We start from the raw sequence: 47,151 nt of genomic DNA on the forward strand, positions 1-47,151 counted from the left end.
CAGTCGGTTAAAATCTACCGCCGCATCTATTTTTCTCAGCAGATGGTCTTGGGGGACCAAGCTCTCTGTGTCTACCATTTCTACAATTCCACGATCCAGTTTTCCACGCTCCAGCATCTTTCATCACCCATACTCATTTTACCATATGCATAGGAAAAAGCCCAGCCGTAGCCGGACTTTTTCGACAGGCTGAAGCGCGTACCGGGGCGGTACGCGCTTTTTTGCTGAACTTACTGTGACTTTCTTGTACATATCGTGCATTGACATCTGTCAAAAAATGTATTATAAAATACATAATCTGGTGCACGATTTGTGATGTGAGTAAATTAACAGATGATGAAGGAGGAAACAAAGATGAAAAAACTATTAGCGCCTTTGTTTGCTTACTGCTTGATTCCACCTGCAATAGCATTATCCCCCTCGGATATGCCTAAAGATTTGCTTACTTTAGAACAATATCAGCAAATGCTCAATGAATCTTTCCCTGATGAGGATGGTGTAACAGTAGAAATTTGTCAAATGGGTGAAGTTTCTTATTCAGATGCCCTCCATACAATCCAAGAGTTGAAGAAGGCGGAAGATGGTTTTCAAGTAATTGTATCGCCGATGAACTCCCGGGTTGCAGTGCCATATGTCATGCCAAGAACATATTATTTTATCAATACCGTTTCTGTTGTTTGCAATAAAGGTCCATTCGTCATTATTCCGGCTCAGGCTGATTTTGAGGTGTTCATTAGCGGCACTGTCGATTTGCAAAATGAGACTGTGATCAATGTCAGCACTTTTTCTGTTTTGCAAACTTATAGCGCTAATTTAGAAAAGTGTACGTTTGATAAGAGTTACCAACTAAATTATCCATATGTTGGTGATGTGCTCTATCGTATTAGCGGAACTGCAACCTTTGCATACACAGAGCCTAACGGAACAGTTCTTCGCTATAATTATCCGATTACTATAATGGAGAATTTTACAGCGAGCAAGTTCATTGGGTGAGGTTAATATAGGTATGGTTTATTTCTCAATAGTTTTTAATTATGCTACTCAAATTACTCAATTTATCTGCTATGTTATGCTTATATTAGCCTGCAATAAGTATTTGAAGAGCAGATAGTGAGCATTTTTTCAGTTATAGCGCGACTTGAATCAATCATAAAAAGGGTGTTTTCTACTTCTTCCTTTAGACATGAAATAAGTGCATAATAAAAGCACAAATGTATTGCGTGGTGTATTGCATATGAGGAAGTTTAAAATGCCCAGAGTGCCGCAAAGCACAACCAAGTCGATTCGCTTTCCCAACGACGTAATCGAGCGGGTGGAAAAGGCCATCGTGGGCAGGGACTGCACCTTTACGGCGTTCGTCGTCGAAGCGGTGCGCGTCGCGTTGGACAATCTGGACGAGGAAGACGGCTGAGACGGGTGCTCAGCCGTCTTTTTTGCGCGCTGCCCGGAGATGACAAACCAACACACAAAAATTTTTGTTTTTCGCAGAACAATTTTCCTGTCTGTCCCGTGTTGTTTGCAGAAAGGAGGATATGGGCTATGCAAAATATACTGCGTTCCGACGCATTCCTCTGCCAAGCCATGGAGACGCACGGCGACGCCGTTTACCGGCTGGCGCTGTGCCGTCTGGGTAGCCGTGCGGATGCGGAGGACGTATATCAGGAGGTGTTTCTCCGCCTGCTGCGCGACACGACCGATTTTCGGGACGGCGAGCACCTCAAGGCGTGGCTGCTGCGCGTTACGCTCAGCCGGTGCGGCGACCTGCGCCGCGCCGCGTGGTTCCGACGCACTGCGCCGCTGGAAGCCGCGCCCGACGCGCCCGCCCCGGAGCAGGACGACCACGGCGACCTGTGGCAGGCGCTGCGCAGCCTGCCGGACGCGCTGCGCACGGCGGTCTGGCTGCATTATGTGGAGGGCTACGCCACCGAGGAGATCGCCGCGCTGACCGGCAGCCGGCCGGCAACGGTGCGCACCCGGCTGCACCGCGCACGCAAACAACTAAGATGCATGTTGGAGGGAGAAGACGATGAAGAACATCAACGAACTGAAGTGCTTGCACGATATTCAAGCACCCGATGAGCTGAAGCAAAGCACCCTTGCCGCCGTGCGCTCTCTCCGCCGGGCGCAGCAGCAGGATACGCCGCAGCATCTTGCGCCTGCGCCGCGCAACCGCTTCGGCATGGCCAAGCGGCTGCTGGCTGGAGCCTGTGCCTTTGGCGTGATACTGGGCGGCGCGGCCGTATGGCGCACACGCGGCGGCGAGCAGCCCACGGGCGATGTGGTGGCGAGCGCCATCGCGCATTCCTTCGGCTTTGTGGCCTATGCCGCCGACACGGGTGAGTTGATCGAGCCGCGAGATAGCCGTATTGTGTTCGAAAATGGTGCGGGCGTGGACGACCCTGAAAAGGGCTTTTACTCAGGCTGTCTGTTCCGGGTGACGGGTGAGAATATCCAGTCGGTCAGCGCGTCGATGAGTAAGGGCGCGCTGTACCGCACGAAGACGATCAAGGGGCAGGGCGACGAATGGGTCGACGCCATCCACCAGCGCACCGCCCCGGAGATCAATGGAGCCGATCAGGTTATGGTCTCCGGCCTCGAGGACGATGAGGGCAATATGCAGATGTTCGCTGACCTTGCATGGACGCTGGAAAACGGCTTTACGGACACATATGACCCGGACGTGAGCTATGGCTTCTGGGTAGCGCCGGGCGTAGGTGAGCTGGGCGCGGATGCCGACTTGCGCGAGGCGTGGCATCATAAGGTGGATATGTTCAACGGCGCGATGCTGACCGTGACCGTCACCTTTATCGACGGTGTGCAGCAGACCAAAACGCTCACGCTGCACACCGGCAAGCTGGCGGTCGAATACCCCGATGACGGCAGCGGCCCGGTCTACACCGGCGAGGTGCTGACCGACGCGCAGGCCGCCGAGCGGGGCTACCTGTACGGCGTTTACGCGGAAATCGGATAAGGATACGTTTTTTTCTCCCCTGCGCGGCGGCGCGGGGGAGATTTTTTGTGAAAAAGCGCGCAAAATGCTTGAAAAAAATGCGCGCGTCGCATAGAATAGAGATGTACTACTGAAAAATGAGGGTGGAATATGCTGCATATCGTTCTCGTCGAGCCTGAGATACCGCAGAACACGGGCAACATTGCCCGCACCTGCGCGGCCACCGGCTGCGTGCTGCATCTGGTCGAGCCGCTGGGCTTCCAGCTTGACGACAGGCGCATGAAGCGGGCGGGGCTGGACTATTGGCATCTGCTCGACGTGCGGATGTATCCCGGTCTGGATGCGTTTTTTGCCCAAAATCCGGGCGCGCGCTGCTTTTACGCCACCACCAAGGCGCCGCGCGCTTATCATGAGGCTACGTACCGCGACGGCGATTATCTGGTGTTCGGCAAGGAGACGCGCGGCCTGCCCGAAGAGCTGCTGGCCGCGCACCCGGAGCGCTGCGTCCGCATCCCGATGCGCGAGGGCGCGCGGAGCCTGAACCTGTCAAACTCCGTTGCGGTCATCGCGTTTGAGGCGCTGCGGCAGACCGGATTTGAAAACTTAAAGCGCGCGGGCGCGTTCCCGCGGGCATGAAGGAGAAGTACCACATGGAAAAGATACATATCCTGACCGATTCGGCCGCCGACATCCCTGAGGAGCAGGTCGAGGCGCACGGCATCGAGATCGTGCCTATCACAGTGACGCATGAGGGGCGCACCCTGCGGGAATATTACGATATAACGCCTGCGGAATACTGGAAGCTGCTGGAGGAGAGCGCCACCGTGCCGACTACCTCGATGGTCACGCCCGCACAGTTTCTGGACGCTTACCGCCGCGCGCACGAGCGTGGCTGCACCCATCTGCTTGCCGTGCTCATCAACGCCGCAGGCTCGGGCACCTATCAGGCCGCCTGTCTGGCGCGCACCATGTTCCGCGAGGAATATGGCGAGGGAATGCGCATCGAGCTGGTCGACTCGGCAACCTATACCTATATCTACGGCCACATCGTCGTGCTGGCCGCCAGGATGCGTGATATGGGCGACAGCTTTGACGCTATCCTCGGCGTGGTCAAGAGCCGCCTCAGCCGGGTCGAGTGTTACCTCGGTGTGTACAACCTCAGGCACCTGAAAAAGTCCGGGCGCATCTCGGGCGGCGCGGCCTTTGTCGGCGAGGCGCTCGGCCTTAAGCCGATCAGCCATGTGTACAACGGCGCGGTGACTGTGTGCGACAAGGTGCGTGGGGAAAAGGCGCTCGTCGCCGGGCTGATCAAAAAGGTATCCGCGCGCGTGGTGCAGCCGGAAAAGCAGACCGCGCTGCTGCTGTACGGCAGCGTGCCCGCCGCGCGGATCGACGAGATGGAAAAGCGCCTGCGCACAGAAATCGGCTTCGGCGCGGTCACGCGCTGCCCGATCGGCCCGTCGGTCATCACCAATACCGGCCCGCAGGCGCTGGCCGTCGCGTTTTACGGCGCGCCGCGCGCCTGAGAGAAATTGGGCATGTTGTTTAATATTTCACAAGTATTTGCCCGAAAACGCAAATATTCTCTAAAAGACAGCAATATGCGAAGGTTTTTTGCAAATTTGCTTGCTAACTGGGGGAAAAACGAGTATAATTCTGTCTTGGAAGCGGAATTCTTCAAGTGGAAGGCCGTTCCCGCCGCCATCGTCCATCATTTATATCTTTAAGGAGAGGTATATTATGCAATACAACAAAAAGAGTGTCGAAGACATTGACGTAAACGGCAAGAAGGTCATCGTTCGCTGCGACTTCAACGTGCCGCAGGACGAGAGCGGCCGCATCACCGACGATAAGCGCATCGTCGCTTCGCTCGAAACCATCAAGTATCTGCTCGGCCATAACGCGGCCGTTATCCTGTGCTCGCACCTGGGTCGTCCGAAGGGCGAGTTCAATATGAAGTATTCGCTCGCGCCGGTCGCCGAGCGTCTCAGCGAGCTGCTGGGCATCGACGTTAAGCTGGCAAAGGATGTTGTCGGCCCGGACGCGAAGAAGCTGGCCGCCGAGGTAAAGCCTGGCGAGGCCATCCTGCTGGAAAATGTCCGCTTTGAAAAGGGCGAGGAGAAGAACGACGCCGCGCTGGCCAAGGAAATGGCCTCGCTTGCCGAGATCTACGTCAACGATGCATTCGGCACCGCGCACCGCGCGCACGCCTCGACCGCCGGCATCGCCGACTATCTGCCCGCCGTCTGCGGCTTCCTCATCAACAAGGAGATCTCGATCATGGGCAAGGCGCTGTCCGATCCGGCGCGCCCGTTCGTTGCCATCCTCGGCGGCGCGAAGGTCTCCGACAAGATCAACGTCATCAATAACCTGATCGACAAGTGCGATACCGTTATCATCGGCGGCGGCATGGCCTACACCTTCTCCAAGGCGCAGGGCGGCTCGATCGGCACCTCGCTGTGCGAGGAGGATAAGCTCGAGCTGGCGCTCGGTCTCTTCAAGAAGGCTGCGGACAAGGGCGTTAAGCTGCTGCTGCCCGTGGACACCGTCTGCGGCGACCACTTCGGCGCGGACGCCGAGCCGGTCGTATACGAGGCCGGCAAGCTGCCCGAGGGCATGATGGGTCTGGATATCGGCCCGAAGACCGTCGAGCTGTTCTCCGCGGCTGTGGCGGACGCGGGCACGGTCGTCTGGAACGGCCCGATGGGCGTGTTCGAGTTTGACGCCTTCGCGGTAGGCACCAAGGCGGTGGCCAAGGCGATCGCGGGCTCGAAGGCAGTTTCGATCATCGGCGGCGGCGACTCTGCCGCGGCGGTCGAGAAGCTCGGCTTTGCCGATAAGATGACCCACATCTCGACGGGCGGCGGCGCTTCGCTTGAGTTTTTGGAGGGTCTGGAGCTGCCGGGCATCGCCTGCCTGCAGGATAAGTAAACCGGCGCGTTTATAACGGAGCGGTCTCCGCTCCGTGGCATACTTAAACAGTTGGGACGGGCAGAGCCGTTCTGAATTTTGAAAGGGGCAAAACCAACAATGAATCGCAGATACCGTAAGACCATCATCGCGGGTAACTGGAAGATGAATAAGACACCGGCTGAGGCCAAGGCGCTCATCGAGGAGATGAAGCCGCTGCTTTCCAAGACCAAATGGTGTGAGATGGTGCTTTGCGTACCGTTTACCGATATACAGGTCGCTGTCAAGGCGGCCAAGGGCTCGAAGATCGCCATCGGTGCGGAGAACATGCATTTTGAGAAGGCCGGCGCGTTCACCGGCGAGATCTCCGCCGATATGCTCAAGGAGCTGGGCGTCAAATATGTCATCATCGGCCATTCCGAGCGCCGCCAGTACTTCAACGAGACCGACGAGTCCTGCAACAAGAAGGTACTCGCCGCGTTGGCCGGTGGCCTGCGTCCGATCCTGTGCGTGGGCGAGTCGCTGGCTGAGCGCGAGCAGGATGTGACCATGGAGGTTATCCGCAAGCAGCTCAAGATCGCCCTGCAGGGCGTCGCGGTGGAGGACGTGAAGAAGGTCGTCATCGCCTACGAGCCGATCTGGGCGATCGGCACGGGCAAAACCGCCACCGCCGAGCAGGCGGGTGAGGTCTGCGGTGCGATCCGCGATTGCCTGCGCGAGAAGTACGGCGCGCGCGCCGCACGCGGCATCACCGTCCAGTACGGCGGCTCGATGAACGCCCAGAACGCCGCCGAGCTGCTCGCGCAGCCCGACGTGGACGGCGGCCTGATCGGCGGCGCCTCGCTCAAGAGCGCCGACTTCGCGGCCATTGTCGAAGCCGCCAACCAATAAGAAAATACTGCGGTAAGAGAGCACCCGTGCTTGCGCACCGCGCTGCGGGAGGGGACACCGGGTAGCTGCGTTGTCCCCTTTCGCCCGCTTTGTAAAGGAGTTGTTTGAATTTCAATGAGGAGAATCCAAGCGCAAAAGCCCGCCGCTAAGGCTGCGGCAACGCCTGCGGCTGAGGAAATCAAGACCGGCGCACCCAAGGCTGAGCCTGCGTCTGCCAAAAAGCCCGCCGCCAAGCAGACGGCGGACAAGAAGACTGCGCCGAAAAAGGCCGCTGCCAAGTCCGCGCCTAAGAAGCCGACCGCGCTCATCATCATGGACGGCTTCGGCCACCGCGATGAGGTCAAGGGCAACGCCATCAAGGTGGCCAAGACCCCCAATCTGGACAGGATATTCAGCGAAAACCCGACGGTCGATATCGGTGCATCCGGCTTGGATGTCGGCCTGCCGGACGGGCAGATGGGCAATTCCGAGGTCGGCCACACCAATATCGGCGCGGGCCGCATCGTGTATCAGGAGTTGACGCGCATCACCAAGGCGATACAGGACGGCACGTTCTTTGAGAACGAGGCGCTGCGCAGCGCGATCGACCAGTGCAAGTGGTTTAATTCCACGCTGCATATCTTCGGCCTGCTGTCGGATGGCGGCGTGCATTCGCACATCGACCACATGTTCGCTCTGCTCGAGCTGGCGCGCCGCAGTGGTTTGCGCAAGGTCTGCTTCCACTGCTTTATGGACGGCCGCGACACGCCGCCGCAGTCGGGTATCGAGTATATCGACCGCCTGCAGGCCAAAATCAACGCGGTCGAACTTGGCTGCATCGCCACCATTTCCGGCCGGTACTACGCGATGGACCGCGACAACCGCTGGGAGCGCGTGGAAAAGGCCTATGACGCGATCGTAAACGGCGTTGGCGAGCACGCAGCTTCGGCGCACGAGGCGATGCAGGCCTCCTACGACGCGGGTGTGACTGACGAGTTCGTTGTACCCGTAATCGTGACCGAGGGCGCGACCGTGCAGAACGACGACGCGATCATCTTTGCAAACTTCCGCCCCGACCGCGCGCGTGAGATCACCCGTGCCTTTGTGGACGATGCGTTTACGGGATTTGCGCGCGACAAGCGCAATATCCACTATGTTTGCATGACGCAGTACGACGCGACCATCCCGGGTGTGGAGATCGCCTTCAAGCCGCAGTCGCTGCAAAACACCTTTGGCGAGTATATTTCGGACAAGGGACTGACCCAGCTGCGCATTGCCGAGACCGAGAAGTACGCGCATGTCACGTTTTTCTTCAACGGCGGCGTGGAAAAGGAGTACCCGGGCGAGGACCGTGCGCTGATCCCCTCTCCCAAGGTGGCCACTTATGACCTTCAGCCGGAGATGAGCGAGCCTGCCGTGACGGAGGAGTGCGTCAAGCGCATCCTGTCCGGCAAGTACGACATGATCGTGCTCAACTTCGCAAACTGCGATATGGTTGGCCACACCGGCGTGTTTGATGCCGCCGTCAAGGCCATCGAGGCCGTGGACGAGGGCGTGGGTAAGGTCGTTGACGCTATCCTCAAGATGGATGGCCAGTGCCTGCTGACCGCCGACCACGGCAACGTTGACCAGATGCTGGACGCGGACGGCGTTACCCCGTTCACCGCGCACTCGACCAATCCCGTGCCGCTTGCGATGATCGGCCACAAGGGCAAGCTGGCCGAGGGCGGTGTGCTGGCTGATATTGCACCGACGCTGCTTGCGATGATGGGGCTGCCCCAGCCGGAGGAGATGACCGGCAAGAGTCTGCTGATCGTCTAAGGGGGACTTCCACCTCTTAGCTGCGAAAAAAGTTTCGCAGAAGCTTTTTCGATAACCCGCATCCCGTCCGCAGCGGCGCGGGTTGTGGTATGTAAGTCAGGCAAAGCCTGGCTCGCATAGGGAATAAAATGCGTTCCTTAAATTTTAATATAAAGGAGAAAACAACTATGAAGGGCTACATTGAAATCGTTGATGTACTCGGCCGTGAGGTCATGGACTCCCGCGGCAATCCGACCGTCGAGGTCGAGGTCTATGTTGAGGGCGACACCGGCGCCTATATGGGCCGCGCGGCCGTTCCGTCCGGCGCTTCGACCGGCATTTTCGAGGCTTGCGAGCTGCGTGACGGCGATAAGTCCCGCTACAACGGCAAGGGTGTGCTCAAGGCGGTCGATGCAGTCAACGGCGAGATCGCTGAGACCATCATCGGCATGAACGCGCTCGACCAGCAGGCCATCGACAAGGCGATGATCGAGGCGGACGGCACCCCCAACAAGACCAAGTTCGGCGCAAATGCGATTCTGGGCGTGTCTATGGCGGTTGCCAAGGCGGCGGCTGAGGCGCTCTCGATGCCGCTGTACAACTATATCGGCGGCTGCAATGCCAAGACTCTGCCGATGCCCATGATGAACATTCTCAACGGCGGCGCGCACGCGACCAACAACGTTGAGATTCAGGAGTTTATGATCATGCCGGTTTCCGCGCCCTCCTTCCGCGAGGCGCTGCGCCGCTGCGCAGAGGTGTTCCACCAGCTCAAGACCACGCTCAAGGAGAACGGCACTCCGGCCGCCGGCGTGGGCGACGAGGGCGGCTACGCGCCCAACCTGAAGAAGGACGAGGACGCGCTCAAGGTCATCGTGCAGGCCATTGAGGAGGCCGGCTACAAGCCCGGCGAGGACTTCATGATCGCCATCGACGCTGCCTCCTCCGAGTGGTGGAACGATGAGGAGAAGTGCTATATCCAGCCCAAGTCCGGCCGCAAGATGACCCAGCAGCAGCTGGTCAAGATGTGGAAGGGCTTTGCCGAGAAGTACCCCATCATCTCCCTTGAGGACGGCATGGCTGAGGAGGACTGGGAAGGCTGGGCGATGCTGACCAAGACGCTGGGCGACAAGATCCAGCTGGTCGGCGATGACCTGTTCGTTACCAACACCAGCCGCCTGTCCAAGGGCATCGAGCTGGGCGTTGCCAACTCCATCCTCATCAAGGTAAACCAGATCGGCTCGCTGACCGAGACCCTCGACGCAATCCAGATGGCTAACCGCGCGGGCTACACCGCCGTCGTTTCGCACCGCTCGGGCGAGACCGAGGACGCGACCATCGCGGATATCGCCGTGGCGCTCAACGCCGGCCAGATCAAGACCGGCGCGCCGAGCCGCACTGACCGCGTTGCCAAGTACAACCAGCTGCTCCGCATCGAGGAGGAGCTTGGCGAGGACGTGGCACAGTATCCCGGTAAGACCGCGTTCTTCAACCTGAAGAATAAGTAAAAAACGGCAAAAGGGCCGCTTCCCGTAAGGGAAGCGGCCTTTGACGTTGCCGGAAGCTGGCAGCGGGGCGTCACTCGTCGGCCTCGCGCTCGTACTGCTCCTCTTTTTTGAGCTTTTGCTCGCTGATATAGATGCGGTGCTGCAAGCGGCACAGCTCCTGCGACACGGGATCGGGCAGGTTGATTTGGTCGAGCGAGTAGGAGGGGGACGGGCCGACGCGCTGGCCGTCTATCTTGACCACGCGCGCCTTGACCCCCACGACGGTCGAGTTGGGCGGCACCTCTTGCAACACGACGGCATTTGCGCCGATGCGGCTGTTGTCGCCCACCTTGAACGGGCCGAGTACCTTGGCGCCTGTCGAGATCAGCACGTTGTTGCCGATGGTCGGGTGGCGCTTGCCGGTGTCGTGTCCGGTGCCGCCGAGGGTGACGCCGTGGTAGATCGTGCAATCGTCTCCGATCTCGGCGGTCTCACCGATGACGATGCCCATGCCGTGGTCGATGAACAGGCGGCGGCCGATGGTTGCGCCGGGGTGTATCTCGATACCGGTCATATGCCGCGCAAACTGCGAAAGCGCGCGGGCAAGGAAAAAGTGCCCCCGTTGGTACAGCCAATGCGCCGGACGGTGGTAAATCAGCGCATGAAAGCCTTGGTAGAGCAAAAAGACCTCAAGCGTGGTGCGCGCGGCGGGGTCGCGGTCGCGGATCGAGCGCGCGTCATCGAGCAGGCCCTTGAAAATCATAATAATCATCCTCCCTGAACGGGTGTGAATGGCGGTGTATATTTCATTATAGACGGTTTATCCCGAAAATTCAAACCTTAGATTGAAATTCAACAGAAAAGTGGTATAATGATTAAAGAATGTCGATAAAGAGGTTATGATATTATGAAAATTACTGTCATGGGATTGGGTTATATCGGCCTGCCCACTGCGATCACACTCGCGGAGGCCGGCTTTGAGGTATGCGGCTTTGACGTGAACGAGCAAACGATCGAGACGCTGCGGGGCGGACACATCCACATCGTCGAGCCAGGCTTGCAGCAGGCGTTTGAGACCGCTGTGGCGCACGGGCATCTGCATTTTTCCGGTGAGCTGCATCCGTCAGATGTGTTTTACATCGCCGTGCCCACGCCCTTCTATCAGGATGAGACGGGCAGCCATAAGGCCGACCTAACGTATGTCGAGTCTGCCGGGCGCATGGCGGGCAAGGTGCTGGAGGCATCCAATCTGGTCATTCTCGAATCGACCGTGCCGCCGCACACGACCGAGCTGCTCGCCCGCGTGCTGTCCGAGGAGTCCGGCATTCCGATGGACAAGCTGCACGTCGCGCATTGTCCGGAGCGCGTCATCCCTGGCAATATGATGTACGAGCTGAAGAACAACGACCGCATTGTCGGCGCGCGCACGCCCGAAGCGGCCGAGATGGCAGCCGCCATCTACGAAAAGGTGCTGGAAAAGGGCGTGGTGCACAAAACGGACGACCTGACCGCCGAGATGTGCAAGCTGACCGAAAACACCTTCCGGGATGTCAACATCGCTTACGCCAACGAGCTGTCAGTCATCTGCGACAAGATGGGCATCGATGTGTTTGAGCTGATTCGGCTGGCCAACTGCCATCCGCGCGTCAACATCCTGACCCCGGGCGTCGGCGTGGGCGGACACTGCATCGCGGTCGACCCGTGGTTCATCTATGAGCAGTTCCCGGCTGAGGCCAAGGTCATTCTGGCCGCGCGGGAGCGAAACGAAAACAAGCCGCGCTTTGTCGCGGATAAGGTCGTCGGCGCGCTGCGCAAGGTGACGGACACGGTCGGCGTGCTCGGCCTGAGCTACAAGCCCGACGTGGACGATATGCGCGAGTCACCCTCGATCGAGCTGTGCCACATCTTACAGCAAAAGGGTGTGCGTGTCATCGCCTGTGAGCCGTTTGCCGAGGCGGATGAGGTGCAGGGCATCCCGAACGTCTCCTTCGAGGCGCTACTCGGCAAGGTGGACTATCTGGTGATTACACTTGGGCATACTTTATTCAAAGATAACAAAAAGTTGATTGCTGAAAAGCCATATTACGACTGCGTTGGCCTGATGGAGTGAGAAGGAGCCGTAAAAGCCGGGCTGAGCACGCGCCTTTGTGATGATTTTGTGTCTTTGCTTGTCTTTCGGCGGAGGGCGTGCTATAATAAACCGTATGTTCAGCTTTAATTTAGACAAGGAGAGTTCCAAACATGAGAAAGAATATGCAGCGTGCGATCGCGCTGGTTATCATGCTGGCGGTCGTGGCCGGGGCGCTCATGTGGCGCAGGTCGAGTACCTCGTTCACCTATGAGCCGCTGGCGAGCGGTGCGCCCACCGTCATGACGGTCAACGGAGACGCCATTCCGGCGGACGAATACGCGACCTATTTCTATTACAATATGCAGTACTATACCAACCTGTACGCGCAGTTTTACGGTCTCATGGACATCTGGGACGATCCCGAGATGGCGGATATGATGGGCGCGGCGCTGCCGGTGGACGCGCGTAATCAGGCGGTGTACACCCATGTGCTGCTGCAGGAGTTTGACAAGGCCGGCCTGTCGCTGACCGACGCGCAGCAGAGGGAGCTGTACGACGTCCGGCAGGATCTGATCGAGCAGTCAGGCGGCTATAACAACTATATCATGAAGATCGCGCTGGGGGGCTTTACAGACCAGACCTATAGCAACTTCATGTATCTCAGTCAGGTCTATGCGGCGCTGGACGAGTATTATTTCGGTGAAAATGGACTGAACAAGCCGAGTGAGGACGAGCTGAAGGCCTACTTCCGTGACAACTATATCTCGGCCAAGCACATTCTGATTGGCACGACCGACCCGATGACCGGCGAGGTCAAGCGCACCGAGGAGCAGGCCAAGGCCGACGCGCAAAAGGTGCTCGACCGCCTGAACGCGGGCGAGGACTTTGACGCCGTGATGAACGAGGTCAGCGAGGATACCGGGCTGGCCAGCAATCCGGACGGCTATATCTTCACCAAGGGCGATATGGTCGAGCCATTCTACGAGGGCGCCAAGGCACTGACCGAGGGTCAGATCTCCGCGCTCGTCAAGAGCGATTACGGCTATCACATCATCAAGCGTGAGCCGCTGAACACCGAAGGCCAGTACCAGAACTATCAGGATGCCATTGCGGGCGCGCTCGGCAGAACGATGGATGTGCTGCTCGACCAGTGGATGAGCGAGGCCGACGTGCAGACGACCGAGCTGTTCGACCAGATCAGCTACCAGAACGTGGCCGACTACCTGCCTGCTGAGCAGCAGGCTGCCGAAGTCGAGGCCGAGAAGGTTCTTGAGCAGAGCGCGCAGGCCGAGCTGCAGGCTGACCTGAGCGGCGGGGAGGACACGGCGCAGTAAAGCCTGTGCGCCGCGCAGGAGAAAAGAAGATAGCGGCAAGCCGCAGATAAACAGAAAGCACACCCTTTTCCGGGTGTGCTTTTTTGCGAAAAGCTACGTTCGGTGAGGGAAAAACGGTGCGCCCGGCTTAGCAGGCACACCGTTTATGTGTATCGAAGGGACAGCGCATATTCAATCCGGCTGGATGCGCTTGAACATGCGCAAGTGGTTTCCGTTTGCGTCGCGGTATTCGCCGCGCGGTGTAAAGCCGAATTTCTGATAGAAGCCCCGGGCGCGGGCGTTGGCCTCGGCAACGTGCGCGCACAGCCATATTTTGCCCAGCTGGCGGTACACGCTGATTGCCTGTCCAATGATCTGGCCGCTCAGGCCGTGGCCGCGATAGGCTGCATCAATGCAGAAGCCGCCGACCAGACCGACCTCCGGCTCGTCCTCGTACCATGTTTTCAGGTAGACCAGCGCGACCTCCTCGCCGCTTTCCATGCAGCCAAAGCAGCAGGCGCGCGGGCTGACCGCCTGCGCGCGCACAACGTCGTGCAGCAGCGCGTCCGGGTCAAGGCCGGCGTCTGTGCCATAGGCGCTGCGGTGCAATTCGCGCATATAGGCGGTGATGCGCGCCGCATCTTCGGCGTTCTGCGGGTCGGCGCGGCGGAACCAAATTTGCGGCGTGGACGGCAAGCCCTTGCTGTTTTTCCAGCCAATGGACGCAAAGGTGGACAGCTCCTGCGGCAGATGAGAAGCGTCGTTCTCGTACACAACGGTCACACGGTCTGGTGTATCGAACGCAAGCTTAGCCACGCAGGTGTTGTCCCCCCAGCCGATCTCGCCCATCTGCTCGGGCGCATAGCCGTGCGCAAGAGTCAGCGCACCGCGGATGGCCGAGCCGTGCGTGACGACGGCGATGGTATGCCCCTCGTGCCGGCGCACCAGTGCGCGCACACCGTCCAGCATACGCGCGCCCGCGCCGACTACGCTTTCGCCATGGGGCGGGGTCGCGTCCCACGGGCGGCTGTGCCAGCGCGCATAGTCCTCCGGCCACAGGCGCGGTAGCTCGGCCCAGGGCAGATCCTCCCAGTCGCCCATGTCGATCTCGCGCAGTACCGGGCGGGTCTCGACCGGCAGGCCATGTGGCTGCGCGACGGCCTCGGCCGTCATGCGTGCGCGGAACAGGTCGGACGAATAGACCGCGTCCAGCGGCACGTCCGTAAACCGCTTAGCCAGATGGGGCAGCTGCGCGTAGCCCTGCGGGGTGAGCAGGCTGTCATATTGGCCGTGGCAGCGGCGGTAGACATTGCCCTCGGCTTCGGCGTGGCGGATCAGATAAACCGTTGTCATGCAAGCACCTCCACCGCGCCGGACAGCTCACGCACGCTCTTTACGCCGTGTGCGTCCATCCAGTCTGTCAGCTCGGCCAGCGCCTTGACCGGCGCGGTCGGGTCAGCGAACAGCGCCGTGCCGATGGCGACCGCGTCCGCGCCCGCAAGCAGCATCTCAACGATGTCATGCCCAGTGCGGATGCCGCCCATGCCGAGAATGGGCACATTGACCGCTTTGCGCACCTGATAGACCATGCGCACAGCCACAGGAAACACCGCCGGGCCGGACAGGCCACCCATCACGTTGGACAGGATGGGACGGCGCGTTTGAATGTCGATGCGCATACCGAGCAGCGTGTTGATGAGCGAGAGCGCGTCCGCGCCTGCGGAGACTGCCGCCCGCGCGATTTCAGCGATATCGGTCACGTTGGGGGAGAGCTTGACGATCAGCGGCTTTTTGGCTTTGGCCTTGGCCGCCGTAACGACCTCCTCGACCATGCCCGGCTGCGTGCCGAAGGCCATGCCGCCGCACTTGACGTTCGGGCAGGAGATATTCATCTCGATCAGGTCGACGTCGGCATCCGATATCTTTTCGACCATGCCCTCGTATTCCTCAACCGTGTTGCCTGACACATTGGCAATAATTTTGGTGTCGTGCTGCCGCAAAAACGGAATTTGCTCGGTGATGAAGCGGTCAATGCCGGGGTTTTGCAGGCCGACGCAGTTGAGAATACCGCTCGGCGTTTCGGCGATGCGGGGCGCGGGGTTGCCGAGACGCTCGGACGGAGTCAGTCCCTTGACGCCGATGCCGCCGAGCAGCGACAGGTCGAAAAATGCACCGTACTCATGGCCGAAGCCGAAGGTACCCGAGGCGGTCGTAATGGGGTTTTTCAGCGGAACACCGCAGAAATCGACGTGCAAATCTGCCATTACCACATAACCTCCTCTGCGTTGAATACCGGGCCGTCCTTGCAGACGTGGCCGTACCGCGTTTCTCCGTCCGCCGCCTTGAGCGCGCAGGCGCAGACAAGGCACGCGCCGATGCCGCAGCCCATGCGCTCCTCCATCGAAACGTAGCAGGGCAGACTGGCCTCTCCGGCGATGGCGGCGACCGCCCGGAGCATGGGGCGGGGGCCGCAGGCGGCAACACCGGTCGCATCCGCGGCAAGCTCGCGCAGCACATCGGTGACAAAGCCGCCGCGCGCATATGAGCCGTCGTCTGTGGTGACAAAGGTCGGGCAGACAGCGCGGAAATCTCCCTCCAAAATGACCGCCGCCTTTGAGCGGAAGCCGAGCACGGCGCGGGGCGACGCACCCGTGCCCGCCGCCCGCTGCGCGCAGGCCAGCATGGGCGGCACGCCGATGCCGCCGCCAATCAGCACGGGCTTGGCGCCCAGCGCGGCGATGTCAAACCCGTGCCCGAGCGGGCCGAGCACATCCAGCGCATCGCCCACGCGGCGGGTGCGCAGCCACTTTGTCCCCTCGCCTTTGACCTGATAGACAAGGCGCACCAGCCCCTCCTGCCAAGTGCAGATCGAGATCGGACGGCGCAGCAGATTGCCCGCGCCGCAGGCAATGTGTACGAACTGGCCGCACTGCGCGGCCGCCGCGATGCCCGGCGCTTCGAGCGTCATCGAATATAAGCCCTCACCCAACTGCGTGTGCTCGGCAACGCGGCAAATTTCCTGTATAGACATAACGACCCCCTTTTAGAGCCTGTTGATATTGACCATCTCGCAGTTTTCGATGCGCACATCGCCCTCTAAGCAGCGCAGCAGCGCGGAGGCTGTGTCCATGCTGGTCAGGCAGGGGATGGCGCGCTCGACCGCGGTGCGGCGGATGTGCACCGAGCCAAGCTCGGGATGGCGACCCTTGACCGAGGTGGCGATGACGTAGTCGATCTTGCCGGATTCGATCAGGTCGATGATGTTGGGCGAAGGCTCGTCCACATTGCGGATGGCGCTGGCTGCGACCATATGGCGGTTGAGCACGTTGGCCGTGCCGCTGGTGGCGTACACGTCAAAGCCAAGCGCTTCAAAGCGCTCGCCGATCTTGATGGCCTCCTGCTTATCGCTGTCCCGCACCGAGATCAGCACCGCGCCCCGGCGCTTCATCTGGAAACCCGCACCCACAAGCCCCTTGAGCAGCGCCTCGCGGAAGGAGGTCGACACGCCGAGCACCTCGCCGGTCGATTTCATCTCCGGCCCGAGCTGGGTGTCAAGGTCGCGCAGCTTCTGGAAGGAGAACACCGGCACCTTGACCGCGTAGTGGTCGCTTTCCGGGTGCAGGCCGGTGCCGCAGCCCATTTCAGCCAGCTTTTCACCGAACATGCAGCGGGTGGCCAGATCGACCATGGGCACGCCGGTGACCTTGGAGATATAGGGCACGGTGCGAGATGAGCGGGGATTGACCTCGATGACATAGACCTCATCGTTATACAGCACGAACTGGATGTTGACCAAGCCGAGCACGGCCAGATTTTTGGCCAGCGCCTCGGTGTAGCGCAGGATGGTTTCCTTGTGCTTCTGCTCGATGTTGATGGACGGGTAGATGGAGATCGAGTCACCCGAATGGATGCCCGCGCGCTCGAAATGCTCCATGATGCCGGGGATGAGGATATCACTGCCGTCGCAGATGGCGTCGACCTCGATCTCGCGTCCCATCATATACTTATCGACAAGCACGGGGTTTTCCACCTTGTTGCGGGTGATGACGCGCATGAACTCACGCACGTCCTCCTCCTTATAGGCGATCTCCATGCCCTGGCCGCCCAGCACATAGCTCGGGCGGACGAGCACCGGATAGCCAAGGTCGTCCGCCGCGCGCACGGCCTCCTCCTCGGTCATAACCGTGTGGCCGGCCGGACGCGGGATGCCGCACTTTTCCAGAATGACGTCAAATTTCTCGCGGTCCTCGGCCGCGTCGATGCTCCACGCGGGCGTGCCGAGGATCGGGATGCCCAGCTTTTCGATGTGCGCGGCAAGGTTGATGGCCGTCTGGCCGCCGAACTGCACGATGGCGTAGTCCGGCTTTTCAGCGTTCACCACGCCGGTCACGTCCTCGGGCGTGAGCGGCTCAAAGTACAGGCGGTCGGCGGTGTCAAAATCGGTCGAGACAGTCTCGGGGTTGTTGTTGATGATGACGGTCTCGCAGCCGAGCTTTTGCAGCGCCCATACCGCGTGCACCGAGCAATAGTCAAATTCGATGCCCTGCCCGATGCGGATCGGCCCGGAGCCGAGCACCAGCACCTTTTTCTTGCCGGTGGCGGGCTTTACCTCGGTCTGCTCGTCGTAGGTCGAGTAGTAGTACGGCGTTTCGGCCTCGAACTCAGCTGCGCAGGTGTCAACCATCTTGTAAACCGGCAGGCGCGCGACGGACGAGATATCCTTGCCTGAAAGCTCGGTGATGGTCTTGTCCAAAAAGCCCAGCTTTTTGGCGCGCAGGTACAGGGCATCGTCGATTTCGTCCGCCGCGGCGAGCGCCTGCTCCATGCGCACGATGTTTTGGAATTTGTGCAGGAAGAAGGTATCCACGGTCGTTACCTCGTGGATCTCCTCGATGGTCATGATGTCGCGGCGCAGCGCCTCGCAGATGTGGAACAGGCGCTGGTCGTCCGTGCGGGCGACGCCCTTGCGGATCTCGGCATCGGGCAGCTGCCGCAGGCGGGGCACGATCAGGCTGTCGAGCTTAATTTCGCAGCCGCGCACGGCCTTCATCAGCGCGGCCTCAAAGCTGCTGTCGATGGCCATGACCTCGCCGGTGGCCTTCATCTGGGTGCCGAGGGTGTTGTCCGCGTACACGAACTTGTCAAACGGCCAGCGGGGGAACTTGACCACGCAGTAGTCAATGGCCGGCTCGAAGCAGGCCTTGGTCTTTTGCGTGACGGCGTTTACGATCTCATCCAGACCATAGCCGACCGCGATCTTGGCCGTTACCTTGGCGATGGGATAGCCGGTCGCCTTGGAGGCCAGCGCAGACGAGCGCGACACGCGGGGATTGACCTCGATGACCGCGTATTCGAACGAATGCGGGTGCAGCGCGAACTGCACGTTACAGCCGCCCTCGATGCCAAGCTCGGTGATGATGTTGAGCGCCGCCGTGCGCAGCATCTGGTATTCCTTGTCGCACAGGGTCTGCGACGGGGCGACGACGACCGAGTCGCCCGTGTGTACGCCTACGGGATCGACGTTTTCCATGTTGCAGATCGTGATGGCGTTGCCCTTGTGGTCGCGCATGACCTCGTACTCGATCTCTTTCCAGCCGGTGATGCACTTTTCGACCAGAATTTCGTCCACGCGGGAGTGCATGATGCCGCTCGCGGCGATCTCGCGCAGCTGCTCCCAGGTATAGGCGATGCCGCCGCCCGTGCCGCCAAGCGTGTACGCCGGACGGATGATGACCGGCAGGCCGATCTCACGGGTGAACTCGACCGCGTCCTCGACCGAGTGAACGACCTTGGAGGCAATACACGGCTCACCGATCTTTTCCATCGTGTCCTTGAACAACTGGCGGTCCTCGGCCTTGGCGATGGTATCCGGCTTTGCGCCGAGCAGCTTTACGCCCCACTTGTCCAAAAAGCCGTTTTCGCACAGCTCCATGGCGAGGTTCAGGCCGGTTTGGCCGCCAAGGTTGGGCAGCAGGCTGTCCGGACGCTCCTTGCGGATGATCTCCTGCACGGCCTCGACGGTCAGCGGCTCGATATACACCTTGTCGGCCATGGCCTTGTCGGTCATGATGGTGGCCGGGTTGGAGTTGACCAGCACGACCTCCAGCCCCTCCTCGCGCAGTGCGCGGCAGGCCTGCGTGCCCGCGTAGTCAAACTCGGCCGCCTGTCCGATGACGATAGGGCCCGAGCCGAGCACCATGACCTTTTTGATATCCTTGCGCAGCGGCATTACTGAGCGCCCCCTTTCGTCTTGTCGATGTTTTCGAGGAATTTGTCAAACAGGTAGGAGGTGTCCATCGGACCAGGGCAGACCTCCGGGTGGTACTGCACGGTGAACACCGGCTTGCCGACGTGCTCAACGCCCTCGACCGTGCCGTCGTTCAGGTTGATATAGCGCACGCGGGCAAGCGCCGGGTCGACCGTTTCGCCCACGACGGCGTAGCCGTGGTTCTGGCTGGTGATATAGGTGCGGTCGGTGTCCAGATCCTTGACCGGGTGGTTGACGCCGCGGTGGCCGTACTTGAGCTTTTCGGTCTTGGCGCCGATGGCGAGCGAGAGCAGCTGATGGCCGAGGCAGATGCCGAAGATCGGTATGCCGGTTTCGAGCAGGCGGCGCAGCAGCGCGATGGCCTCGACGTTTTCCGCCGGGTCGCCCGGGCCGTTGGACAGCATGACGCCGTCGTACTTGCCGGCAATGTCCTCGACCGGGGTCAGCGCCGGGACGACCGTGACCTCGCAGCCGCGCTTGCACAGCTCGCGCTCGATGTTGTACTTGACGCCGTAGTCATACAGCGCGATGCGGTAGCGCGGCGCGCCACTGTCGGGCGGATAAACGATGTTTTCCGCGCAGGTGACGGTCTTGACCGCGTCCTTTACCGTATAGGCGCGCATGGCTTCAATGGTTTGCGCGTCGGGCGCGAAGCCCTCGGTGTAGATCACGCCGTTCATCACGCCCTCGCCCCGCAGCTTGCGGGTGAGCGCGCGGGTGTCGATCCCGGCAAGACCAACGACCTTCTGGCTTTTGAGGTAATCATCCAGCGTGTGCTTGCAGCGCCAGTTGGAGGGGTGCTCACACAGCTCGCGCATGATAAAGCCCGAGACCCAGCTTTTGTGGGATTCATAATCGTCAAAATTGATGCCGTAGTTGCCAATGAGCGGATAGGTCATGGTGACGGTCTGACCGAAGTAGGACGGATCGGTCAGTACCTCCTGATAGCCGGCCATGCCGGTGTTGAATACGACCTCGCCGATGCTCTGGCCCTCATAGCCGACGGACACGCCCTCAAACAGCGTGCCGTCTGCCAGCAGCAGATACGCTTTTTTCATATTCGTTCCTTCCACTTTGTTATCTCCACGCTCCTTTGTACTTCGAGTTGGAATCACGCTTCCAATCGAGGGGACGCACCACGCCTGCGGCACGGATGCGCCCTGAACTGCGCAAAGCTCCGATAAACGAAGCTTCGCTCCGTACTTGTATAAAAACCGTGATAGGTGCTCCCGGTTTTTGGGTTTTACGCAAAGCGCAGAACCTGCCGGATGCGCGCCTGCCGGCGCGGCGTACTCCCCCTATACTATCGCTTACCGGATGGCCGCAACGATCTCATCCCGCATACGGATGGCCTCGGCACGGGCAGCCTGCTTGTAGTCGCGTCCGTCGCCGCCGGTCTTTTTCCACGCGCACATGATGGCGCGCGAGGAGTTGACGATCGCGCCCAGTCCGTCGTCGTTAAAGGCGTTTGCGATGTCCTTGGCAGTCGCGCCCTGCGCGCCGTAGCCGGGCACAAGGAAGTAGGACTTGGGCAGCAGCGCGCGCACGATCCGCTGCTCCTCCGGCCAAGTCGCGCCGACGACCGCGCCGATCTGGTTGTAGCCGCAGGGGGTGTCCAGCCCCGCGCCCCACTGGGCGACCATTTCGGCCATGCGGGCATAGAGCGGCTTGCCCTCCATATCGCGGTTTTGCAGCTCGCCCGAGGAGGGGTTGGAGGTCTTGACCAGCACGAACAGGCTCTTGTCCCGTCCGCGGCACTCCTTGAGGAACGGCTCGATGCCGTCCGTGCCGAGGTAGCCGTTGACCGTCACCGAATCGCAGCCGTAGGGCGCGATCTCGGTATCGCCCACGCGGGTCTTGCCGAGGTAGGCCTCGGCGTAGGCCGTGGCGGTCGCGCCGATATCGTTGCGCTTGATATCGCCGATGACGTACATGCCCTTGGCGTGCGCGTAGTCGATGGTCTCCTTGAGCGCCATCGCGCCATACGAGCCGAGCAGCTCATAATACGCGGCCTGCGGCTTGACGGCCGGCACGATATCGCACAGCGCGTCGATCAGGCCGCAGTTGAAGGCGACCACGCTTTCGGCCGCCGCGCGCAGCGTTTCACCGTGCAGCATCATGTTGCGGCCGGAGATATGCGCCGGGATGTACTCCAGCCGGGCGTCCAGCCCGACGACGGTCGGGTTGCCCTTTTCCTTGATCTTGTCTACCAATGTTTGAATCGACATATGCGCACTCCTTTTTGTATTGATACGGCGGTTGATTTATAAAATAACAACGTTGTCCAGGCCATCTACCTCGGTCAGGCGCACGGAAACGCGCTCGTCGCGCGCGGTCGGCAAATTTTTGCCGATGTAGTCCGGACGGATGGGAAGCTCGCGGTGGCCGCGGTCGATCAGCACGGCGAGCTGGATGCGCCCGGCGCGGCCAAGCTGGCTGACGGCCTCGATCGCCGCGCGTACCGTGCGCCCGGTGTAAAGCACATCGTCCACCAGAATGACGGTCGCGCCTTCAACGCGCGCGTCCCGCTGGCAGGGCGGCACGCCCGTGCGGGGCTTGTCGTCCCGCCAAGGGGTCACATCCAGCTCGAGCACGTCGGGCGCGCTGCCCTCGACCTCGCCGAGCTTTTGCGCGATGCGACGCGCCAGATACACCCCGCGCGTGCGTATCCCGGCCAGCAGCACATGCTCCGCGCCCTGATTTTTTTCAACGATCTCAAACGCGATGCGGGTCAGCGCGCGGCGCACGCCGTCCGCGTCCATGATGACGGCCTTTTGTCCGGCCATCGATCCACCTCCCTGTCAAAAAATGAAAAAACGGCTCTCCGCACGATAGCAGAAAAGCCGTACAATGAAACACACCGATCCCATCCGGGCGAGACCCGGCAGGCGGCGTATGCACTGTTTTCTGCCTTAGCCGGCTCGCTGGCCGCGCCTTAAAGGCGGATTGTTGGGTAGGATTGCTTTGCGGCCGTTTTCGGCAGGTCTGCAATCGCTTTGCAGCTATTATATCGTATGTGCGCGGCTTTGTAAACAGGCTGGATGATAAAAGAAGCCGCATTTTTTGGGGAAAAATTTGTCGCGCGCACTCGTGCAGATTTTTGTGCGGCGCGGGGCATGATAAAAACGCGGCACCAAACAGCAGTTGAGATTATTTTTTGAAAGGCGGCGGAATCTTATGCGTATCACTCCCTTTGTATCCGGTATTGCGACCGGCGCGGTCGCGGGCGCGGTCGTCTCGATGGTGGCGGCGGGCGCGATGCTCAATCCTACCGTGCGCAGAAGCGCGCAGCACATGGCGGGCAAGGCCGAGCGCACCATGCACAAGGCGGCGGACAGCGTCGGGCATTTTGTCGGCTGAGCCGGACGCGGCGGCACGGTTTTGTCGAAAAACTGCGGTTTTTCGACAGCCTGAGGAAGGGGCTTTTGCCCCTTCCTCTATTTATGTGCGGGCGCGGCAGGGGAAAATCCCGAAAACCCCGCGCTTTTTCTTGCGCGGCGGCGTAAAAAGGGGTATACTGACTCTATCTGGAATTGTTTTGATAAGGAGCCATCACGGATGAAAGACGGATTTATCAAGGTCGCTGCGGCAACGCCGCCGCTGCGCGTGGCCGACTGCGCCTATAACGCTGCCGAGATCGTCCGGCAGGCGCGCGAAGCGGCCGAGACCGGCGCGCAGCTGATCGTGTTCCCCGAGCTGTGCCTGACCGGCTACACCTGCGGCGACCTGTTTTTGCAGCAGACGCTGTTGGACGGCACGTGCGCCGCGCTGGATACTGTGCGCGAACAGACAGCGGCGCTGAACGCGGCTGTGGTGGTCGGCCTGCCGCTGGCGCGGCGCGGCAAGCTGTATAACTGCGCGGCCGTGCTGTCGGGCGGCCGCATCGCGGGCGTTGTACCCAAGCAGCATATCCCCAATTACGGCGAATTTTATGAGCAGCGCTACTTTGCCTCGGGCGCGGAGGTGGAGAACGAGCCGATCGAGTTGTGTGGGCAGACGGTCCTGTTCGGCGGGCGGCAGGTGTTCCAAAGCCCGGCTATGCCGGCGCTCACCCTCGGGGTGGAGATTTGCGAGGACCTCTGGGCGCCCGAGCCGCCGTCCGCCGCGTTGGCACGGGCAGGCGCGAACGTCATCGTCAACCTCTCGGCCTCGGACGAGCTGATCGGCAAGGCGGCTTACCGGCGCGAGCTGGTCAAAAGCCATGCCGCACGGCTGCTGTGCGCCTATGTGTATGCCGATGCGGGCTTTGGCGAATCGACGCAGGACTTGGTGTTCGCCGGGCATGACCTTATCGCAGAAAACGGCACGCTGCTTGCCGAGAGCCGCCGCTTTACGAGCGGTGTATGCTATGCTGATATCGACCTTGGCCGCCTGCTGCACGAGCGCCGCCGCGTGAGTACCTTTGCCGCGGCGGACGCGCTTCACACCGGCGCGCTGCATCTCGCCCCGGCGGTGTGCGACCTGCGGCACCGCGCGTTTCCGCGTATGCCCTTTGTGCCGGGAGACAAGGCGCGGCTGGACGAGCGCTGCGAGGAGATTTTGACCCTGCAAGCCACCGGCCTTGCCACCCGCCTGCGGCACACCCATGCGAAGACCGCCGTGGTCGGCCTGTCGGGCGGGCTGGATTCGACGCTTGCGCTGATCGTGCTGGCGCGCGCCTTTGACCTGCTGGCGCTCGATCGCAAGGGCATCCTCGCGGTCACCATGCCGTGCTTCGGCACGACCGCGCGCACCAAGGGCAATGCCGAAAAGCTGGCCGAGGCCTATGGCGTGACGCTGCAAACGGTCGATATCAAGGCCGCGGTAGAGCAGCATTTTGCCGATATCGGCCAGCCGCAGAACGAGCATTCCGTGACCTATGAAAACGCGCAGGCGCGCATGCGCACACTGGTGCTGATGGATCTGGCCAACAAGCAGGGCGGTATGGTGGTCGGCACGGGCGACCTGTCTGAGCTGGCGCTTGGCTGGGCGACCTACAACGGCGACCATATGTCGATGTACGGCGTCAACGCCTCTGTCCCCAAAACGCTGGTGCGTTATCTGACGGCCTACGAGGCCGCGCGCGTGAGCGACCCGGTGCTGTCCGGCGTGCTGCGGGACGTGCTCGACACCCCGGTCTCGCCCGAGCTGCTGCCGCCGAAGGACGGCGAGATCAGCCAAAGGACCGAGGATCTGGTCGGCCCGTATGAGCTGCACGACTTTTTCCTGTACTATATGCTGCGCTTTGGCTATCCGCCACGTAAGCTGTTCCGCGCCGCAAGGCAGGCGTTTGCCGGGGCGTATGACGACGCGACCATCAAAAAATGGCTGACGACCTTTATCCGCCGCTTTTTCGCGCAGCAGTTCAAGCGCTCCTGCCTGCCGGACGGCCCCAAGGTCGGCACGGTGGCGCTGTCGCCGCGCGGGGACTGGCGTATGCCCTCGGATGCCTGCGCCGCGCTCTGGCTGGCCGAGGCCGACGCACTGTAAAGGAGCTTTGTGTTTGAAAACCCTCATCCGCATGGCGGCGGCGGTGCTGACCGCCGCGGCGCTTTGCCTGAACCTGTATATCGAACTGGCGCCGCAGTACACGGTACATCCGGGGATAAAGCTCGGGTTTGCCGCGGTGATTGCGGCGCTGCTGTGGCTGGCGTTTTTTTTCGGCGTGCCCAAGGGGGCGCGTGCGGCGCGCCGGCGCGACTATGTGATGCTGCTGTTTTGGTACTACTTATGGGTGCTGGCTAACGTGCTGTTTTTTGACAATGCATTCGGCCGGGGCTTTACCGGGCGTGTCACGCTCGAGGCGGTCAATTTGGAGCCGCTGCGCACCATCCGCAACTATCTGCTGGCCTATGGCTACGGCAATATTTCTCTGTATCTGGTCGTACTCAATCTGGCGGGCAATCTGGCCGCCTTTGCGCCGATGGGATTTTTCCTGCCCGCGCTGTTCCGCTGGCAGCGCAGCGTCTTTTTCTTCGCTGCAACGCTCACGCTGGGCATTACGGCGGTCGAGGTCGCGCAGGTCTACTCGGGCGTAGGCTCGTGCGATGTGGATGACCTGATCCTCAATTTGGCGGGCGCGCTGATCGTATTCGCCGTCTGCCGCGTCACGCCGCTGTGGCGGCGGGTGTGCGCCATCACCAAGCGGGAGTAGGAAAGGTGCGCGGCGCGATGAGCGCCGGGTACTGTAACGGAACGAGAGGAGAAAGCATATGTTCAAAACCGTACTGATCGCCGGTCTCGGCCTGATGGGCGGCTCGATGGCGCAGGCCATAAAGGCGCGCACCGACTGCCGTGTGCTCGGCTGGAACCGCACGCGCGAGACGGCGGAAAAAGCCAAGGCGGACGGCGCGATCGACGCTGTCGCCACCGAAGCGCTGCTGCCCGAAGCCGATCTGGTCATCATCGGCCTGTATCCGCAGGCCACGGTCGATTGGCTGCTGGAGGCTATGCCCCGGCTGAAAAAAGGCTGTGTGGTCATCGATATGGTGGGTGTCAAGCAGTTTCTGCTCGACCGGCTGGAGCAGGCCGCACTGGACGCAGGTGTGCGCTATGTCGGCGGGCACCCGATGGCGGGACGCGAATTCTCAGGCTTCGATTACGCGCAGCCGACGCTGTTTGACGGCGCGAGCATGATCCTCGTGCCCAACCGGTCGAGCGACGAAGCCGCGGTGCAGGCGCTTGAGCGGTTTTTCATGGCGCTCGGCTTTGGGCAGACTGTGCGCTGCACGGCCGGGCAGCACGACCGCATGATCGCCTTCACCTCGCAGCTGGCGCATGTGGTGTCCTCAGCGTACATCAAAAGCCCGGAGGCCGATCAGCATAACGGCTACTCCGCCGGCTCCTACCGCGACCTGACGCGCGTGGCCAAGCTCAACGAGGAGATGTGGAGCGAGCTGTTTCTGTGCAACGCCGGGCCGCTGGTAGACGAGATTGACGAGATTATCCGCCATCTGGAGGAGTACCGCTGCGTCATCCGCGCAGGCGACCGGGCGGCGCTGACCGCGCTGCTGCGCGATGGCCGCGAGCGCAAGGAGCGGCTGGGCTGAGCGAAACAGAAAAAGGGCGTACCTTGTGGTACGCCCTTTTATTTGCTTGTTTATCCCGTCGATAAAGCCTTACTTGACTTCGACGGTAGCACCGGCGGCCTCGAGCTTCTCCTTGATCTCGTTGGCCTCGGCCTCGGACACACCTTCCTTGATGGTGGCCGGTGCGCCGTCAACCTTCTCCTTGGCTTCCTTCAGGCCAAGGCCGGTCAGCTCGCGGACGACCTTGATAACATTGATCTTGGACGCGCCAGCAGAAGCCAGTACAACGTCAAACTCGGTCTTAGCGGCCTCGGCAGAGCCGGCATCGCCGCCGGCGGCAGCGCCAGCAACGGCTACAGGCGTAGCAGATACGCCAAATTCCTCTTCCAGAGCCTTTACCAGCTCAGAGAGCTCCATAACCTTGAGCTCTTTTACAGCTTCCATAATCTCAGCAACAGTCATGGGATGAAACCTCCATTATAATTTATTTTTCGTATCGGTGTTTTTAGATTACTCCGCGGCGGGTGCTTCGGCTGCGGCCTCGTCGGCAGGTGCCTTGGCGGCAACCAGCTCGGCGACCTTCATTTCCTCATTGCCCTCGGCCTTCTTAACGATAGCGTCGCAAGCAATGGCAAGCTGCATGATGGGGAAATTGAAGCTGTACAGCACCTGCGCAACGAGAACCTCCTTGCTCGGCATGTTGGCCAGCTTGGTGACCTCGTCCGCGCCAATCACGCGGCCTTCGAGATAACCGGCCTTGAGCGTGAAGTTCTCATGCTTCTTGGCGAAATCGCCAAGGATCTTGGCGGGCGCTACCACGTCGTCGGTCGTCGAGATTGCCAGCGCGGTCGTGCCGTTCAGGTGCTCGTCAAACCCGTCAAAGCCCAGCTCCTTGGCGGCAAAACGAATCATCGTATTCTTGATGACCGCGTACTCAACGCCGGCTTCACGAAGCTGACGGCGCAGCTTGGTATCATCCTCTACGTTGATGCCCTTATAGTCGACCAGCACGCCCGCGGGGGAGTTCTTGATCTTCTCCACAAGGGACGCGACCAGTGCCTTCTTTTCCTCCAGAACCTTTGCATTCGGCATCTTTTTCACCTCCTATAAAAATAAAGTACCCGTCCCAGTGCAAAGACACAGGAGGGTACACAGAAAACGACATAGGTTTTTCGTGTTGACCTCGGCGGGCGGCAAAATGCCTTTCAAGCCATGCGGCTGCCAGCTGTCTTTGACCAAGCCTCTTTATTATACCGGTCAACGCGGCGCTTGTCAAGAGGGGAAAACGGATTTTTTTGCTTGCCATTGCCGGAAAACCGCTGTTTTTCGGCAATGGCAAGCGCTCCGCGCGGGGCGGAGCGCTTGCGGGATACGGCGGTGTGCGCTGCTGCCGGTAAGACAGGGCTTATTGATCCGCGCCTTTGGCCAGCTTTGCGACCAGACCGGACAGCGCCAGTAGGCCGATCAGGTTGGGCAGCACCATCAGGCCGTTGAACATGTCGGACAGGTTCCAGACAAGGTCGACCTTGAGCGTTGAGCCGACGACGATGAACGCCACGACGATCAGTGCGTATATCTTGGTGGCCTTTTTGCCAAACAGCGCCTTGACGTTCTGCTCGCCGAAGAAATACCAGCCGATGATGGTCGAAAACGCGAAGAACAGCATACAAACCGCTACAAACACGTTGCCGAATGAGCCGAATGCCGCGTTGAAGGCGGCCTGCGCCAGCGCGGTGCCCGTCAGCGCGCCGGTGACAGGCTCGAGCATGCCCGAGGACAGGATGACCAGCGCGGTCAGCGTCAGCACGATAAAGGTGTCGATAAACACGCCCATCATGGCGATGACGCCCTGATCCTGCGGCCGGTCGACCTTGGCCAGTGCGTGCGCGTGCGGGGTCGAGCCCATGCCGGCCTCGTTGGAGAACAGGCCGCGCGCCACACCATAGCGCATGGCCTCCTTCACGCCAAGGCCGAGCGCGCCGCCGAACACAGCCTGCGGGTTAAACGCGCAGACAAAGATGGAGCGGATGGCCTGCGGCAGCGCCGCGCTGTTGATGCACAGGATGATGACACAGCCGAGCATATAGAACAGCGCCATGATCGGCACGACCTTTTCGGTAAAGGAGGCGATGCGCTGCACGCCGCCGAGAAAGATGAACGCCGCAATGACCGCGCACACGATGCCGACCGCGAACTTGGGCACACCGAAAGCCGTGTGGAAGGCGTCGCCGATCGAGTTGGACTGCACCATATTGCCCATAAAGCCAAGCGCCAGTATGATGGCGACCGAGAAAAAGCCCGCGAGGAACTTGCCGAAGCCGCCCTTGAACGCAGCCTTAATGTAATAGATCGGGCCGCCGGTGGTGTGGCCGTCCGCGTCCGTGGTTTTAAACTTCTGCGCCAGCACAGCCTCGGCGTAGATCGTGCTCATGCCGAAAAAGGCCGACAGCCACATCCAGAAGATCGCGCCCGGGCCACCGGAGTACAGCGCGGTCGCGCAGCCGGTGATGTTGCCCGTGCCCACCTGTGCGGCGATCGCGGTGGTCAGTGCCTGAAAGGAGCTCATGCCTTCCTTGCCCGCCTTGTCGCCGCGCAGCGAAAAGTTGCCGAACAGGCGTCGGCCGCCCTCGCCGAACTTGCGCACCTGAATGAAGCCCAGACGAACGGTGAAGAAGATACCCGTCGCCACCAGCAGGAACAGCAGTGCATAGTCCCACAGCACGGTGTTGACCGCACCCACGATCGTTTCGATGATTTGCATTTTTCCCATACTCCTTTTCTTGTACGGCAAACAAAAAGAGCCAAACCAAGCGTGTGCTGCTCAGCTGGCCCTGTGGGGGAGAAAGGCGCGGCGCGCCCGCGCGGGCAAAGCCGCGTGCGGACGGAACACCGGCGGCGCGCCGCCGGTATGCGTTGCCAAATACCCCAAAACCCTGTCCTTTTGCCTGAGAGATTCGCGCGGATTTTGTATGCCGCGCGTTGCACCTTCGGCATCCCCGCTGGGGGGACTTCTCCAGAGCCGCATCCACCTACAGTCTTCATTCCCCAGGGGGAACGCCTGAGAGTTTTGCTCCTTCGGCAAGCCGGAAACGGCTTTTTCCTGCAGATTTCGTTTGTCGCGTTATAATGATGTAGTCAACAATATAGCACCTGTGCCGCGCGATGTCAAGCGTTTATTCAATTTTACCGGCGCGGCTTTTACCGCGCGTTCATGTAAGGCTTGACAGATTGTGCTATAATATATAGGCCACGCCGCACAATTGCGTCTTCGGCGCCTTGCGGCAGTCCTGCGCCCTGATTTTATTGCAATTGCTTGCACTACATCAAGTATTGCTGTGTCACTGCGCCTTGTCAGCACGCAGAACCTGCTCGCAGGCCGCTCTTGCCGAATGATGCGGTGTTGCCTATAAGAAGCTGCGGCGGCCATGCCGCCCTGTATCTCTGGAAGGGAGGAAAACAGTATGACCGACGCTTTGCAGCGTCTGCTGGACGGGATGACCGCCTTTCTGGCGGAAAATCCGCTCGTTGGCGCGTGGTACACGACGGTCGCCCGCTTTGTGTTTCCCGTGCTCGCGCTGATGATCCTCGTCGGGGCGATCCGCTCGCTCTGGAAGGTAAAGCACCCGGACGAGGTGTGGGGCTATCTCAGCCTGCCAAACGGCGTGCGCCTGCCGGTCACCCATTGGGAAAACATCATCGGCCGCGCGCCGAGCTGCGATGTGCAGCTCGAATACCCCTCGGTTTCGCGGCAGCACGCCGCGCTCATCCGCGAGGAGGACGGCTCGTGGACGGTGTACGACTTAGGCTCGAAGGGCGGGGTGGAGGTAAACGACCTGCCGGTGGACGAATACGCTATGGTAAACGACGGGGACACGCTCTCCTTCGGCGGCATTCCGGCCGTGATGACGCCCATCTCGGCCGAGGAAAAACGCGAGCAGATCTATGAGCGCCGCATGGAGGGACGCCCCGCGGGCATGTGGGGCTCACTCGTGCTGCTGACGCTCTTTCAGGTGCTGACCGCAGTGCAGCTGATCATCGCGGGGGGGGAGGACGCATCCGTCACCATCCCGCTGACCTTTCTGGCCTTTACGGCCGTGTGCTGGGGCTATTTTGTCGTGCTGCGCTCGTTCCGGCGCATCGGCTTTGAGATGGAGACCATCGCGTTTTTCCTGTGTACGCTGTCGCTGGCCGTCACCGGCGCGACCGTGCCGGAGGAATGTCCCAAGCAGCTTTTCGCCATTCTGCTGGGTATGGTGTTTTTTTTGGTGCTCGGCTTTTTCCTGCGCGATCTGCGGCGCGCGATGCAGGTGCGCTGGCTGATGGCCATGGGCGCGGTCGGCCTGCTTGCGATCACGCTGGTCATTGGCCGGGAACTGGGCGGCGCCAAGGCGTGGATCGTGCTCGGCCCGCTGTCCTTCCAAACGTCTGAGATCGCCAAGATATGCTACATCTTCGCAGGCTCGGCCACACTCGACCGCCTGTTCAACAAGCGCAACCTGTGGCTGTTCATCGCCCTGACCGCTGTGTGCGGCGGCTGCCTTGCGCTGATGAACGACTTCGGTACGGCGCTGGTGTTTTTCGTCACCTTTTTGGTCATCGCCTATCTGCGCTCGGGCGATTTTGCCACGCTGGCGCTCATCTGCTCGGGCTGCGGTATCGGCGGGCTGATGCTGCTGCGGCTCAAGCCGCATGTGGCCAGCCGCTTTGCCGCGTGGGGGCATATCTGGGAGGATGTATATGGAAAGGGATTCCAGCAGACGCATACGCTGACCGCCGCCGCCTCGGGCGGCATGATCGGCGTGGGCGCGGGCAAGGGCTGGCTATCTGGCCTGCCGGCGGCCGATACCGACATCGTTTTCGGTATGCTGTGCGAGGAATGGGGGCTGCTGATTGCCGTGTTGACCATACTGTGCATTATCACGCTGGCTGTGTTCGCTGTGCGCGCTTGCCGCGCGGGGCGGTCGAGCTTCTACACGATCGCGGCCTGTGCGGCGACCTCGCTTTTGGTGTTCCAAACCTGTCTGAACGTATTCGGTGCGGTCGATATCCTGCCGTTTACAGGCGTGACGCTGCCGTTCGTCTCAAACGGCGGCTCGTCCATGCTGTCGGCGTGGGGGATGCTGGCCTTTCTCAAGGCGACGGACACGCGGCAGAACGCTTCGTTCGCGGTCAAGCTGCCATCGCGGCGCGAGCTGCGCGGGGAGGTGGGATAAATGCGTAAAATCGAAAAGCGCGGTGTATTCTGCCTGCTGCTGGCCGCGCTGCTGGGGCTGGGGCTTGCGGTGTTCTGCTTCCGCTTTGTGGCGGACGGCGGCGACTGGGCCTCCTATCCCTACAACCGCCACCTGTACGACAATGCGGGGCGGCTCAAGGGCGGCGTCATCCTGGACCGGGACGGCGACGTGCTCTCCAAACCCGCGGCGGGCGGCGAGGGCCGCGAATATTATCCGGACAGCGATGTGCGCCGCGCCACGCTGCATGTGGTCGGCGATCAGGCGGGCAACATTGGCTCGGGCGCGCAGACAGCCTTTGCCGACAAACTCAGCGGCTATAACCTGCTGACCGGCGCATACTCGCCCCTTGGCAGCGGTAACTACCTGTATCTGACCATTGACGCATATCTGAACAACATCGCCTATCAGGCGCTGGGCGGAAAGAACGGGACGGTGGGCGTTTATAACTACAAAACCGGCGAGATTTTGTGCATGGTGTCCACCTCGACCTTTGACCCTGCAAATCCCCCGACCATCGACCCGGACGACCCCGCGTGGGACGGCGTGTACGTCAACCGTTTGATGATGGCAAACTCGATCCCCGGCTCGATCTTCAAGGTCGTCACGCTGAGCGCCGCAATTGAGAATATCCCCGACCTGTACGCCCGCAGCTGGCACTGCACCGGCTCGGTCGAGATCGGCGGCGACGCGGTGACCTGTCCCTTTGCCCATGGCGAAATGGATATTGAGGACGCGCTTGCAAACTCGTGCAACGGCGTGTTCGGCCAGCTCGCGGTCGAGCTGGGCGCGGAGACTATGCAGAAATACACTGACAAGGCCGGGCTGACTACGTCCATTAAGGTGGACGGCATATCGACCTCCAAGGGCAGCTTCCGGTTTGACGGAAACGACAACCAGCTTGCGTGGGCGGGCGTCGGGCAGGATCAGGACGCGCTCTGTCCGATGAGCATGATGCTCTACATGGGCGCGATCGGGAGCGGCGGCAAGGCCGCTATGCCCCGGCTGATTTCCAAAACCATGACCGAATACGGCCTGCCGACCGGCTACTATTTCGCCCGCAAATCACCTAAACTGATCGAGCGGGATACGGCGGACGACATTGCCGACATGATGCACAACAACGTCATCGAGACCTACGGGAAGGAGCGCTTTCCCGGCATGGACATCTGCGCCAAATCGGGCACGGCCGAGGTCGGCGCGGGCAAAACGCCCAATGCGTGGTTCACCGGCTTTTTGCGCGACCCGGCCACGCCGTATGCGTTCATCGTGCTGGTCGAGAACGGCGGCGGCGGCTCGTCGGTCGCGGGCACAGTGGCCTCCAAGGTATTGACCGCGGCGCTTGAAAAAAGGTACTGACCGCGCGGTGCGGCGCCACGCCAAGCGCGCGGGTGCAGCGGAATGATTACGGTCAGCCTGCACCGGTCGGCGGGCTTTGCGCGGCGCAGGCCGCACCCCGCCGCGTAAAGCAGTCCTGCGCCGCCCGCCCCACAGGCCAAGCCGGCGGCGGAGACCACTCCCGCATCCGACGCGCCCGCCAGCAAAAACAGCAGCGCCCCGCTCACGGCTTGCAGCAACAGCCCCCATCTTTTGCGCATCATATCATCCCTCCGTTTCGTGTTGTTTCGGATGGCTTGATTGTACCGCAAGGATTGTCCGTTAAAACGGACTTTCGGCGCTGTGCTCTGCCGCAGGGCACAAAAAAAGCCCGGCTTTGGCCGGGCTTTTCGTTTGCCGCGCTGGCGGCAGACGGGTTATTTCGCGTAGTCGATCGCGCGGGTCTCGCGCACCATGTTGACCTTGATTTGACCGGGGTAATCCAGCTCGTTTTCGATCTTCTTGGCCACGCTGCGGGCGAGCAGCACCATCGCGTCGTCCGATATCTTGTCGGGGTTGACCACGATGCGGATCTCCCGGCCGGCCTGAATGGCAAACGAGCCGGAGACGCCGGGGGTCTCGTTGGCGATGCTCTCGAGTTTTTCCAGACGCTTGATATAGTTCTCCAGATTTTCGCGCCGTGCGCCCGGGCGAGCGGCCGAGATCGCGTCCGATGCCTGCACCAGACAGGCGAGCGTGGTCTTGGCCTCGACATCGCCGTGGTGCGCCTCGATCGCGTGGATGATGGCGGGTGATTCCTTATAACGCTTGCACAGGTCGACACCGATCTGGATGTGGCTGCCCTCGACTTCATGGTCGATGGCCTTGCCGATATCGTGCAGCAGGCCGGCGCGCCGCGCGGGCAGAGGGTCGATCCCCAGCTCGCTGGCCATCATGCCTGCGATGTGTGCAACTTCAATCGAATGCTGAAGCACGTTCTGGCCGTAGCTGGTGCGGTAGCGCAGACGGCCGAGCACTTTGATAAGCTCGGGGTGGATGCCGTGGATGCCGGTTTCAAAGGTGGCGCGCTCGCCCTCGGATTTGATGATCTGATCGACCTCGCGGCGCGCCTTTTCCACCATCTCCTCGATGCGGGCGGGGTGGATGCGGCCGTCCACGATCAGCTTTTCGAGCGCCAGCCGTGCGATCTCGCGGCGCACCGGGTCGAACGAGGAGAGCGTGATAGCCTCGGGCGTGTCGTCAATAATGAGGTCGACGCCGGTGAGTGTTTCCAGCGTGCGGATGTTGCGTCCCTCTCGGCCGATGATGCGGCCCTTCATCTCGTCGTTGGGCAGCGGCACGACCGAGACGGTCGCCTCGGCGACATGGTCGGCGGCGCAGCGCTGGATGGCAGTCGAGATGATCTCGCGCGCCATCTGCTCGCTCTCATCCTTGAGCCGCTGGTTGATCTCGCGCACCTTGACGGCCGCGTCATGCGTGGCCTCGCTCTCGATCGAGGCGACAAGCATCTCGCGTGCCTCGTCGCGGGTCATGCTGGCGATGTGCTCAAGCTTTTCGACCTGCTCGGACTTGAGCCGTTCGAGATGCTCCTTCGCGCGCGCGGTCGCATCCAGCTGGCGGGTAAGCTCTTCGTTTTTGCGGTCGAGCGTGTCGCTCTTTTTATCAAGCGCCTCCTCGCGCTGGATCAGGCGGCGCTCCAGCTGCTGGGTCTCGTTGCGGCGGTCCTTCAGCTCGCGGTCGACCTCATTGCGCTGGCGGTGGATCTCGTCCTTGGCTTCAAGGATAGCTTCACGTTTTTTGGTCTCACCGGCCTTGATGGCCTCGTTGATGATGCGTGTCGCTTCTGTTTCGGCAGAGCCGATCTCTTTCTCCGCTACGATCTTGCGGTACAGAAAGCCGACGATGACGCCCACAACAAGACATGCGATACCGGTGACAAGCGGTATGATGATGTTGCCCATTGTTTTGGTGTTTCCTCCTAAGTTGACAATCTGGTTTGGATACCGAGTGGCCGCCTGCGCGCAGGCAGCGGTTATAATCCCTTGAAAAAAGCCATGTGCGATTGAGCACAGGCTATATTACAGTAGGTATTATAAGATAATTGTAAAGCCTGTTGGTCAAAGTGTCAAGAAAAACACAGCTGCTCCTGTGCAAATTTTGACGTATTTTGAGAACAGGCGGCGCGCGCCCTTGTGGAGGAATGGGCAGTTTGCTATAATGGAACAATATTGGGAGGGGATTTTCAGATGCATCATACCATGTGCCGCGTGCAGCGCGGCTCGTTTGTATATTACACATGCAGCCGTTTGCCCGTGCGCCATGCGTTCACGACCAAGGCCGGCGGGGTGAGCACCGGGCACTGCGCCAGCCTGAACCTTGGCTTTAACCGGGGGGACGACCCGGAAAACGTGCGCGAGAACTACCGCTGTTTGGCTAAGGCGCTTGGCGTACCCGCAGCGCGCATGACACTGACCTGCCAGGTGCATGAGGCTGGGGTATCGGTCGTAACCGAAAGCGAGGCCGGCATGGGGCTTGTCCGCCCGATGGCGTGGCAGACGGACGCGCTCGTTACCGCGCTGCCCGATACGCCGCTCATCGGTTTTTACGCCGACTGCGTGGTCACGCTGCTGTACGACCCGGCCACGCAAACCGCGGGTGTGTGCCATGCGGGCTGGCGCGGCATGGCGGCGGGCATTCTGCCTAAAACGGTCGAAGCGATGGCCGGACAGCTCGGCGCGCGGCGCCAAAGCCTGATCGCGGTCATGGGGCCGTCCATCCGGCAGGAATGCTTTGAAACCGACGCGGATGTACCTACGGCGATGGAAGCACTGCTTGGCGCGGCTGTGCGCCCGTTTGTTGCGGAAAAGGGCGAAAAGTTCCATGTGGACTTGCAGGGTATCGGCGCGGCGCTGCTGCGGGAGGCCGGGCTTGCCGAGGAAAATGTGATCGACAGCGGCATCTGCACGATGTGCGCACACGAGGAATTTTGGTCGCACCGCAAAACCAACGGCCTGCGCGGCGTGCAGGGTGGCCTGATCTGCCTGTGATGGGAAGGAGAGCCGAATGAACAACGGAAAAAAACGCCTGCTGGCGCTTGTGTTGGCCGCGCTCTGCCTGCTCTCGGCCTGCGGCGGCATGGGCGGCGGCGAGGAGGGACGGCGGCAGGTGGACAATGTCAAGGTTTCGGATGCCTACTTCGGCCTTGCCTATTACCGTAGCGGCACCTTGAACCCAGTGACCGACAAGACCGCCATCAACCGCCTGCTGTGCGAGGCGATGTACGAAGGTCTGTTTGAGGTCAGCGCCAATTTCGCGGCGGAAAACGTGCTCTGCGCCGCATACACGGGTGACGGTACGAGTTTTACCTTCACCCTGCGGGATGATGTAACCTTTTGGTCGGGCGAAAAGCTGACCGCCGGGGACGTTGCGGCCAGCTTGCAGGCCGCGCGGCAGAACGAGGATTCGCCCTACTACAACCGGCTGACCGAGGTGTCCGCGATCGAGGTGGTGTCGGACGAGCAGGTGCGCATCACGCTATCCTCGCCCAACATCAATTTTCCGCGGCTGCTCGATATCCCGATCTACCGCCAAGGCTCGGCCTCCGGCGGAGATTTTGCCGACGGCACCGGCCCGTTCAAGCCGGTCAAGGAGGACGGACAGTGGCTGCTCACCGCCAATGAGGACTGGCACGGCGGCTTTCTCGGCTCGATACGCAGGATCACGCTGGTAACGCTCACGCGCGCGGACGCGGCCGAGGCCAGCTTTCAGACGGGGGACGTGTCGCTCATACGCGAGCCGCGCATCGCGCCCGAGGCCTCGGCGTTTGGCGGCTCGGTCGACACCGTGCGCACGCCCAGCGCCGACCTGCACTATCTGGGCATCAACCACAGCCATCCGATCCTGTCCAAGGCCGGGGTGCGGCAGGCGCTTTCGGTCGCGATCGGGCGGCAGAGCCTATGCGACGTGCAGCTGCAAACCTTTGCCGACCCGGCGGTGCTGCCGGTTTATCCGCAGCCTGCCAATGATGCGCTCGGACTGGAGATGACGGCCTCGACCGACCGTGCCGTCCGCCTGCTGCGGCAGGTGCTGGAGGAGGATGACGGCGCGCAGCAGGGCGAGGACGGGCAGCAGGGCGAGGGAGCACAGGACACGGCGTTTTCCATCCGCCTGCTGGTCAACGAGGAAAACGCCTTCAAAACCGCCGTGGCCGATCAGATCGCGGCCGCGTGGAAGGCGATCGGCGTGTCGGTCACGGTCGATAAGCAGCCGTATAGCGCGTTTTCGGCCAAGCTTGAGGCAGGGGACTTTGACGTGTATTACGGCGAAACGCTGCTCACGCCTGATTTTGACCTGCGGCCGCTGCTGTCGCCGCGCGGTGGGCTGAACTACGGCGGATACGACAGCGAGCAGACCTCGTCCGCAATCGCCGCGGCACGGCGCGGCGAGGACGTGACCGCGCTCTACCAGCGCCTGCTCGACGAGCTGCCGATCATCCCGATTGCATTTGAGCGCGGCCAGCTCATCATCCGCAAGGGGCTGCTGGACACGTTCTCGCCCGCGCCGTACAATGCATTCGCAGGGGTGGAGCACTGGACCTCGCCGCAGTAAAGGGACACGCATAAGCGCGTGTGTGCGGCGCATACTATCACTGAGGTGATGGAATATGACACACGGTGTAAAACCTGCCGCGGTATTCAGCGCGCTGCTGTCGGACGATCCGGCGGCATCGGCCTTTTTCAGCGACTGCACGACCGAGCAGAAGCAGGCCATCCGCCGTCAGGCTGAGCGCATCGACGACCCTGAGAGTATGCAGGCCTTTGTCGAGCATCTGCCCAGCGCAGCGCTGTGACCGGCCGGCGCGCATCCGCAATTTCAGAGCCTTGCAAAAAGAGCGATGGGAATCCCATCGCTCTTTTTTGAGTGTGCGGCGGCCGCGCGTCCGGGTGCTGGCCGCGCGTGCCGCGAAGAAGGGGGCAGGTTTATGTGCGCGATCAGCCAGCGTTCTCGCCGAAGAACAGCGCAAGGTCGTCCTCCACCGTGCCGATGCCGGCGATGCCGAAGCTATCGACCAGCACCTTAGCCACATTGGGGCTGAGGAAGGCGGGCAGGGTGGGACCGAGATGAATGTTCTTAACGCCCAGATACAGCAGCGAAAGCAGCACAATGACGGCCTTTTGCTCATACCAAGCGATGTTGTAGATGATAGGCAGATCGTTTACGTCGGCAAGGCCGAAGACCTCCTTGAGCTTGAGGGCGATAACGGCGAGCGAGTAGGAATCGTTGCACTGACCCGCGTCCAGCACGCGGGGGATGCCGCCGATGTCGCCCAAATCGAGCTTGTTATACTTGAACTTAGCACAGCCGGCGGTCAAAATCACGGTGTCGCGCGGCAGCGCCTTGGCAAACTCGGTGTAGTAATCGCGGCGCTTGGAGCGTCCGTCGCAGCCGGCCATGACCACGAACTTGCGGATCGCGCCCGACTTGACCGCCTCGACGATCTTGTCCGCCAGCGCCAGCACCTGCGCATGGGCAAAGCCGCCGACCAGCTCTCCGCTTTCCAACTCCTGCGGGGGTGCGCAGCGCTTGGCATGCTCGATCAGGGCGGAAAAGTCCTTGGTCTCGCCCGCGCCGCCGCCGATGTGCGTGCAGCCGGGATAGCCTGCCGCGCCTGTCGTGTACATACGCTCCTTGTAGCTGTCCTTGGGCGGCACAATGCAGTTGGTCGTCATCAGGATGGGGCCGCCGAAGGCCTCAAACTCCTCCTTCTGCTGCCACCATGCGTTGCCGTAGTTGCCGATGAAGTTGGGGTATTTCTTAAACGCGGGATAGTAGTGCGCGGGCAGCATCTCGCAGTGGGTGTAAACGTCCACACCCGTGCCCTGCGTTTGCTCGAGCAGCATCTCAAGGTCGCGCAGGTCGTGTCCCGAGACCAGAATGCCCGGGTTTTTGCCCACGCCAAGCTGCACCGTCGAGATCTCCGGGTTGCCGTAGGCCTCGGTGTTGGCCTTGTCCAGCAGCGCCATGCCATCGACGCCGTACTTGCCCACCTCAAGCGTGAGCGCCACCAGCTCGTCAACGGTCAGGCTGTCGTCCAGCGTGGCGGCCAGCGCGCGCTGCAGGAAGGCATCCAGCGCGCCGTCCTGCTGCAGCAGGGCGTTGGCGTGCTTGGAATAGGCCGACAGACCCTTCAGACCGTAGGTGATCAGCTCGCGCAGCGAGCGGATGTCCTCGTTTTCGGCGGATAGCACCCCGACCTCGGCCGCCTTGGCCGCGAACGCGGCGGAATCGCCATTCCAGCAGGCGGCTTCAGGCAGATGATCGGCCTGCCCAGCCTTGGCCAGCAGCTCGGCCTTGACATCAAGCGTGCCGCGGATGGCGGCGATGATGGCATCGTTGTCAAAATTGGCATTGGTGATGGTGATAAACAGGTTGGTCGTAATGAGGCGATCGACCTCGGGCGCGACCGGCTCGCCCTGCGCGCGCAGCTGAGTGGTCACAGCGGCCAAGCCCTTGGTCACATAGACCAGCAGATCCTGCATAGCGGCCACGTCAGGCTTCTTGCCGCACACGCCGACCTTGGTGCAGCCGGTGCAGCCAGCAGTTTCCTGACATTGGTAGCAAAACATTTGGTGTTCCATTCGTATATCCTCCTCGTATGTGCATGTGGGACGCCGGTATGAGCCGTCCACATGGGTTTGTGCGCTCTGATGAACAAACTATACCACCCGGGGCGGGATAAGTATGTTGTTATAACAACGTAAACGAAGAGAGTTTGCTTTTTTGCGGCAGGTGGTGCGGGCAAGGCTGTGTAAAAAATTCCGGCCTGCTCCCAAATGGAAGCAGGCCGGAGGTACACCCCGACGGGGCGGTCAATCCAGATAATAGGTATAGATACGGGTGGATAAGTCCCCGGACACGGGGGCAAAGTCGAGCGACGCGGCAAAGTCAGCAGCCGAGCCAGCAGATGCAGCCAGCGTTATCCGGGTCTCCGGGGGATAGGTCTGCGCGGCCGCGCGCAGCGCAGCGCCTATCAGCCAGCCTACCACCGCCCGGTTGGGCGAGGCGTTCCACAGCCAGTCAACGCGACACATGTCCCCGAACCGGCTGGTGAGCAGCACGGCCTGTACAGCGCCCTCGTCCACATAGCACCGGCTGGTGGCCGGATCGGCTTCCTCCGGCCGGATCGCGCCGGCGGGATGTGCTTGGTTGTAAACGCGCAGATAGGTCTGGGGCACAGACGCGAGGGGCTGTATCCCGGCGGGGACTTCGGCGGCCATCAGCCGCTGCGCGGCAGGCTGCCGCAGCATATCGCCCAGTACAGCCTGCATGGTCTGCACGCCGCCCGCCCTTGGGAAGTATCCTGCCGCCAGCATCCGGTCGTCGGTCTCTATCAGCTCGGCCTGCGTCCCTTGGCGGACGCAGACGATCTCCCGGATGGTGCTGCCGGCGGCGCGCTGCGTGAGCGCCTGCGTCAAGGCGCGCTCGCATGCGCCTTTGGGGGCGCTGGGGTCGTACAGCAGGCTGACGATATCGACCGCCCGGTCGCCCACCTCGACCACTGCCGCGCCCCATGCCACGCCGTCTTGGTGGAGCGCCAGCACGCGGCGCACCCCGGCGCCCGCAGGCGGCATCGGATCGGGCAGATAGCGCGTAAACACGCCGGGCTGCTCCATGTCCAACAGGCTGACCTTCATTTATTCGCCCTCCTCGAGTGTGTCTCCGAACTCGTGCCGCAGCAGCTGCATGATCTGCGCTGTATCCACCTCCACCGGCTTCACGCGCCCTTCGAGCAGCGCGTCCAACTCGTTGAGCGTCTGTTGATCGGGGGCGTGCTCAACCTCGCAAAACGGGCCGAAGCGGAGAAAGCGCTCGTCGGTCTCGGCCCAATCGACCTGCCCGGTTCGCGTGTCCGCGAGCGCCGCGCGGCCGTCCTCGGTCGTTACCACATAGCAGCCGTAGCCATCGGTGTATTTCACGTTGAAGTTCATGGTGCAGTTTCCTCCTTAGCGTCCGGGAACGATTTGAGAACAGCGACCTGGGTGTGTTCACCCGCGCCGACGACCGTTTTGAGCCGGAGAGGGGGCAGCCCCGTGCGGCCATATGCTGCCGGGTTCTGGTTGATCTCATACACTTTTTTCTGGACCGTCTTCAGGTCACGCAAATATTCACCTTTTACCCGCTCCAAGGCCTCGTCGAAGCTCTCCTCGCTGCCGTCGGCCTTTTCCTTGCGCAGCACGGGCGGGAAAGAGACGATGACCTCCTCCATATCGCGCACGGTAACGTCTCCATGGTATTGCAGCTCGAGGTATTCTGCCCCTTTTTCGCCTTTATTCAGCTCTTTATTCAGCTCTGCCAGCATGTGCTCCACATCATCGGACACGTCTTGCCCGGCGGTGTATTTCTGGTAGGCGCTCAGGATAAGCGCGGCCTTGGTCTCCTGCGCGACGCAGGCGAGATCGGGATCGTCCACCGAGGAGGGGGTGGTGGTAAGTATTTTGTGCAGGCTGTCGCCCACCGTGCAGGTCACCCGCCCTGCCATACGCTCCTTGTTCAGCTTGACCGCCACCGAACCGTAGCCGGCGGTCTTGGAGCGGTTGATCAGGGCATCCTCCGGGCTTGACAGATAGCCGTAGTTCTCATACTCGGTGAGGTCGAGCGAGCCGACTGTGTTGCCAAAGGATTTCTCGGTGAATTTCATGCGCAGGGGCGCGTTTTTCGCGCCGCCGCTCGTGCCGGTTTCCATCTGGGTTTTCATTTTGTCGTCAGCGATCAGGCCGAAGACCGCCGCGCCGCAGCGGAAGCGGTAATCGTTTTTGGCCAGCAGGTCTTGCAGCAAGCGCTTGGCCAGCGTCTCGGCCTCGGCCTGCGTGATGGGCGGCGCGGCGGGATAGAGAGCCTTGAGCTTCCGGTTTACCGTGTCCATAACCTCGTCCATCTGCGTCGGATAGGGGACGTCGTACACTGTGTCACCCTCGCTGCTTTTTTTGAGCGCGTACCGCTGGGTACGTTTTTTGTAATCGCTCAGCACCTGCGGCAACTGCCGCAGCGTGGGTGGCTCGATCGCGCGGCGCTGCATCTCCTGCTCGGCCTGCGCGGCTGTCGCACCCGACACCTGCTGATAGGTGGCTGCCCGCTGGTGATAGCGCTCCACCTGCTTGTCTCCGGCCAGCGTGCCGTGAAAGGCGGTGTTGTAGTCATCGCGGCAGCGCTGGAAGGCCTCGTCGAATGCCGTCCGCTCGGCCGTGAGCACGTCCATTTTTCGGGCGATGTACTTTTGAGCCGACTCGCCCAGCTTTTTTTGCAGCACCTTGCCGACAACGACGGTTGCGGCGTACCGGCGGCGCAGCGCTGCTGACTGGTCTTGCAGCGCCCGCAGCTGCTCAAGGTGCGTTTGCCGCTCCTGCGGCGGCACGCCGCGGTCTCCGCAGGCGTTGACCTTCATGCGCTCGAGCGTGTCGCCGTAGAAGTCCGGGGTGTAATCGGTCTTTTCCGCCCGGAGCGCCGTGGCCATTTGATCGTCGAGCTGCTGCTCGATCCGCTCGCGCACCCTTTGGATACCGTCCCGTTCGATCTCCTCGCGCTGGGCCTGCAGGCGCTTGCGCTCCTTGTAGTCGGCGGTTCTTTCCCGCCGGCGCAGATCCTCCAGAGCCGCCGCCTGATGCTGCTCCGGTGTGCGCATGGCATGCACGCCATCGACGACATCCATATCGCCGAACAGAATGATGGCGTTGTGCTCGGCCAGACTGCTGATTTTTTCGGCCGCCTGCTTCTCTGCGCGTGTCAGCTTTTTTCGGCTGCGCAGCTCCAGATTGGCTTCCTTTTCCAGGTCCATTTGCCGTTGTTCTTCCAGTTTTTTGTCAAGCTGCTCAAATAGCACCCTTTTCACCTCCGCCGGGTCTTGTTGTCAACGCGGCCAAAGCGCGTTTGTCTCTTGCTTATATCATACGCGATGGGAGAAAAAAGAACAAGGAAAAGTTTGGGGATACGGGCGGTTTTTCGTCGCGCGGGCAGGGAGCGGCGGCGCTTTGCGCCCCGGCGGGACGGCTGCGGCGCGAAGCACTGCGTCGGCTGCTTATCATTGAAATATATAAAAAATTACAAAATAATTAATGATTTTTATGCAAAAGAGATAAGCTGCAAAAAACCATTGCTTTTTGAGAACAAATGTGATACGATGCATACCGTTCATCGGAGGATGGCCACTCGCTCGAAGTGGTTATGCCGGATAAGATGGCAGGCTGAGATGCCTGTTGTTTTATCCGGCTTTTTTATTTAAGCAGGAGGGAATGGATATGAAACAAAACGCAAGCTTTACCCAAGGCAGCATAGCGCGCCCGCTGATACGGTTCACGTTTCCCGTGCTGTTCGCCATGTGCCTGCAATCGCTGTATGGGGCGGTGGATTTGCTGGTGGTGGGGCGATTCGGCACAGCCGCCGATGTATCCGCGGTGTCAACAGGCAGCCAGATGATGCAGATGATAACGGTCGTCATAACGGGGCTTGCCATGGGAACGACCATCCTGTTGGGACATGCGATGGGAAGCCAGAATAAACGGTCAGCCGGCAAAATCGTAGGTAGCAGCATGGTATTTTTCGTTTTGCTGGCGGTCGGGATGACCGCGCTGATGCTGTGTATCGCCCAGCCGTTTGTCAGGCTGATGCACGCCCCGGAGGAGGCCTTTCAAAAAACCGTGTGGTATGTTCAGATATGCTCCTGCGGCATTTTGTTTATCGCCGCGTATAATGTGCTGGGCAGCATATTCAGAGGGCTGGGGGACTCCGGAACACCGCTGCTCACCGTGCTTTGCGCCTGCCTGTTCAATATCGCGGGGGATCTGTACTTTGTCGCCGTGCTGCAGATGCAGGCGGCCGGGGCGGCGCTGGCCACGATTCTCGCGCAGGCGTTCAGCGTGCTTTTGTGCATTGTAGTGATACGAAAAAAGAGGATGGCGTTCCCGCTCACAAGACAGGATATTCGGTTAGACAAAAAAATCGTCGGGCGCATCCTCAAGGTGGGGCTGCCCGTCGCGCTGCAGGACGGTTTGGTGAACATATCATTTCTGGTGATCCATGCTATCGTCAATGGTCTGGGCGTGATTGCATCGGCGGGCGTGGGGGTCGCGGAAAAGGTGTGCGCGTTTATCATGCTGGTGCCGTCATCCTTTTCGCAGTCTCTGTCGGCCTTTGTGGCGCAGAATATCGGCGCGGGGCAAAAAGAGAGGGCAAGACGCTCGATGCTGTACGGCATGGCGGCGTCCCTTGCGATCGGCATGGTCATGGCGTATGCCGCCTTCTTCCACGGAGGGCTGCTGGCGGGTCTGTTTTCCAAGCAGGACGAGGTCATTTTGGCCGCGGCGGACTATTTGAAGGCTTATGCGATTGATACGCTGATCGTGTCTTTTCTGTTCTGCTATATTGGGTATTTCAACGGCTGCGGCAGCACGGGCTTTGTCATGGTGCAGGGGATTGCCGGGGCGTTTCTTGTTCGCATACCGGTTTCGTATCTTGTCAGTAAAACGGCTGGAGCCACGCTGTTTACGATCGGCCTTGCCACACCCGCGTCAACCGTGGTGCAAATCGTATTATGCACGTTGTTTTACAGCTATGTGCGGCAAAAGGAAAAAGGAGACTTATAGGGCCGAAGCGCTGCCGGATAAGGTGCCAGCCAATGCGTAGTACAAAACTACCGGGGGAGTCCCCCCATACAAGCGCAAAAAAGCGCGACACGGATTTACGCATAAAAGTTAAGAGTATACGGGCACTTTAGCGCATCATTATACTTGATATTTGCAACACTATTTGCTCACTGGTCCGGCAATATTTTTCTCATCCGCATGATTATCAATATTGAAGGAGCGGCTGGATGTATCAACTGGGCGGACAGCGCGGGCGGCATGGGAATGATTCTCCCCCTCCTCCCCGCGTGTCAGCGCCCGGCGGTTATCGGCATCCCCCCCCTGATAACCGGCAGGATCTGAACACCGTAGTTTTGTGTAGTATTTACAATATATAGATTTGCCCCTTGCAATTAGCCGAATGATGTTGTGTCTGGCGTATCGTATGGATGCGTCGTTAAAGCCCGTGACTGCGCCAACAGCCACGGGGATAGCTTCTTTTGCGGTGGAGTTGGAAGAAGTTATAATCCCAAGATTTGTTGTTTCTTGGCGTCGAACTCTTCCTGCGTGAGAATCCCTGCATCCAGAAGCTCTTTTAGCTTAAACAATTGATCCATATCGTTCGATGGAGCAGAAAGAGAAGCAGCAGAGGTTTTCGGCTGCTTTGACTGTATTAGAAGGTCATGCAGGCGTTCGCTGACATTTTTAGCCTGTTTTTTGTCAATGGCTACATTAAATTTCTCTCGAATCGTATCAACAGTAATGACCCCCAACGCAATGCCCGAGGAAAAGGTGATATCATTGATCTGATCGAGAGCAACACTCTGAATCGTTTCGCCCAATACTTTCTTTTGTGCCATGATAATACGTTTATCCGTTACAGCATATGCAAAATTGTTTTCATGCATAGCAATAGACTGGTAGTTATGTAACCCCTCAAACACAAAAAGCACGTCTTCATCTGATTTTAGAGCATGTTCAATCAAAGTGAAGTGTTTTAAGTCCCAACTTTTCATGCTGCCTTGACCAAGTCCGTTATCCCTGCAAAACTGAACCATTTCTGGTGCTGTCCGCATATGTATTCCTTCTTTCTAATGTCCGAATTGAGCACCATAGTTATATAATGCTCACAATATATAGATTTGACCCTTGCAATCAGTCGAAATGCAGCGCATCATCAAATATACAAGCGCTTGTTTCGCGCAGGGGCAGTGACGACACACATAGAAGTCATCATCGCAGCTGCATACACAACAAGTGCCCCTATTTTTTGTTTCGGATTCTGAACCTTGCATCGTCATTGCAAGATTCTGCGCAAATGCAAGAACACGGCGCTGATCTGCATCCGAAAGATTGTCCATAACGGATTGTATTTGCTGTGCTTTTTCGCTCACCGCGTTGTCGGTGAGCGTTTTCTTTTCCGTCACATCCTCTAAATGCAACAAGAATACCTCGGATACATGAAAAACAGCACCAAGTTTCTCTATTTGGGATAACTTGACATTCTGCTGCAATTCTTGAATCCGGTTGACAGGAGCGCCGCCTCATTTTGGTTACTATACATTTTAACAGTGCTACTATGAAAAATCAACAGCAGAAATACTACTTAATAATGATGTACTACTCATGCAAAGCAGTTAAGCTGCTAATATAGGTGATAAAATGCTCAAAGTCAGAAAACTGCGAAAGTCATTAGGTATCTGGAAATCTGAGATTGCTCAAAAAGTAAATGTTAATCAAACAGCGGTTAGTGAGTGGGAACGTAGTACCGTTGCCTCGCCGCTGAATAATGCGAAACGATTGGCAGATGTCCCCGGATGCGCGATCGACAAGCTCGGCGGCGCGCTGCTCGGCTGGAGGGGGCTGTCGCGCGACTATCGCCGCATCGGCACGCTGGGGCTGCGGGCGATATGCAGGCCGTGGACGAGCTGGGCGCGCTGTCGGTCGAGCTGAGCTTTACCGTGCTGACCGCGCCGTGGGACAAGTATGTGGAGCGGCGCATCGTGCAGCCGGGCGACCGGCTGCGCCTTGTAAACCACGGGGCGACTGTGTTCGCCGGGCAGGTCGAGCGGGTGGGACTGGACGGCGGCGTGACCGCCTACGACTACGGCTGGTACCTCAATAAGTCGCAGCTGGTGCTGCAGATCACCGGCATGGCGGCGGATGCGGCTATCCGTCAGGTGTGCGGCAAGGCGGGTGTGGCGGTGTCCGCGCTCTGTCCGCTGCCCGCCAAGCTGACGCAGTTATGGACGGGCGACACGCCCGCCGACATCCTCAGCGACATATTGGAG

The 47,151-nt window shown here is 60.3% G+C and carries 42 protein-coding genes and 1 riboswitch; of the genes, 24 read left to right on the plus strand and 18 right to left on the minus strand.

Annotated features, from left to right (window positions below):
- Positions 1-354 precede the first annotated feature (354 nt).
- The 10 genes from MR935_RS07800 (at position 355) to eno (ending at position 10,038) form a co-directional block, all read left to right on the plus strand.
- Positions 355-993 carry a hypothetical protein gene (locus MR935_RS07800; RefSeq protein ID WP_290572498.1) on the plus strand — a complete coding sequence of 213 codons (639 nt, stop codon included), beginning with the start codon at positions 355-357 and terminating at the stop codon, positions 991-993.
- A gap of 256 nt (positions 994-1,249) precedes the next feature.
- Positions 1,250-1,411: a YlcI/YnfO family protein gene (locus MR935_RS07805; protein WP_290572500.1), complete on the plus strand. Its 162-nt coding sequence runs from the start codon at positions 1,250-1,252 to the stop codon at positions 1,409-1,411.
- 128 nt (positions 1,412-1,539) lie between these two features.
- Positions 1,540-2,079, plus strand: a complete 540-nt coding sequence (locus tag MR935_RS07810) for an RNA polymerase sigma factor (protein WP_290572502.1) — start codon at positions 1,540-1,542, stop codon at positions 2,077-2,079.
- Positions 2,027-2,971: a hypothetical protein gene (locus MR935_RS07815; protein ID WP_290572503.1), complete on the plus strand. Its 945-nt coding sequence runs from the start codon at positions 2,027-2,029 to the stop codon at positions 2,969-2,971. The genes MR935_RS07810 and MR935_RS07815 overlap by 53 nt, the downstream gene beginning before the upstream one ends.
- Before the next feature lie 129 nt (positions 2,972-3,100).
- Positions 3,101-3,586: a tRNA (uridine(34)/cytosine(34)/5-carboxymethylaminomethyluridine(34)-2'-O)-methyltransferase TrmL gene (trmL, locus tag MR935_RS07820; RefSeq protein ID WP_290572505.1), complete on the plus strand. Its 486-nt coding sequence runs from the start codon at positions 3,101-3,103 to the stop codon at positions 3,584-3,586.
- Positions 3,587-3,600: 14 nt separating this feature from the next.
- Positions 3,601-4,476, plus strand: coding sequence for a DegV family protein (locus MR935_RS07825; protein ID WP_290572507.1), 876 nt, complete (start codon positions 3,601-3,603; stop codon positions 4,474-4,476).
- 214 nt (positions 4,477-4,690) lie between these two features.
- The gene (locus MR935_RS07830; protein WP_290572509.1) at positions 4,691-5,881 is read left to right on the plus strand and encodes a phosphoglycerate kinase; all 1,191 of its coding nucleotides are present in this window, start codon (positions 4,691-4,693) and stop codon (positions 5,879-5,881) included.
- A gap of 99 nt (positions 5,882-5,980) precedes the next feature.
- On the plus strand, positions 5,981-6,751 hold the full coding sequence (gene tpiA / locus MR935_RS07835) for a triose-phosphate isomerase (protein WP_290572511.1): 771 nt from the start codon (positions 5,981-5,983) through the stop codon (positions 6,749-6,751).
- 114 nt (positions 6,752-6,865) lie between these two features.
- Positions 6,866-8,551, plus strand: a complete 1,686-nt coding sequence (gpmI, locus tag MR935_RS07840) for a 2,3-bisphosphoglycerate-independent phosphoglycerate mutase (RefSeq protein WP_290572513.1) — start codon at positions 6,866-6,868, stop codon at positions 8,549-8,551.
- Positions 8,552-8,718: 167 nt separating this feature from the next.
- Positions 8,719-10,038: a phosphopyruvate hydratase gene (gene eno / locus MR935_RS07845; RefSeq protein ID WP_290572515.1), complete on the plus strand. Its 1,320-nt coding sequence runs from the start codon at positions 8,719-8,721 to the stop codon at positions 10,036-10,038.
- A 70-nt stretch (positions 10,039-10,108) separates the two neighbouring features.
- Here eno and epsC read toward each other — a convergent pair whose 3' ends face one another.
- Entirely contained in the window at positions 10,109-10,777 is a 669-nt protein-coding gene (gene epsC, locus MR935_RS07850; protein ID WP_290572564.1) for a serine O-acetyltransferase EpsC, read from the minus strand.
- A 147-nt stretch (positions 10,778-10,924) separates the two neighbouring features.
- Here epsC and MR935_RS07855 point away from each other — a divergent pair, with 147 nt between their 5' ends.
- Positions 10,925-12,127, plus strand: coding sequence for a nucleotide sugar dehydrogenase (locus MR935_RS07855; protein WP_290572517.1), 1,203 nt, complete (start codon positions 10,925-10,927; stop codon positions 12,125-12,127).
- Between the two features lie 131 nt (positions 12,128-12,258).
- Complete coding sequence (locus MR935_RS07860; RefSeq protein ID WP_290572518.1) at positions 12,259-13,422, plus strand: peptidylprolyl isomerase; 1,164 nt, start codon at positions 12,259-12,261, stop codon at positions 13,420-13,422.
- Between the two features lie 171 nt (positions 13,423-13,593).
- On the opposite strand, the gene MR935_RS07865 is transcribed toward MR935_RS07860, so the two are convergent.
- The 7 genes from MR935_RS07865 to pyrR all read right to left on the minus strand — a co-directional run bounded on the left by MR935_RS07865 (position 13,594) and on the right by pyrR (position 22,455).
- A complete protein-coding gene (locus MR935_RS07865; RefSeq protein ID WP_290572519.1) occupies positions 13,594-14,754 on the minus strand; it encodes a bifunctional histidine phosphatase family protein/GNAT family N-acetyltransferase in 1,161 nt (386 codons plus the stop codon).
- Positions 14,751-15,665: a dihydroorotate dehydrogenase gene (locus MR935_RS07870; protein ID WP_290572520.1), complete on the minus strand. Its 915-nt coding sequence runs from the start codon at positions 15,663-15,665 to the stop codon at positions 14,751-14,753. The genes MR935_RS07865 and MR935_RS07870 overlap by 4 nt, the downstream gene beginning before the upstream one ends.
- A complete protein-coding gene (locus tag MR935_RS07875) occupies positions 15,665-16,432 on the minus strand; it encodes a dihydroorotate dehydrogenase electron transfer subunit (protein WP_290572521.1) in 768 nt (255 codons plus the stop codon). Before MR935_RS07875 ends, MR935_RS07870 begins: the two co-directional genes overlap by 1 nt.
- A 12-nt stretch (positions 16,433-16,444) precedes the next feature.
- Positions 16,445-19,630 (minus strand): carbamoyl-phosphate synthase large subunit, encoded by a 3,186-nt coding sequence (carB, locus tag MR935_RS07880; RefSeq protein WP_290572522.1) that lies wholly within the window; start codon positions 19,628-19,630, stop codon positions 16,445-16,447.
- The gene (locus MR935_RS07885; RefSeq protein ID WP_290572524.1) at positions 19,630-20,727 is read right to left on the minus strand and encodes a carbamoyl phosphate synthase small subunit; all 1,098 of its coding nucleotides are present in this window, start codon (positions 20,725-20,727) and stop codon (positions 19,630-19,632) included. Before MR935_RS07885 ends, carB begins: the two co-directional genes overlap by 1 nt.
- Before the next feature lie 252 nt (positions 20,728-20,979).
- On the minus strand, positions 20,980-21,897 hold the full coding sequence (pyrF, locus tag MR935_RS07890) for an orotidine-5'-phosphate decarboxylase (protein WP_290572526.1): 918 nt from the start codon (positions 21,895-21,897) through the stop codon (positions 20,980-20,982).
- 36 nt (positions 21,898-21,933) lie between these two features.
- The gene (pyrR, locus tag MR935_RS07895) at positions 21,934-22,455 is read right to left on the minus strand and encodes a bifunctional pyr operon transcriptional regulator/uracil phosphoribosyltransferase PyrR (protein WP_290572528.1); all 522 of its coding nucleotides are present in this window, start codon (positions 22,453-22,455) and stop codon (positions 21,934-21,936) included.
- 391 nt (positions 22,456-22,846) lie between these two features.
- On the opposite strand from pyrR, the gene MR935_RS07900 reads away from it, so the two are divergent.
- From MR935_RS07900 to MR935_RS07915, 4 genes are all read left to right on the plus strand, one after another.
- Entirely contained in the window at positions 22,847-23,029 is a 183-nt protein-coding gene (locus MR935_RS07900; RefSeq protein WP_290572530.1) for a hypothetical protein, read from the plus strand.
- 198 nt (positions 23,030-23,227) lie between these two features.
- Positions 23,228-25,138, plus strand: a complete 1,911-nt coding sequence (locus MR935_RS07905) for an NAD(+) synthase (protein WP_290572532.1) — start codon at positions 23,228-23,230, stop codon at positions 25,136-25,138.
- 13 nt (positions 25,139-25,151) lie between these two features.
- Positions 25,152-25,802 (plus strand): VanZ family protein, encoded by a 651-nt coding sequence (locus MR935_RS07910; RefSeq protein WP_290572533.1) that lies wholly within the window; start codon positions 25,152-25,154, stop codon positions 25,800-25,802.
- Between the two features lie 58 nt (positions 25,803-25,860).
- Positions 25,861-26,697, plus strand: a complete 837-nt coding sequence (locus MR935_RS07915) for a prephenate dehydrogenase (protein WP_290572535.1) — start codon at positions 25,861-25,863, stop codon at positions 26,695-26,697.
- A gap of 69 nt (positions 26,698-26,766) precedes the next feature.
- On the opposite strand, the gene rplL is transcribed toward MR935_RS07915, so the two are convergent.
- The 3 genes from rplL to MR935_RS07930 all read right to left on the minus strand — a co-directional run bounded on the left by rplL (position 26,767) and on the right by MR935_RS07930 (position 29,437).
- Positions 26,767-27,138 carry a 50S ribosomal protein L7/L12 gene (gene rplL / locus MR935_RS07920; RefSeq protein WP_290572537.1) on the minus strand — a complete coding sequence of 124 codons (372 nt, stop codon included), beginning with the start codon at positions 27,136-27,138 and terminating at the stop codon, positions 26,767-26,769.
- A 48-nt stretch (positions 27,139-27,186) separates the two neighbouring features.
- Positions 27,187-27,768: a 50S ribosomal protein L10 gene (gene rplJ, locus MR935_RS07925; RefSeq protein WP_290572539.1), complete on the minus strand. Its 582-nt coding sequence runs from the start codon at positions 27,766-27,768 to the stop codon at positions 27,187-27,189.
- Between the two features lie 313 nt (positions 27,769-28,081).
- A complete protein-coding gene (locus tag MR935_RS07930; protein WP_290572541.1) occupies positions 28,082-29,437 on the minus strand; it encodes an alanine/glycine:cation symporter family protein in 1,356 nt (451 codons plus the stop codon).
- Positions 29,438-29,599: 162 nt separating this feature from the next.
- Positions 29,600-29,703: riboswitch (glycine riboswitch) on the minus strand.
- 434 nt (positions 29,704-30,137) lie between these two features.
- Here MR935_RS07930 and MR935_RS07935 point away from each other — a divergent pair.
- Together MR935_RS07935 and MR935_RS07940 are read left to right on the plus strand one after the other, a co-directional pair.
- Positions 30,138-31,889 (plus strand): FtsW/RodA/SpoVE family cell cycle protein, encoded by a 1,752-nt coding sequence (locus MR935_RS07935; protein WP_290572542.1) that lies wholly within the window; start codon positions 30,138-30,140, stop codon positions 31,887-31,889.
- Complete coding sequence (locus MR935_RS07940) at positions 31,890-33,266, plus strand: penicillin-binding transpeptidase domain-containing protein (protein ID WP_290572544.1); 1,377 nt, start codon at positions 31,890-31,892, stop codon at positions 33,264-33,266.
- Between the two features lie 395 nt (positions 33,267-33,661).
- Here the strand turns inward: MR935_RS07940 and rny are convergent, their stop codons facing one another.
- Positions 33,662-35,206 carry a ribonuclease Y gene (rny, locus tag MR935_RS07945; protein ID WP_290572546.1) on the minus strand — a complete coding sequence of 515 codons (1,545 nt, stop codon included), beginning with the start codon at positions 35,204-35,206 and terminating at the stop codon, positions 33,662-33,664.
- Between the two features lie 285 nt (positions 35,207-35,491).
- Between rny and pgeF the strand changes: the two genes are divergently transcribed.
- Genes pgeF through MR935_RS07960 form a run of 3 tightly spaced genes read left to right on the plus strand, consistent with a single transcriptional unit; the run spans position 35,492 to position 38,094 of the window.
- Entirely contained in the window at positions 35,492-36,292 is an 801-nt protein-coding gene (pgeF, locus tag MR935_RS07950) for a peptidoglycan editing factor PgeF (protein ID WP_290572548.1), read from the plus strand.
- Positions 36,293-36,308: 16 nt separating this feature from the next.
- The gene (locus MR935_RS07955; RefSeq protein ID WP_290572549.1) at positions 36,309-37,853 is read left to right on the plus strand and encodes an ABC transporter substrate-binding protein; all 1,545 of its coding nucleotides are present in this window, start codon (positions 36,309-36,311) and stop codon (positions 37,851-37,853) included.
- Positions 37,854-37,908: 55 nt separating this feature from the next.
- On the plus strand, positions 37,909-38,094 hold the full coding sequence (locus MR935_RS07960; RefSeq protein ID WP_290572550.1) for a hypothetical protein: 186 nt from the start codon (positions 37,909-37,911) through the stop codon (positions 38,092-38,094).
- A 142-nt stretch (positions 38,095-38,236) separates the two neighbouring features.
- Here MR935_RS07960 and hcp read toward each other — a convergent pair whose 3' ends face one another.
- The 4 genes from hcp to MR935_RS07980 all read right to left on the minus strand — a co-directional run bounded on the left by hcp (position 38,237) and on the right by MR935_RS07980 (position 43,077).
- Positions 38,237-39,883: a hydroxylamine reductase gene (hcp, locus tag MR935_RS07965; protein WP_290572551.1), complete on the minus strand. Its 1,647-nt coding sequence runs from the start codon at positions 39,881-39,883 to the stop codon at positions 38,237-38,239.
- Positions 39,884-40,114: 231 nt separating this feature from the next.
- Complete coding sequence (locus tag MR935_RS07970; protein ID WP_290572553.1) at positions 40,115-40,939, minus strand: hypothetical protein; 825 nt, start codon at positions 40,937-40,939, stop codon at positions 40,115-40,117.
- Entirely contained in the window at positions 40,940-41,233 is a 294-nt protein-coding gene (locus MR935_RS07975) for a hypothetical protein (RefSeq protein WP_290572555.1), read from the minus strand.
- Positions 41,230-43,077, minus strand: a complete 1,848-nt coding sequence (locus tag MR935_RS07980; protein WP_290572556.1) for a hypothetical protein — start codon at positions 43,075-43,077, stop codon at positions 41,230-41,232. The genes MR935_RS07975 and MR935_RS07980 overlap by 4 nt, the downstream gene beginning before the upstream one ends.
- 460 nt (positions 43,078-43,537) lie before the next feature.
- On the opposite strand from MR935_RS07980, the gene MR935_RS07985 reads away from it, so the two are divergent.
- Positions 43,538-44,881, plus strand: a complete 1,344-nt coding sequence (locus MR935_RS07985) for an MATE family efflux transporter (RefSeq protein WP_290572558.1) — start codon at positions 43,538-43,540, stop codon at positions 44,879-44,881.
- Between the two features lie 500 nt (positions 44,882-45,381).
- Here MR935_RS07985 and MR935_RS07990 read toward each other — a convergent pair whose 3' ends face one another.
- Entirely contained in the window at positions 45,382-45,936 is a 555-nt protein-coding gene (locus MR935_RS07990) for a PH domain-containing protein (protein WP_290572560.1), read from the minus strand.
- A 51-nt stretch (positions 45,937-45,987) separates the two neighbouring features.
- Positions 45,988-46,374 carry a hypothetical protein gene (locus tag MR935_RS07995; protein ID WP_290572562.1) on the minus strand — a complete coding sequence of 129 codons (387 nt, stop codon included), beginning with the start codon at positions 46,372-46,374 and terminating at the stop codon, positions 45,988-45,990.
- Positions 46,375-46,522: 148 nt separating this feature from the next.
- On the opposite strand from MR935_RS07995, the gene MR935_RS08000 reads away from it, so the two are divergent.
- Together MR935_RS08000 and MR935_RS08005 are read left to right on the plus strand one after the other, a co-directional pair.
- The gene (locus MR935_RS08000; protein WP_290572563.1) at positions 46,523-46,813 is read left to right on the plus strand and encodes a helix-turn-helix domain-containing protein; all 291 of its coding nucleotides are present in this window, start codon (positions 46,523-46,525) and stop codon (positions 46,811-46,813) included.
- On the plus strand, positions 46,771-47,151 hold a 381-nt coding region (locus MR935_RS08005), incomplete at its 3' end, for an XkdQ/YqbQ family protein (RefSeq protein WP_442863028.1). The genes MR935_RS08000 and MR935_RS08005, both read left to right, overlap by 43 nt.

It is taken from the genome of Agathobaculum sp., from assembly GCF_022775115.1.
Lineage (GTDB): Bacteria > Bacillota > Clostridia > Oscillospirales > Butyricicoccaceae > Agathobaculum.

Excerpts from the sequence above, each read along its gene's own strand:
- MR935_RS07800 (WP_290572498.1), top strand. The coding sequence starts at position 355 with ATGAAAAAACTATTAGCGCCTTTGTTTGCTTACTGCTTGATTCCACCT.
- MR935_RS07805 (WP_290572500.1), top strand. The coding sequence starts at position 1,250 with ATGCCCAGAGTGCCGCAAAGCACAACCAAGTCGATTCGCTTTCCCAAC.
- MR935_RS07810 (WP_290572502.1), top strand. The coding sequence starts at position 1,540 with ATGCAAAATATACTGCGTTCCGACGCATTCCTCTGCCAAGCCATGGAG.
- MR935_RS07815 (WP_290572503.1), top strand. The coding sequence starts at position 2,027 with ATGAAGAACATCAACGAACTGAAGTGCTTGCACGATATTCAAGCACCC.
- trmL (WP_290572505.1), top strand. The coding sequence starts at position 3,101 with ATGCTGCATATCGTTCTCGTCGAGCCTGAGATACCGCAGAACACGGGC.
- MR935_RS07825 (WP_290572507.1), top strand. The coding sequence starts at position 3,601 with ATGGAAAAGATACATATCCTGACCGATTCGGCCGCCGACATCCCTGAG.
- MR935_RS07830 (WP_290572509.1), top strand. The coding sequence starts at position 4,691 with ATGCAATACAACAAAAAGAGTGTCGAAGACATTGACGTAAACGGCAAG.
- tpiA (WP_290572511.1), top strand. The coding sequence starts at position 5,981 with ATGAATCGCAGATACCGTAAGACCATCATCGCGGGTAACTGGAAGATG.
- gpmI (WP_290572513.1), top strand. The coding sequence starts at position 6,866 with ATGAGGAGAATCCAAGCGCAAAAGCCCGCCGCTAAGGCTGCGGCAACG.
- eno (WP_290572515.1), top strand. The coding sequence starts at position 8,719 with ATGAAGGGCTACATTGAAATCGTTGATGTACTCGGCCGTGAGGTCATG.
- MR935_RS07855 (WP_290572517.1), top strand. The coding sequence starts at position 10,925 with ATGAAAATTACTGTCATGGGATTGGGTTATATCGGCCTGCCCACTGCG.
- MR935_RS07860 (WP_290572518.1), top strand. The coding sequence starts at position 12,259 with ATGAGAAAGAATATGCAGCGTGCGATCGCGCTGGTTATCATGCTGGCG.
- MR935_RS07865 (WP_290572519.1), bottom strand. The coding sequence starts at position 14,754 with ATGACAACGGTTTATCTGATCCGCCACGCCGAAGCCGAGGGCAATGTC.
- MR935_RS07870 (WP_290572520.1), bottom strand. The coding sequence starts at position 15,665 with ATGGCAGATTTGCACGTCGATTTCTGCGGTGTTCCGCTGAAAAACCCC.
- MR935_RS07875 (WP_290572521.1), bottom strand. The coding sequence starts at position 16,432 with ATGTCTATACAGGAAATTTGCCGCGTTGCCGAGCACACGCAGTTGGGT.
- carB (WP_290572522.1), bottom strand. The coding sequence starts at position 19,630 with ATGCCGCTGCGCAAGGATATCAAAAAGGTCATGGTGCTCGGCTCGGGC.
- MR935_RS07885 (WP_290572524.1), bottom strand. The coding sequence starts at position 20,727 with ATGAAAAAAGCGTATCTGCTGCTGGCAGACGGCACGCTGTTTGAGGGC.
- pyrF (WP_290572526.1), bottom strand. The coding sequence starts at position 21,897 with ATGTCGATTCAAACATTGGTAGACAAGATCAAGGAAAAGGGCAACCCG.
- pyrR (WP_290572528.1), bottom strand. The coding sequence starts at position 22,455 with ATGGCCGGACAAAAGGCCGTCATCATGGACGCGGACGGCGTGCGCCGC.
- MR935_RS07900 (WP_290572530.1), top strand. The coding sequence starts at position 22,847 with ATGCGTATCACTCCCTTTGTATCCGGTATTGCGACCGGCGCGGTCGCG.
- MR935_RS07905 (WP_290572532.1), top strand. The coding sequence starts at position 23,228 with ATGAAAGACGGATTTATCAAGGTCGCTGCGGCAACGCCGCCGCTGCGC.
- MR935_RS07915 (WP_290572535.1), top strand. The coding sequence starts at position 25,861 with ATGTTCAAAACCGTACTGATCGCCGGTCTCGGCCTGATGGGCGGCTCG.
- rplL (WP_290572537.1), bottom strand. The coding sequence starts at position 27,138 with ATGACTGTTGCTGAGATTATGGAAGCTGTAAAAGAGCTCAAGGTTATG.
- rplJ (WP_290572539.1), bottom strand. The coding sequence starts at position 27,768 with ATGCCGAATGCAAAGGTTCTGGAGGAAAAGAAGGCACTGGTCGCGTCC.
- MR935_RS07930 (WP_290572541.1), bottom strand. The coding sequence starts at position 29,437 with ATGCAAATCATCGAAACGATCGTGGGTGCGGTCAACACCGTGCTGTGG.
- MR935_RS07935 (WP_290572542.1), top strand. The coding sequence starts at position 30,138 with ATGACCGACGCTTTGCAGCGTCTGCTGGACGGGATGACCGCCTTTCTG.
- MR935_RS07940 (WP_290572544.1), top strand. The coding sequence starts at position 31,890 with ATGCGTAAAATCGAAAAGCGCGGTGTATTCTGCCTGCTGCTGGCCGCG.
- rny (WP_290572546.1), bottom strand. The coding sequence starts at position 35,206 with ATGGGCAACATCATCATACCGCTTGTCACCGGTATCGCATGTCTTGTT.
- pgeF (WP_290572548.1), top strand. The coding sequence starts at position 35,492 with ATGCATCATACCATGTGCCGCGTGCAGCGCGGCTCGTTTGTATATTAC.
- MR935_RS07955 (WP_290572549.1), top strand. The coding sequence starts at position 36,309 with ATGAACAACGGAAAAAAACGCCTGCTGGCGCTTGTGTTGGCCGCGCTC.
- MR935_RS07960 (WP_290572550.1), top strand. The coding sequence starts at position 37,909 with ATGACACACGGTGTAAAACCTGCCGCGGTATTCAGCGCGCTGCTGTCG.
- hcp (WP_290572551.1), bottom strand. The coding sequence starts at position 39,883 with ATGGAACACCAAATGTTTTGCTACCAATGTCAGGAAACTGCTGGCTGC.
- MR935_RS07970 (WP_290572553.1), bottom strand. The coding sequence starts at position 40,939 with ATGAAGGTCAGCCTGTTGGACATGGAGCAGCCCGGCGTGTTTACGCGC.
- MR935_RS07975 (WP_290572555.1), bottom strand. The coding sequence starts at position 41,233 with ATGAACTTCAACGTGAAATACACCGATGGCTACGGCTGCTATGTGGTA.
- MR935_RS07980 (WP_290572556.1), bottom strand. The coding sequence starts at position 43,077 with ATGGACCTGGAAAAGGAAGCCAATCTGGAGCTGCGCAGCCGAAAAAAG.
- MR935_RS07985 (WP_290572558.1), top strand. The coding sequence starts at position 43,538 with ATGAAACAAAACGCAAGCTTTACCCAAGGCAGCATAGCGCGCCCGCTG.
- MR935_RS07990 (WP_290572560.1), bottom strand. The coding sequence starts at position 45,936 with ATGCGGACAGCACCAGAAATGGTTCAGTTTTGCAGGGATAACGGACTT.
- MR935_RS08000 (WP_290572563.1), top strand. The coding sequence starts at position 46,523 with ATGCTCAAAGTCAGAAAACTGCGAAAGTCATTAGGTATCTGGAAATCT.